The 46,085-nt window shown below is 55.1% G+C and carries 36 protein-coding genes (1 of these 36 cut by a window edge); 15 read left to right on the top strand and 21 right to left on the bottom strand.

Features of this window, described 5'->3' with window-relative positions:
* The 3 genes from KP705_RS07875 to KP705_RS07885 all read right to left on the bottom strand — a co-directional run.
* Nucleotides 1-284: the 5' portion of a flavin reductase family protein gene (locus KP705_RS07875; RefSeq protein WP_046900185.1), read on the bottom strand. 190 nt of this gene lie to the left of the window's left edge; only the first 284 of its 474 coding nucleotides appear in the window; the start codon lies at nt 282-284; the stop codon falls past the left edge of the window.
* A gap of 100 nt (nt 285-384) precedes the next feature.
* Nucleotides 385-1,224: an aldo/keto reductase gene (locus KP705_RS07880; protein ID WP_046900186.1), complete on the bottom strand. Its 840-nt coding sequence runs from the start codon at nt 1,222-1,224 to the stop codon at nt 385-387.
* A 59-nt stretch (nt 1,225-1,283) separates the two neighbouring features.
* Entirely contained in the window at nt 1,284-4,907 is a 3,624-nt protein-coding gene (locus KP705_RS07885; RefSeq protein ID WP_046900187.1) for a PAS domain-containing protein, read from the bottom strand.
* Nucleotides 4,908-5,084: 177 nt separating this feature from the next.
* Between KP705_RS07885 and KP705_RS07890 the strand changes: the two genes are divergently transcribed.
* Nucleotides 5,085-5,879 carry an SDR family NAD(P)-dependent oxidoreductase gene (locus KP705_RS07890; RefSeq protein ID WP_046900188.1) on the top strand — a complete coding sequence of 265 codons (795 nt, stop codon included), beginning with the start codon at nt 5,085-5,087 and terminating at the stop codon, nt 5,877-5,879.
* A 73-nt stretch (nt 5,880-5,952) separates the two neighbouring features.
* Here the strand turns inward: KP705_RS07890 and KP705_RS07895 are convergent, their stop codons facing one another.
* Together KP705_RS07895 and glgX are read right to left on the bottom strand one after the other, a co-directional pair.
* Nucleotides 5,953-6,141 (bottom strand): YqaE/Pmp3 family membrane protein, encoded by a 189-nt coding sequence (locus tag KP705_RS07895; protein WP_046900189.1) that lies wholly within the window; start codon nt 6,139-6,141, stop codon nt 5,953-5,955.
* An 83-nt stretch (nt 6,142-6,224) separates the two neighbouring features.
* Nucleotides 6,225-8,363: a glycogen debranching protein GlgX gene (glgX, locus tag KP705_RS07900; RefSeq protein ID WP_215764267.1), complete on the bottom strand. Its 2,139-nt coding sequence runs from the start codon at nt 8,361-8,363 to the stop codon at nt 6,225-6,227.
* Nucleotides 8,364-8,567: 204 nt separating this feature from the next.
* Between glgX and glgA the strand changes: the two genes are divergently transcribed.
* The 3 genes from glgA to treZ are packed head-to-tail and all read left to right on the top strand — an operon-like array spanning nt 8,568 to nt 14,197.
* On the top strand, nt 8,568-10,208 hold the full coding sequence (gene glgA, locus KP705_RS07905) for a glycogen synthase GlgA (protein ID WP_215764268.1): 1,641 nt from the start codon (nt 8,568-8,570) through the stop codon (nt 10,206-10,208).
* Nucleotides 10,209-10,220: 12 nt separating this feature from the next.
* Nucleotides 10,221-12,422 carry a 1,4-alpha-glucan branching protein GlgB gene (gene glgB / locus KP705_RS07910; RefSeq protein ID WP_046900192.1) on the top strand — a complete coding sequence of 734 codons (2,202 nt, stop codon included), beginning with the start codon at nt 10,221-10,223 and terminating at the stop codon, nt 12,420-12,422.
* 17 nt (nt 12,423-12,439) lie between these two features.
* Entirely contained in the window at nt 12,440-14,197 is a 1,758-nt protein-coding gene (gene treZ, locus KP705_RS07915; protein ID WP_215764269.1) for a malto-oligosyltrehalose trehalohydrolase, read from the top strand.
* Between the two features lie 18 nt (nt 14,198-14,215).
* On the opposite strand, the gene KP705_RS07920 is transcribed toward treZ, so the two are convergent.
* The 5 genes from KP705_RS07920 to KP705_RS07940 form a co-directional block, all read right to left on the bottom strand.
* Nucleotides 14,216-15,757 (bottom strand): glucoamylase family protein, encoded by a 1,542-nt coding sequence (locus tag KP705_RS07920; RefSeq protein WP_252348281.1) that lies wholly within the window; start codon nt 15,755-15,757, stop codon nt 14,216-14,218.
* A gap of 180 nt (nt 15,758-15,937) precedes the next feature.
* Nucleotides 15,938-16,729, bottom strand: a complete 792-nt coding sequence (xdhC, locus tag KP705_RS07925; protein ID WP_215764270.1) for a xanthine dehydrogenase accessory protein XdhC — start codon at nt 16,727-16,729, stop codon at nt 15,938-15,940.
* Nucleotides 16,730-16,731: 2 nt separating this feature from the next.
* A complete protein-coding gene (xdhB, locus tag KP705_RS07930; RefSeq protein ID WP_215764271.1) occupies nt 16,732-19,059 on the bottom strand; it encodes a xanthine dehydrogenase molybdopterin binding subunit in 2,328 nt (775 codons plus the stop codon).
* Nucleotides 19,052-20,512 (bottom strand): xanthine dehydrogenase small subunit, encoded by a 1,461-nt coding sequence (xdhA, locus tag KP705_RS07935; RefSeq protein WP_215764272.1) that lies wholly within the window; start codon nt 20,510-20,512, stop codon nt 19,052-19,054. Before xdhA ends, xdhB begins: the two co-directional genes overlap by 8 nt.
* Before the next feature lie 287 nt (nt 20,513-20,799).
* Nucleotides 20,800-22,236, bottom strand: a complete 1,437-nt coding sequence (locus KP705_RS07940) for a PLP-dependent aminotransferase family protein (RefSeq protein WP_252348282.1) — start codon at nt 22,234-22,236, stop codon at nt 20,800-20,802.
* A gap of 112 nt (nt 22,237-22,348) precedes the next feature.
* On the opposite strand from KP705_RS07940, the gene KP705_RS07945 reads away from it, so the two are divergent.
* Nucleotides 22,349-22,963, top strand: a complete 615-nt coding sequence (locus KP705_RS07945) for a LysE family translocator (protein WP_046900198.1) — start codon at nt 22,349-22,351, stop codon at nt 22,961-22,963.
* 9 nt (nt 22,964-22,972) lie between these two features.
* On the opposite strand, the gene KP705_RS07950 is transcribed toward KP705_RS07945, so the two are convergent.
* The 5 genes from KP705_RS07950 to KP705_RS07970 form a co-directional block, all read right to left on the bottom strand.
* Nucleotides 22,973-23,902 (bottom strand): ABC transporter ATP-binding protein, encoded by a 930-nt coding sequence (locus KP705_RS07950; protein WP_046900199.1) that lies wholly within the window; start codon nt 23,900-23,902, stop codon nt 22,973-22,975.
* The gene (locus tag KP705_RS07955) at nt 23,899-24,852 is read right to left on the bottom strand and encodes an ABC transporter ATP-binding protein (protein ID WP_215764274.1); all 954 of its coding nucleotides are present in this window, start codon (nt 24,850-24,852) and stop codon (nt 23,899-23,901) included. The genes KP705_RS07950 and KP705_RS07955 overlap by 4 nt, the downstream gene beginning before the upstream one ends.
* Nucleotides 24,842-25,825 (bottom strand): ABC transporter permease, encoded by a 984-nt coding sequence (locus KP705_RS07960; RefSeq protein WP_215764275.1) that lies wholly within the window; start codon nt 25,823-25,825, stop codon nt 24,842-24,844. The genes KP705_RS07955 and KP705_RS07960 overlap by 11 nt, the downstream gene beginning before the upstream one ends.
* A complete protein-coding gene (locus KP705_RS07965; protein WP_046900202.1) occupies nt 25,822-26,772 on the bottom strand; it encodes an ABC transporter permease in 951 nt (316 codons plus the stop codon). Before KP705_RS07965 ends, KP705_RS07960 begins: the two co-directional genes overlap by 4 nt.
* Nucleotides 26,773-26,891: 119 nt before the next feature.
* The gene (locus KP705_RS07970) at nt 26,892-27,086 is read right to left on the bottom strand and encodes a hypothetical protein (RefSeq protein WP_046900203.1); all 195 of its coding nucleotides are present in this window, start codon (nt 27,084-27,086) and stop codon (nt 26,892-26,894) included.
* Nucleotides 27,087-27,393: 307 nt separating this feature from the next.
* Here KP705_RS07970 and cysK point away from each other — a divergent pair, with 307 nt between their 5' ends.
* Both cysK and KP705_RS07980 read left to right on the top strand, forming a co-directional pair.
* The gene (cysK, locus tag KP705_RS07975; RefSeq protein WP_046900204.1) at nt 27,394-28,389 is read left to right on the top strand and encodes a cysteine synthase A; all 996 of its coding nucleotides are present in this window, start codon (nt 27,394-27,396) and stop codon (nt 28,387-28,389) included.
* Between the two features lie 127 nt (nt 28,390-28,516).
* A complete protein-coding gene (locus KP705_RS07980; RefSeq protein WP_046900205.1) occupies nt 28,517-29,194 on the top strand; it encodes an alpha/beta hydrolase in 678 nt (225 codons plus the stop codon).
* Here the strand turns inward: KP705_RS07980 and KP705_RS07985 are convergent.
* The 4 genes from KP705_RS07985 to KP705_RS08000 all read right to left on the bottom strand — a co-directional run bounded on the left by KP705_RS07985 (nt 29,188) and on the right by KP705_RS08000 (nt 36,024).
* Complete coding sequence (locus KP705_RS07985; protein ID WP_046900206.1) at nt 29,188-31,557, bottom strand: heavy metal translocating P-type ATPase; 2,370 nt, start codon at nt 31,555-31,557, stop codon at nt 29,188-29,190. The two genes, KP705_RS07980 and KP705_RS07985, sit on opposite strands and share 7 nt — an antisense overlap.
* A gap of 79 nt (nt 31,558-31,636) precedes the next feature.
* Nucleotides 31,637-33,352, bottom strand: coding sequence for an ABC transporter ATP-binding protein/permease (locus tag KP705_RS07990; RefSeq protein WP_064273496.1), 1,716 nt, complete (start codon nt 33,350-33,352; stop codon nt 31,637-31,639).
* On the bottom strand, nt 33,339-35,735 hold the full coding sequence (locus tag KP705_RS07995; RefSeq protein WP_046900207.1) for a TonB-dependent siderophore receptor: 2,397 nt from the start codon (nt 35,733-35,735) through the stop codon (nt 33,339-33,341). Before KP705_RS07995 ends, KP705_RS07990 begins: the two co-directional genes overlap by 14 nt.
* Before the next feature lie 76 nt (nt 35,736-35,811).
* Complete coding sequence (locus tag KP705_RS08000; RefSeq protein WP_046900912.1) at nt 35,812-36,024, bottom strand: heavy-metal-associated domain-containing protein; 213 nt, start codon at nt 36,022-36,024, stop codon at nt 35,812-35,814.
* Nucleotides 36,025-36,324: 300 nt separating this feature from the next.
* Here KP705_RS08000 and KP705_RS08005 point away from each other — a divergent pair, with 300 nt between their 5' ends.
* The 4 genes from KP705_RS08005 (at nt 36,325) to KP705_RS08020 (ending at nt 39,688) form a co-directional block, all read left to right on the top strand.
* Complete coding sequence (locus tag KP705_RS08005) at nt 36,325-36,729, top strand: hypothetical protein (protein ID WP_046900208.1); 405 nt, start codon at nt 36,325-36,327, stop codon at nt 36,727-36,729.
* Between the two features lie 85 nt (nt 36,730-36,814).
* A complete protein-coding gene (locus tag KP705_RS08010) occupies nt 36,815-38,611 on the top strand; it encodes a copper resistance system multicopper oxidase (protein ID WP_046900913.1) in 1,797 nt (598 codons plus the stop codon).
* Nucleotides 38,612-38,631: 20 nt separating this feature from the next.
* Nucleotides 38,632-39,381, top strand: a complete 750-nt coding sequence (locus tag KP705_RS08015; protein WP_152659224.1) for a copper resistance protein B — start codon at nt 38,632-38,634, stop codon at nt 39,379-39,381.
* A gap of 25 nt (nt 39,382-39,406) precedes the next feature.
* Complete coding sequence (locus KP705_RS08020; RefSeq protein WP_046900210.1) at nt 39,407-39,688, top strand: hypothetical protein; 282 nt, start codon at nt 39,407-39,409, stop codon at nt 39,686-39,688.
* A gap of 25 nt (nt 39,689-39,713) precedes the next feature.
* Here the strand turns inward: KP705_RS08020 and KP705_RS08025 are convergent, their stop codons facing one another.
* Nucleotides 39,714-40,055, bottom strand: coding sequence for a metal-sensitive transcriptional regulator (locus tag KP705_RS08025; RefSeq protein ID WP_046900914.1), 342 nt, complete (start codon nt 40,053-40,055; stop codon nt 39,714-39,716).
* Between the two features lie 281 nt (nt 40,056-40,336).
* Here KP705_RS08025 and KP705_RS08030 point away from each other — a divergent pair, with 281 nt between their 5' ends.
* The 3 genes from KP705_RS08030 (at nt 40,337) to KP705_RS08040 (ending at nt 44,862) form a co-directional block, all read left to right on the top strand.
* Nucleotides 40,337-40,579, top strand: coding sequence for a FeoA family protein (locus KP705_RS08030; protein ID WP_046900211.1), 243 nt, complete (start codon nt 40,337-40,339; stop codon nt 40,577-40,579).
* Between the two features lie 8 nt (nt 40,580-40,587).
* A complete protein-coding gene (locus tag KP705_RS08035) occupies nt 40,588-42,456 on the top strand; it encodes a ferrous iron transporter B (protein WP_215764276.1) in 1,869 nt (622 codons plus the stop codon).
* Nucleotides 42,457-42,945: 489 nt separating this feature from the next.
* The gene (locus KP705_RS08040) at nt 42,946-44,862 is read left to right on the top strand and encodes a DUF6311 domain-containing protein (protein ID WP_215764277.1); all 1,917 of its coding nucleotides are present in this window, start codon (nt 42,946-42,948) and stop codon (nt 44,860-44,862) included.
* 9 nt (nt 44,863-44,871) lie between these two features.
* Here the strand turns inward: KP705_RS08040 and KP705_RS08045 are convergent, their stop codons facing one another.
* A complete protein-coding gene (locus KP705_RS08045) occupies nt 44,872-45,801 on the bottom strand; it encodes a glycosyltransferase family 2 protein (protein WP_152659211.1) in 930 nt (309 codons plus the stop codon).
* A 124-nt stretch (nt 45,802-45,925) separates the two neighbouring features.
* Here KP705_RS08045 and KP705_RS08050 point away from each other — a divergent pair, with 124 nt between their 5' ends.
* On the top strand, nt 45,926-46,033 hold the full coding sequence (locus tag KP705_RS08050; RefSeq protein ID WP_374195559.1) for a superoxide dismutase family protein: 108 nt from the start codon (nt 45,926-45,928) through the stop codon (nt 46,031-46,033).
* Nucleotides 46,034-46,085: the final 52 nt, after the last annotated feature.

The raw sequence follows: 46,085 nt of genomic DNA on the forward strand, positions 1-46,085 counted from the left end.
GACCCGAATTTGTCCGCCGTTCTGCTAGCAAACAGCATAGCCACATCCTTGTGGCTGTTGTTCAGGATGCTCAGACCAAAACGTCCGGCTTCAGCAATCGCTTTATAAGTCGAGCTGCCACGATGCAGACAGATCAGAAGCAGGAGCGGATCGAGGGAAACAGATGTCAGGGCGCTGATGGTTGCGCCCTGCTCGCCTTCGCTTCCCTTGGCGGTCACAACTGCGACACCCGTTGCGAAATGGGACATCGCCCGGCGAAAGTCCTGCTCATTCAGTGTCGTCATGACAACTCTCCTGCCATCGTCGGAATTTTTAGTTCCGGCACCATTACAGGAGAACTCTGACCGTCACCAGAAGCCAGGGAACCGCTGGACGCTCTCTTTTTCAGAAACGGGCAGTCATCGGATGCGCGCCCATACGGCCATCTTCGCGATCAAGTTTCTCAATCGCTGCCATGTCACTCTCCGTGAGGGTGAAATCGAAGACGTCCAGATTTTCAGCCAGTCTCTTTGGGTTCGCTGATTTCGGGATCACGATCAGACCGTTCTGAAGATGCCAGCGGATAATGACCTGAGCGGGTGTCCGACCAACGCTCCGGGCAACCTCCCCAATCGTCGCGTTATCCAGCACCTGCCCCTTCCCGAGCGGGCGCCATGATTCCGTGCGGATATTGTGCTGTTCGTTAAAGGCCCGCAGCGCCTTCTGCTGGAAAAACGGATGAAGCTCAATCTGGTTGACCGCCGGGGCGACGCCAGTTGCATCCATAATACGCGACAGATGGTCTGGCTCGAAGTTGGACACTCCAATGGACTTCACGCGCCCCTCTTTTTGTAGGGTCACGAGTGCCTTCCATGTTTCCACATACTGACCCTGCTCCGGCATCGGCCAGTGAATGAGATACATATCCAGAACCGGACGACGCAGCAGCCGGCAGCTCTCCTCATAGGCACGCAGCGTATTGTCGTAGCCCTGTTCGTCATTCCAGACCTTCGTCGTCACGAATACATCAGGATAATCCGCCAGAGCTTCACCAACGCCATCTTCGTTCCGATAAAGACGCGCTGTATCGACAGAATGATATCCGAGCTTCACAGCCTCCCGCACAACCGTTGCTGTTTCTTCAGGGGGCGTCTTCCAGACGCCCAGCCCGAGTTGCGGAATGACCCGGCCATCGTTCAGTGTAATTCTTGTCTGGTTATCCAGATATGGCACCTCATCGTTCATCAGAAATTCCTTTTCAAATCTTGTTCTTACATATCAAACGCCTGATCGGCCGACTGAGTTCAGGCGGGCACCACGAGCTGTGAAAGCTTGCGGGCCAGAGCTTCGGTGCTGAACGGTTTCACAAGCAGAGCACAGCCTGGTTCAAGCAGTCCTTCATCCAGAATATTCTGCTCCGCATAGCCCGTAATGAACAGAATTTTCAGATCGGGAAATCTGTCTCTCATGCGCGCAGCGAGTTGCCGCCCATTCATGCCACCTGGCATACCAATATCCGTAATCATCACGCTTGGCTGAACGCCATTCGAAAAACGATCTGACAATTCCAGAGCTGAAATACCGTCTTCTGCTGTCAGAACTCTTGCACCCAGATCGCCGACAACGTCACTCACAATGAGGCGTACGGCTTCCTCGTCATCCACAATCAGCACCAGCTTTCCAGACAGCCGCACAGACGCCGTTTTCGTCAGAATATCACCGTCAGGAACATCTGCCGGTAACACAGTGGCAGGCCCGTTGTAGCGAGGGAGCCAGAGGCTGACGGACGTTCCTTCTCCGGGCAGGGACCTGATCTGGGCTTGCCCACCAGACTGACGGGCAAAACCGTAAATCATGCTCAACCCCAGGCCAGTCCCTTTCCCTAGAGGCTTGGTCGTAAAGAACGGATCAAACGCCCGTTGCAGCGTTTCTTCCGCCATCCCACAACCGTTGTCCTCAACCTTCAAAAGCACATAGTCACCAACAGGCACCCCGGCTTCGTGGCTGGCCACAGACCCCAGAGATGTATTAGCGCTCACGATCCGTATGGTCCCGCCGCTCTCCCGCATCGCATCCCGTGCATTGATACAGAGATTGAGCACGGCGTTCTCAAGCTGGTTGGCATCAACCCGTGTCGTCCAGATTCCTGGCTGCAGATCAAACTGAATAGACACCAGTGGGCCAACGCTTCCGCGAAGAAGGGTCTCCAGACCGCTGACCAGACCATTCACATCTGTCGGCACGGGGTCCAAAGGCTGCCGACGCGAAAAGGCCAACAAACGGTGCGTTAGTGACGCTGCACGTCGCACCGCGTCCTGCGATGCCGTGATATAACGATCAAGACCAATGGTGCGGCCTTGCGTCAGTCGGGTTTCAAGCAGCTCAAGACTTCCGCCTATTCCCGCAAGCAGATTGTTGAAGTCATGGGCGAGACCACCGGTTAGCTGGCCAACAGCTTCCATTTTCTGGGACTGGCGCAACTGCTCTTCCAGATCATTGCGCTCGGTGACATCACGGCCAACACCGTAAATGGTGTCACCTTCATTATTGAAGTTCCAGTTATAGAGCCGCCATGTGCCGTTTCGGTGCTTCATCCGCACGTCCAGCGCGACATCGGACCAAGGCGTGCTGTGTCGAACCTGATCAAACGCTTCACAAACCGAGGCCTGATCATCCGGGTGACACAGAGCTTCAATCCTCAGCCCGATCAAACCTTCCTGTGTATAGCCCAACGCCCGCAACCAGGAAGGACTGACAGCCATGTAGTGACCACTTCGGCTGATGATAACGAACAGGTCCTTGGCGATGGTCCAGAGGCGGTCACGTTCCCGCGTTCGCTGGCGGATCCGCTCCTCCAGCATGACGTTCATTTCACGCAATTCCTGCTGGGTTTTGGCTTGGCGCATGGCGGCATGGGTGCGATCCGCCACAGCGCGGGTGAAGACGATTTCCTCTTCGGTCCACACATGCGGAACAGTGGAATACACGCACATCACACCCACGAGCCTGCCAAACTTGAACAGGGGCACATTCAAAAGCGCACGAATGTTGAGGGTTTCAAAGCGTTCGACACGCTTAAGCGTCAAAGTGTCCAGACGCACATCTGAAATGGCGACAGTACGCCCGCGAGCCAACAGAGGCCCATAATCGCCATAGTCACGGAACGCGTGGAATCCACGGATAGACGCCTGACGCTGAACATGACTGCCTGACCCCAGCGTCACAGTCCGCATTGCACCAATCAGCAGACCCGTTCCCGCCTCATCGACTGTTCCGTAAGCGGCGCAGCTTACGGAAAGTTCGCGACACAGGATCTGCGCGGCAACGCCTTCCATCTCATCAGCGTTTTCCAGTGCCCTCAGGCGATCTCCAAGCTCCACCAGGGCTGCCTGACGGAGGGCCTGTCTTTTGCTGTGATCAATATCCAGCACGATGCCGGGAAAACGGAGCGGTCGCCCGTCTTCAGTCAGATCGCAACGCCCATTCCCTTCAAACCATCGCGGGCCGGCTGGTGTGTGGACACGGAATTCGAAATCGCATCGCCCCCCTGTGTGAAGGGCGTTTGTGATGGCCGCCGCAACGCGCCCCTGATCTTCCGGCTCGATAGCAGCATAGAACGCCGTAACAGAAACGCCCTGCTCCAAAGCTTTTGCATCAAGGCCCAGCGTTTCAGCCAGACGTGTATCCCCGATCACGAGAGAAGAATTGTCATCCCACATCCATGTTCCGGCGATAGCACCTGCATCCAGTGCAAGCTGAAGCCGAAGACTGGATTGATTGACTTCCGTCAGATCACGCCCCGTCGCCAGAAGCCGCTGGACGTCCCCGTCTTCTCCAAAAATCGGCGTAACGGCCACATCCCAGAAGCGGCGGTTTCCCCGCATGGTATTGGCATACCCCTGAAAGCGTCCCGCCTCTCCACCCAGTGCCGTTTTGACGGCCTGAGTGGCCATGATGCGGGCCTGCCCCCGCCACAGATCAACCCATGGAACACCATGCAGGATAATGGGGCTGTCGAGTTCCATGGCCTCGATACCACCCGCATTGATGAACCGGATGCACCCATCCATGTCCAGAATATGAATGCAATCTGGCGAACTGGAGAGAAGAAGATGGGTAAAGGCTTCGCTGGATCTGAGCGCCTCAGCCACGGCAGAGGCGTTTGAAACGTCCATGACCACGCCGACAGAGCACAGATCATCGTGACCCGGCCGATCATCATCCCGCCAGCCCCGAATAAGCAGATGCCGCACCATTGTCGGACCCTGCGCATGTGACACCACGATGCGGAAACGGAATTCGAAAGTGCCTTCTTCCCGCAGATCGTCTTCTGCAACACTTTCATATGCGGCGCGGTCATCTGGGTGGAGGCAGGCATATGCATCTTCCAGCGAAAGCCCCTGCATCAGGAGCTGGGGAGGAAGGCCCCAGATCTGGGCAAAGCGCTCATCTCCAAACAGAAGCCGACGCGTCAGATTACAGCGGAAAAAACCCATCTCCGCGGCTTCGGCCATTCTTCTGATACGCCGATCCAGCCGATGAAGCTGACTGGCCACTCCGGAGCCGTCTGCCACTGGAAATGACCTGGCAATATGGCGCGCACAAAGAGCCTGGACATTCTCCAGACCTGGCGTTTTTTCCCGGACGCACAGCCAGACTTCAGGAGAGCTTTCATAAACGGGAAGACGGCAAACAGCCTCAGGATTTTGACCTTCAAGCTCGGCAAGAAAGTGGCTGTCTCCACCAGAGACAATGACCCACTCCCGGTCATGGTCACGGAGAACCAGAGCAGCAGCTCCACCACCCAGACTGACTGCCAAAGCCAGCAGATGCTCCGAGAAGTCTTCAAGAGCTGTTCTGATCTGATGCACGATCGAAGGAGGAAGAGCGTTGCCGCTGGCTTGCGCTACTTCTGAACCGGCCGTCATGCTGTCTCTCCCGGTCATGCCGCTTTTCCCGGATGGACGAGGGCCGACCTCACACTAACAGATCTTCACAGGAGCGCAGCCTCCCGCCGGAGTTCTTTTCCATAAAACCTTTGCGACCATCAAGACCGTGCTGCGTTTCCTTCGCCATGTGCCATCCCATGAAGAAGGAAACCCGCCATGCTTGGAATTGATCTGAGTGGTCGTACAGCCCTTGTCACAGGGTCTACTGGCGGGATCGGACTCGCCATAGCACGGCGCCTTGCCGAAGCTGGCGCAACCGTCATCATCAACGGCCGCAAACAGGAAAGCGTAGACAAAGCGCTGGATGTTCTGCGGGAACGTATTCCTGGTGGCACTTTTCGCAGTGTGGTGGCGGATGTTGGCACTGCCGAAGGGTGTGACACGCTTGTGAACACTGAAGGCGCTGTTGATATTCTGATCAACAATGCCGGAGTTTTCGGCCCCAACGACTTCTTCAAGACCACGGATGAAAGCTGGCAGAAGCTGTTCGAGGTCAACCTCTTTTCCGGTGTCAGACTGGCCCGCGCCTACATGCCCGGCATGAAAGAGCGTAACTGGGGCCGTGTTCTTTTCATTGCGTCGGAATCTGCAATCAACATTCCTGTGGAAATGATCGATTACGGTGTCAGCAAGACGGCCATGCTGGGTCTTGCCCGCGGTCTGGCCAAGGATATGGCGGGGACGAATGTCACGGTAAACTCCATCCTGCCAGGCCCAACCCTTTCCGAGGGTGTAAAAGACATGCTCAAGGCCCAGAACCCTGACAGCACTCAGCCTATGGAAGAGCTTGCGGCGGATTTTGTCCGGAAGCACCGCCCAAGCAATATCCTTCAGCGCATGGCAACAGTCGACGAAGTCGCGAATATCGTTGTTTACGCCGCATCGCCCCTCGCCTCCGCCACGACAGGCGCAGCTTTGCGGGTTGATGGTGGAACCGTCGATACGATCTAAAGACCCGAATTGAAAATATAAAAAAGCCCCGGCGCCTTTCGACGTCGGGGCTTTTTTATGGGGCGTTACAGGCTCAGCCGCGACGTGCAGCGGCCAGCTTCTGATCTGTGCGATACTGGCTCAATGCATACACGGACCAGATTGCAGCCGGAATCCAGCCAATGAGAGTCACCTGAAGGAACAGGCAGATAATACCTGCAAACGGGCGACCAATGGTGAAGAACTGAAGCCACGGCAGAAGCAGGGCAAGAATGAGACGCATAAGATAGTCCTTTCCTAAAACAGGGTCCGTTATTCTTCGTCAGGTCTGACATGGATGCAATGTTTCATCCGCCATGTCTGCCGTCAGGCACACTCACCAGCTTCACGACAAATCAGTTCCAGCAGCAGCAGAGACCGACCGGTGACGGTGTATTCATGCTTCTGGTCAAAGACTTCTTTCTCAATCTCGCTATCAGCGTCTGGCTGGTTTGTGTCCAGCAGAAGCTTCCACCGGCCTTCTCCTGTCTCTGGCAGTATGAATGGAACGGCATCTTTCCATCCATTGAACACAAGCAGCACAGTCGCATCTGACCCGCGTCGCATGATGCCACTCCGCTGGCTGCGACCGTCGATCATCAGACCAAAACACTGATCATGCCCCCAGTCTTCCGGCATCATCTGATTGCCACCAGCAGTCAGCCAGGTGAGTTCCTGAACATCCAGCTCTTTATTGTAAGCCTCCGTCAGAAAGCGCCCGCGCCGGAGAATGGGATACCGGCGCCTCAATCCCGTTAAGCGGCGAACAAAATTCTGAAGTTGAGCGCCTTCTTTGCCGATCTCCCAATTCAGCCATGAAATCTCACTGTCCTGGCAGTAGGCATTATTGTTCCCCTGCTGCGTCCGGCCAAATTCGTCACCGGCCAGAAGCATCGGCGTTCCCTGTGACAGCAGCAGCGTGGACAGCATGTTCCTGCATTGGCGCCAGCGAGTAGCATTAATATCCGGGTCTTCTGTCGGTCCTTCCACGCCATAATTGAAGGATCGGTTATCGGGAGAGCCATCCTTGCCTTCCTCCCCGTTCGCATCGTTATGGCGCTCGTTGTAGGAGACGCAGTCCATGAGCGTGAAACCGTCATGAGCCGTGACAAAATTCACACTGGCCCATGTCTGCCGCCCACTGTGGTTGAAACGGTCCGGGCTGGCCAGAAGCCTGGGCGCAAGGGCGCCTGACTTGGCCTCGCCACGCCAGAAATCACGAACAGTATCCCGGAACGTGTCATTCCACTCCGCCCAGCCCGGCGGAAAATTCCCAACCTGATAACCACCCGGACCAACGTCCCAAGGTTCGGCAATCAGTTTCACATGCGACAACACAGGGTCCTGCCGGCAGACGCGCAGAAACGTTGCATCATTATGGAAACCATCTTCCTCGCGCGCAAGAATTGTTCCGAGATCAAACCGAAATCCATCAACCCCCATTTCCTTGACCCAATATCTCAAGCTGTCCGCAACAAAGCGGATGCAGTTTAGATGCGTCAGGCTGAATGTGTTTCCGGTTCCCGTTTCGTTTATGTAATGTCTTTTGCTGTCCGGCATGAGCCGGTAATAGGAAACATTATCCAAGCCCCGGAATGAAAGCGTAGGACCAAGCTCGTTACCCTCGGCTGTATGGTTGTAAACAACGTCGAGAATAACTTCGAGGCCCGCCTCATGGCAGGCACGCACCAAAGCCCGGAATTCCGGAGCCGCATTATCAGGCTCTGCTGCGTAATGGCTTTCGGGGGCAAAAAAACCGATCGTATTATAGCCCCAGTAATTTCTAAGGCCCTTATCCGCCAGAAATTTGCTGTTGACGAAGCTTTGAACCGGGAGGAATTCCACCGCTGTCACGCCCATATCCCGAATACTTTTCAGCAGTTTCGGGTCTGACAGTCCGGCATAGGTTCCCCGCAGTTTCTCGGGCACGGCAGAGTTCTGACGGGTATACCCTTTCACATGCATCTCGTAGATGACCGTATCCGTCCAAGGTGTATCGGGATGGTCAAAATGCTGCGGCGTCGGGTCAATGATGATGGCTTTAGGGACGAATGCAGCACTGTCTGCCGTGCTGAAACTCAGATCCTTGTCCGGGCTGTCCAGCTCATAGCCAAACAGGGAAGGATCCCATTTAAGGTCCCCATGGAATGCTCTGGCATATGGATCCAGGAGTAATTTATTCGGATTGAACCGGTGCCCTTCGTCGGGCTCATAAGGCCCATGAACACGGTAACCATATAACTGCCCCGGCTTCAGATCCGGGATCCATCCATGAAAAACATGATCGGTATATTCAGGCAGACGGATCCGATCTGTCTCGCGTGTTCCGTCTTCATCGAACAGGCAGACTTCAACAGCTTTGGCGTGGGCAGAAAAAACGGCGAAATTTACACCGGAATCGTCATAGGTAGCTCCAAGATTATTAGGATTTCCTTCCTGTAATCCCTTCTGACGCGAACCGCTCATTTTGATTATTCCAGCAAAAACGCAAGTCGGTTTTCCTGCCCCATGGCAGAGCCGTGCAGCTTTTGGGGCGATAACGCTGGAAAGGCTTCTGACACGACTATAAATTATTTGTGAAGGCGTTTCCAACAGCATCCATCAGGCGTTGTTTCATCGACAAAGCCAAAAAATATCCAACTCCGCAGGATAGCGAGAGGTGTGTGTGTGATGACGCAGAATACGCCCGCATCAGCTGTGAGAGAACTGCAGCTTCTTTCCGTAGCGGCGGAGATCTATCCGCTGATCAAAACCGGAGGGCTGGGCGATGTCGTTGGCTCACTGCCAGCGGCACTTGAGCCTCACAGGATTAGCACACGCACCATTGTGCCCGGCTATCCGGCAGTTCTGAATGCGCTGTGCAACTGCAAAGAAACAATCCGGATCGATAATGTTCTCGGATATTCCGTTATCCTTTGGGAAGGCCGCACTGATGGAGGCACGCTTTATGCAGTGGACGTACCAGACCTCTACAATCGTCCCGGAAATCCCTATCTTTCGCCAGACGGTCAGCCCTGGAGCGACAACGGCATTCGTTATGCGGTGTTATGCCGAACGGCCGCATTAATTGCGGCCGGATTACTACCGGACTGGAAACCAGACGCAGTTCTGAGCCACGACTGGCACGCCGGGCTGGTTCCCGCCTATCTGCGCTATATGGAAGGCCCGACGCCGCCGGTCGCCCATGTCGTGCATAACCTCGCGTTCCAGGGGCTCTTCCCCCGCGAAATGCTACACGCCTTCGGTTTACCGGAGTGGTCTTTTACCTTCGACCAACTCGAATATTACGGCCAGATCAGCTTCATGAAGGCCGCTCTTCAGTTTTCAGACCGTCTGATCAGTGTGTCACCCACCTATGCAGAAGAAATTCAGACTCCTGAGGAAGGAATGGGGCTGGATACCGTCCTGCGGGCACGTTCCAACGCTTTGACCGGCATTCTGAATGGCGTGGATCTGCGGGAATGGAACCCCATGACCGATCCCTCCGTCTTTTTTCCTTATGCAGTTGGAGACATCATCGCGCGCCGTGCGAACAAGCGTGTGTTTCAGGCTGAGTTTGGCCTTCCTCAGAAATCGGATGCTCTGCTTCTCGGGATGGTCAGTCGTCTGACAACACAGAAAGGGGCTGACCTGCTGGCAAAGCTGGCCCCTCGCCTCTTTCAGGAGAATATCCAGCTCGCTGTTGTCGGTGTGGGTGATGAAGACATCATGCAAGAGTTTGCGACCCTACGTAGCCGGTATCCGCAAAATTTCGTCTGCCATCTGCGGTACAGCGAGACACTTGGCCACCGATTGCACTCTGCGGTCGATGCATCCCTGATCCCTTCCCGTTTTGAACCCTGCGGCCTGACGCAGTTTCATGCCCTGCGTTACGGATCGATCCCGATTGCAGCCCGTGTAGGAGGGCTGAGCGACACCATTATTGATGCCAATTCAGCTGCTGTGTCAGAGGGCGTTGCAAACGGAATTCTGTTCTCCCCCACAACAGAGGACATGCTCTATCTGGCAATCCGCCGCGCGCAGGCCCTGTTTCGTCAAAAAGCTGTCTGGGCACGGATGCAGCGGAATGGGGCGCTGCACGATGTGTCCTGGAATGGCAAAGCCGCCCAATATGCCCGCCTACTGCAGGGCATGACCGGCCATGAAACAGTCATGACAGAGCCTGGCAGTGATATCGCCCCACGCCGGGCCGATCCGGCATGTGCACGTCCACGGCTGTCACGGCAGGTTGCACGGATGCCGCGCACCGCAGGCGACGCAGCCACGTCTTCACTTGTTCCGTTCACGCCCCGTACGGGCACCCGTTCCTGAAGGTATTTTTGCATGATGGCTCGTCCGGTCGATCCCGTTCTTCAATCCATGACAGACGCACTTATGGCCGGGCAGTGCAGTGACCCCTTCGCACTCCTGGGCCGCCACCGGGATCATCGCCAGGATATTGTGAGAGTCTTTTACCCCGATGCTGTGGAAGTCCATCTCATGGTGGAACAGGCATCAGGGCAGGTTTTGGAAAAAACCATGCGTCGGATCGATGATCGCGGCCTGTATTCCGCCACGCTCCCACGCTCCGCCCGCTATCGCCTCCGCATCCGCTGGGCCGACGCGTGGCAGGACACCCATGATCCATACAGCTTCGGCCTGCTTCTGGGCGACATGGATCTGTACCTTTTTTCGGAAGGGAAACATCAGCAGATCGACCGGATGATGGGCTCCATTCCCATGGTTGTTGATGGCGTAAATGGCGTCCGCTTCGCAGTGTGGGCACCAAACGCCAAACGTGTCTCCGTCGTTGGCGATTTTAATATCTGGGATGGCCGTCGGCACTGCATGCGCCTGCGTCATGGGTCTGGCGTGTGGGAGTTATTTATTCCTGGAGTGCACGCCGGAGAGCGTTACAAATACGAAATAGTCTCTCAGGATGGACACGTTCTTCCCGCCAAGGCGGATCCCTATGCCAAAGCCGCAGAACTGCCGCCTGCCAATGCCTCCGTTATTGCGGCGCCAGATGACTTTGTCTGGCACGACAAGGAATGGATGAGCACGCGCGCGGCCAGACATGCCAGTCAGGCTCCCATTTCAATTTACGAAATTCATGCCCCCTCATGGCGTCATCCCCAGCATGGCAATGACATCATGACGTGGGAGGAGCTTGGTGATGCGCTCATTCCGTATCTTCAGGATCTGGGATTTACTCATCTGGAGCTACTCCCAATCGCGGAGTATCCTTATTCCGGGTCATGGGGATACCAACCGCTCAGCCTCTATGCGCCTACAGTGCGCCATGGTTCACGCGCCCAATTTGCCAACTTCGTTGACCGTTGCCACCAAGCCGGCCTCGGCGTCATCATCGACTGGGTTCCTGCCCATTTCCCTGCCGATCAGCATGGGCTGAGCCAGTTCGATGGCACACACCTGTATGAACATGCAGACCCGCAGGAAGGCTATCATCAGGACTGGCACACCCTGATTTATAATTATGGGCGCAACGAAGTCTGTGGTTTTCTGGCTGGCAGCGCCCTGCACTGGCTGGAACAGTTCCACATCGACGGTCTGCGCGTCGATGCTGTCGCATCCATGCTGTACCGGGATTACAGCCGCAAGGAAGGAGAATGGCGCCCAAACATTCATGGAGGGCGCGAAAATCTGGAAGCGGTCAATTTCCTGCGCCATCTGTCAGAAACTCTGGAAGACCTCCACCCTGACACCATGCTGATCGCGGAAGAGTCGACGTCCTGGCCAGGCGTGACAGCGCCCGCCAGAACAGGCGGCCTGGGTTTTACCTACAAATGGAATATGGGCTGGATGCATGACACGCTGCGGTACATGGAACTTGATCCGCTCTGGCGCAGTTACCATGCAAACGACATCACTTTCGGCATGATCTATGCTTATTCGGAACGTTTTATCCTGCCACTTTCCCATGATGAGGTTGTCCACGGAAAAGGGTCTCTCCTGACCAAAATGCAGGGAGATGAGTGGCAGAAACATGCCAATCTGCGCGTACTCTATGCCCTGATGTGGGCCTATCCGGGCCGAAAACTTCTCTTCATGGGCGGAGAGCTGGCTCAACCGCACGAATGGAATCATGAAGGTGAGTTGGCGTGGTATCGGCTGTGGGACGGATATGGCCGCGGCATGCATGACACGGTTCGTTCCATCAACACGCTGTATCGCTCTTACCCTGCCCTTCATGCTTCCGATGATGAGCATGAAGGGTTTCAGTGGCTCGTTGCCGACGATATCGCCAACACGGTTTTTGCCTGGCTCAGACAGTCTCCAGATGCACGCCCTGTTCTTGTTGTGGGCAACATGACGCCTGTTCCGCGCATGAACTACCGCATTGGCGTTCCATGGCGCGGTGAATGGCGAGAGCTCCTCAATACAGACGCAGCCCATCTGGGTGGAAGTAATCTCGGCAATCATGGGCAGGTGTATGCCGAGGATATTCCCACCCACGGCATGCCACACTCTGTCGAACTGATCCTCCCTCCTCTTGCCGTGCTTTATCTTTCTCCAGCTCCCTGAGACAAAGGACGCAGCGCATGTCTTCCTTCAGGTTTAAAAACCGCCTGGGTGCAGAACTCATCGCTCCCGATCGGACACGGTTCACCCTCTGGGCTCCCTCCTGTGAGAGAGTTTTCGTGGAGGTGGAGGACCTTCCGCCCATCGCCATGAGGCGGCACGCAGATGGAACATTCGTCGCTGAAGCACCTTGTGGTGCCGGGGCGCGATACCTCTACCGCGTCCGTGACAACGTCACGGTTCCTGACCCGGCCAGCCGCTTTCAGCCTGATGGCGTACATGGGCGAAGCGAAATTCTCGACCCCGATTTTTATGATTGGAAAACACCCGACTGGAAGGGGCGCCCGTGGGAAGAAACCATCATTTACGAGACGCATCTGGGTCTCGAAGGCAATTATGAAGGCATGAAAGCCCGCCTTCAGGAACTGGCGGATCTGGGCATCACAACGGTTCAGTTCATGCCGGTCAACAGTTTCAGCGGTCACTGGAACTGGGGATATGATGGCGTTCTGGTTTATGCCCCAACGCCAGCTTATGGACGGCCTGAAGCCCTGAAAGACCTGATCGACCATGCTCATTCACTGGGTCTGATGGTCTTTCTGGATGTTGTGTACAATCACTTCGGCCCAGATGGGAATTACCTGCTGGAATATGCAAAGGGCTTCTTCGACCCGCGCTACGACACGCCCTGGGGTGATGGTATCGACTTCCATAACCCAATCGTAGCGGATTTCTTTATCGACAATGCGCTTTACTGGCTGATGGAATATCGCTTCGACGGCCTCCGCATCGATGCCGCATGGGCCATTACGGATCGACAATGGTTTTATAAACTTCAGAGCCGCATTCACAAAACCGTCGAAAAGGGCCGCCATGTTCATTTAATTCTTGAAAACGAGAATAATGACGCAGGCCTTCTCCGCGACGGTTATTCCGGACAATGGAGCGAAGACTGGCACCATACCCTGACCGTCATGCTCAGCGGAGAGGACAAGGGGTTTTTCCTGCCGTTTCATCACGAGACAACCGGCCTTCTTAAACGTGTCCTGACAGAGGGGCTTGCGTGGCAGGGCGAATTTTTCCCGCCGCGCCAGAAAACGCGCGGTAGTCCGAGCAGCGATTTACCTCCAACAAAATTCGTAACGTTTTTACAAAACCACGATCAGATCGGTAATCGCCCTCTGGGGGAAAGATTGATCACCCTTTCTGACCCGGACGCCTTCAAAGCCGCCTATGCGCTGCTTCTTCTTTGCCCCATGACGCCAATGCTGTTCCTTGGGGAAGAGTGGGGCTCAAAAACGCCGTTCTATTTCTTTTCGGATTTTCACGGGACCATTGGCGAGAAGGTCCGCCGTGGGCGCGAAGAACAGTTTGCCGAATACTGCAACCTGACGGACCCGGAAATTCTTGCGACACTTCCTAGCCCCACTGATCCGAAAACATTTCGAATTTCCCGCCCGGACCGAGCCGAACGGGACACACCGGAAGGTCAGGCATGGCTTGCCAGAACAAAAGAACTTTTGGCCTTACGCCATTCCAAAATTACGCCGCACCTGAAAGGAGCTTACAGCGCGGGAGCCGATATTCTGGGAGAGAAAGCTGTCATTGCCTCCTGGACTCTTGGGGACGGCAGCCTGCTGACCATCGCCGTTAATCTGGGGACAGACACTGTATCGCTCCCCGAGCCAGAAAACATCTTTTACGAAACCAGCTCTAAACGAGCATCCCAGACAATTCCGCCCGGAACGCTCGTTGCGGCACTTGGTCGCGCCTTTTAACAAGGGCGACCTACAAAATTACAGCGGACGGTCGCCCTGGCTGGACGCTGTTTTTTCGTTCAGCCAGCCGCCCTGAAATCCCGCGCGCTTTAAGCCATCACGCAGGTAAGGATTCTTTTTCATCGTGTTCCACACGAAGCCACTGCGCCAGTTTTCCAGCATCAGCAGAATAGGTCCCTGATCAATGCCAAGCTGCTGCCCGTCGACCCAGTAATCATTCTTGTCTTTGAATGAGGGGTTGAAGGAGTCTAGGAAGCCATACTGATTGTAAATCCGGCTTCCGTAGCGCTTACGCATCTCTTCCAGTGCGGGAAGAGCAATTTCGGGCGCGAAGGCAATCGATCCGCCCGCGGCTGTTGGTGCAATGGTGCCATCGTCCAGAATGTAATCCCGGCCTGCACCACGTGCACTGTAAGCAAGGTAATGGCGATGCTTGCCGTCATAATCCTGCTGAATGTCTCCGGGGCCATCACAGGCGGTCAGCCCCCAGATATTGGCACCGTAGTCCTTCCAGTCTCCGGGATTCGCCTGTGCGTAAGCGCGCTGCGCGTACACGGCTTCACGCCCGTTCTGGAAATAGTCGTCATCATGCTTGCGATTGAAATCGTCCTGAATGCCGCGGAAATCAATCCAGGACTCGCTGTACTGGTGACCAAAGAGTGGTGCGAAATTCAGCAGCTTATGGCCCTGAAAATCTCCCCATTGCCCATCGTAGGTTGCCGTCCAGGTCTTCCATGTTTCTGCCGGAAGGGGATGCGTCGGCGATGCAATGGCCAGAAGATAAATGATCAGGCCTTCGTTATAGCCCTTCCAGTCCGTCGTGATGAACGTGTTGGGCGGCGACCAGCCCATGCTCAGCCAAGGGCCATGCGCTTTCATCCACGTCCAGTCGATACGGCGATACAGGCGATCGGCAATGTCGCGGATTTCTTTTTCCTGCGCAGTATCCCGGTCATAATACGACTGGGAAAACAGAACACCGCCCATGAGAAGTGTTGTGTCTACACTGGAAAGTTCAGACCAGTCCGCGACGCGCAAGCCGGTATTGGGGTCCAAAAAATGGTAGAAAAATCCTTTGTACCCTGCCGCACCTGAAACCTTGTCGTTCTGCGGCAGACCGATCAGAAATCTCAGGGTGGTCAGCGTGCGGTCCGCAGCCTGTTGGCGGGTTATGTATCCGCGCTCCGCTCCAATCCCATAAGCCGTCAAACCGAAGCCCACACCCGCAATGCTCGCAGCGCCGTTCGGCAACGGAGAGCGATCAGGGATCAACCCATTCTTGGGGTTGGCCGTATCCCAGAACCAGCGGAACGTCCGATGTTCCAGATCTTCCACAAAAGTCTGATCGGCTGCCGTGAGGGATGGTGGTTTGTCGGCCTGCGGTATCGCCGCACCTGCTGCGATGGCAGATCCTGAAAAGAGGGCAAGGTGCACAACCCCTGCCGCTACTCCAGTCCGGAGAAAACGGGAGGATGAAGCACAGAACTTTTGTCCTGCACGTCGTGCTGTCGAGATAAACCTGCTGCCTGGCGCAGGCTGCATCCGAAAGTCAGTGCTCATAGGCTCACCATAAGCGCAGAAGATGCATCACTTGAACGTGGTGTTACATCACAACGGCGTGATGTCTGCGAGGCTTGGAAAACTGCCAGAAATATCGAAAATTATCCACTCGGAAATCACGAATCCCGTACGATTTTGAAAGCTTCCGTTACATGAGCGAGTCCCGGATTTCTACTGCCGTCAAACCTCCAGCAAACGAGCCGCAATTTCTGCCGTAACGAAAGCTGCAATCATTTCAGGACGCTTGTCCCGTACGCTGAAATCTCCGATCGGGCAGACCAGTTTATCAATCTGCTGCTGCGGGATGTCGATTGCCCGGAACGCACTCTCAAAGCGTTTGCGTTTCGTACGCGAGCCGATCATCCCAACGTATCGCAGATCATTTCGCGCCAACGCTGCCCCCGTAATGAGGGCATCCAGAGTGTGACTCTGTGTCAGCACCAGAACACCCGAACCAGCAGGCGCTGCATTCAATGTGCTTTCCCAGTCTGATGTGGCCTGTGCTTCGACTGTTGGCGGAACAGGCCCGAACTCATCTTGCCGGGCATCAACCCAGACAAGCCTGAGGGGCAGAAGCGCCAGTGATTTCGCCAGCGCTCTCCCAACATGCCCTGCCCCGAACAGAATCAACTGAGGCAGCGTCTCCCGCTCTCTCCAGGCCTGACGCTCAATGTCATCCAGGTTTCGTATGCGCTCGATGCTCACCGTCACAGCGCCGCCACAGCACTGGTTGATGGCAGGCCCCAACGGAATATGACGTTCCAGATGATCGTCACCATTGGTGAGGAGGGCCCGGGCATCCGCCATGCAGTCCCACTCCAGACGTCCCCCACCGATGGTCCCAACCTGCTCGCGTTGTGTAAGGAGCATATAAGCCCCGGCCTCACGCGGCGTGGACCCTTTGGCGACCAGAACCGTAATTCTGGCCACCGCCTCCCCCGCATCACGCCAGCGGCGGATGGCTTCCAACATGATCAGTCGATCTCGCCACGCAGGCTCATGGCAGTCCGCAGAACCCGTTCCGGTGTGGCGGGGGCATCAAGCTTCGGGCAGGTCTTGTAATCATTCAGGCTGGCGAGTGCGTCAGAGATGGCCTGAAGAACAGCCACGCCATGCACAAAAGGAGGCTCCCCAACGGCCTTGGATCGGAAAATCGTCTCTTCCCGGTTCGGGGCATTTTCCAGCAGTTCCACATTGAAAACCCGTGGCCGATCGGAACAGGCCGGGATCTTATAGGTGCTGGGTGCATGTGTCCGCAGACGACCCGCAGGATCCCAGACCAGTTCTTCCATCGTTAGCCAGCCCGCGCCCTGCACGAAGCCACCTTCGATCTGCCCGACATCGATTTCTGGATTCAGGGACTGCCCGGCGTCATGGAGAATATCCACGCGGTCCATGGTGTTCTCACCCGTCAGCAGATCAACGGACACTTCCGCACACGCCGCACCATAGGCAAAGTAAAAAAACGGACGGCCCCGCCCTGTTGCAGGGTCCCAGGAAATCTTGGGCGTCTTGTAGAACCCGTTGGAAGACAGGGAAATGCGGGCGAAATAAACCTGCCAAGCCAACTGCTGGAAAGTCACGACCTCTAACCCGACATGCACGCCATCTGGCAGGAATTGCACGTCTTCCTCAGCGACGCTCCACTTCTCGGCGGCAAACGCGATCATGCGGCGCTTGATCTTGGTGATGGCATCCAGAACTGCCATGCCGTTCAAATCCGCCCCAGAAGACGCCGCCGTTGCGGACGTGTTGGGAACCTTGCCCGTTGTAGTGGCTGTGATGCGGACCCGGTCGGACGTCAGACCAAACTCACGCATGGCAATCTGCACCATTTTCGTGTGCAAACCCTGCCCCATTTCGGTCCCGCCATGGTTCACCTGCACAGAGCCATCCGTGTAGACATGAACCAGCGCACCAGCCTGATTGTAGTGTGTCGCCGTGAAGGAAATGCCGAATTTTACCGGCGTCAGGGCAATCCCGCGCTTGATGTATCGACTGGTTTTATTGAAAGCGCGGATCTCTTCCTTGCGCTTTGCATAATCGCAGCGTCGCACCAGTTCCGTGACAATTTCACGGCTGATCGAGTCTTCCACCGTCATATGATACGGCGTGACGTTCCGGTCTGTTGTTCCATAGAAATTGCGCAGTCGCACGGTCACAGGATCAAGCCCCGTCGCAAATGCGACTTCCTCGATCACACGCTCTGCCGCGACAATGCCCTGCGGGCCACCAAACCCTCGATAGGCCGTGTTGGACTGCGTATTGGTTCGGAGAGGCTCGGAACGGAACCGCACATCCGGATAGAAATACGCATTGTCCGCATGAAACAGCGCACGATCCACAACAGGGCCGGATAGATCGGCGGACCAACCACAGCGGGCGGCCAGAACCATATCGACCGCCAGAATGTCACCGTCATCCGTGAAGCCGACATCATAATCCACGACAAAATCATGCCGCTTGCCGGTCATCATCATGTCGTCGTCACGGTCCAGACGCATCTTGGCAGCCTGCCCGGTCAGATCAGCCGCAATGGCCGCCAGACAGGCCGCAGCATTGGCCTGCGTTTCCTTGCCACCAAAGCCCCCGCCCATCCGGCGCACTTCAGTCGTGACCAGATGATGCGGCCGCCCCAGAACACACGCCACCAGATGCTGCGTTTCAGACGGATGCTGCGTGGAAGACCAGACGCGCATTTCCCCAGCCTCACCCGGCTGAGCCAGAGCGGCCTGCCCTTCAAGGTAGAAATGCTCCTGCCCGCCCATCGTGATACTGCCAGACAGACGACGCGGTGCAGCAGCCAGTCCGGCCTCCACATCACCACGCTTCATGACGAGCGGACGCCAGACCAGATCGCCACCAGCTTCCCGCGCCTGAGCGACGTTCAGGATAGCGGGCTTCTCTTCATACTCGATCTTTACAAGCCGAGCGGCCTGACGGGCAGCCTGCCGGGACGTTGCCACCACGGCAAACATCGGCTGGCCCCAGTAATAGACATGATCCTTGGCCAATAGGGGCTCATCATGCGCATGAACCGGGCTGATTTCGTTCTCGCCCGGAACATCCTCTGCCGTCAGAACCAGCACCACACCAGGCGCAGAGCGCACGGCGCTCAGATCCATGGAAACGATCCGAGCATGAGCCTTGGTGCTCAGCCCCGGGACAACATGCAACATGCCTTTCGGCTCCGGCATATCGTCAATGTAGTTCGCACGCCCTGTCACATGCAGGATCGCGCTTTCATGCTTCATGCTGGTCGAGGCAGCCCCCTGAACCAGCATCTTGCGAGCCTCAGACATGCGCCAGCCCTCCCGTACGGGCCAGACGCGCCTGTGGGCCGCCCGTTGTTTCCTCAAAGAAGCGCGTCAGCAGATTTGCGGCGACTGTCCGGCGATACCAGTCTGTGGCGCGCATATCCGTCAAAGGCGTGAAATCCTGTGCAATGGCGGCTCTTGCGGCGTCCAGCGTCGCTTCATCCCACGGGCGGCCGAGCAGCGCTGCTTCAGCATTCGCTGCGCGCTTCGGTGTTGCTGCCATCCCACCATAGGCCAGCCGGACGGACGTAATGATTCCGTCTGCATTCCGGCGCATGAAAAAAGCCCCCAGAACCGCTGAGATATCCTGATCGAACCGTTTGGAAATCTTGTAAGCGCGGAACTGAACGTCCTTTTCAGGAACCGGAAGGGTAACGGCTTCCACAAACTCCCCGGGCCGCCGATCCTGCTTTCCATAAGCAATGAAATAGGCTTCCAGAGGCATGGAGCGACGTTCATTGCCCAGTCGCAAATGCAGGGTCGCACCAGCGGCAATGAACATCGGCGGCCCGTCACCAATGGGCGAACCGTTGGCGATATTTCCACAGACTGTCGCGCTGTTCCGCACCTGCGTTGAACCCAGCCGACGGATCATCTCTGCTGCATCAGGAAGGAGGTCTGCGATAAATGGCTTGGCTTCCTGATAAGTCACGGCAGCACCGATCATCAGGCCTCCATCCGTGCGCTCAATCTTCCGTAGCTCAGGGACACGGCCGATCGAGACGACATGCCGCAGTTGCTTCATGCCTTTGGTCACCCACAGACCCACATCCGTTGCCCCGGCGACAATCGTGGCCTCGGGATGCTGCACCAGTGTGTCAGCCAGAACATCTACACTCGCCGGAATTGTAAGGGTGCCTTCTGCGCCAGACACCTGAACGGTTTCACCGTCATTCAGGGCTGTGAGACGCTCCGTGATCATCGCAACCTGCGCATCGAAACGGTCCGGGCCGGCCGACATGGACTGTTTCATGGCACGCACGATCGGCGCGTACCCGGTGCAGCGACAAAGATTTCCAGCCAGAGCATCGTCAATCTGGGCGTCATCAACAGTTGCACCAGGCGTCTTGCGATACGCTGCCATGGACATGACAAAACCTGGCGTACAGAAACCGCACTGCGAACCGTGCTGTTCCACCATAGCAGCCTGCACCGGATGTGGTGCATCAGGCGTACCGAGGTCTTCAATCGTATAAACCTGCGCACCATCCAGCATGCTGACAAACTGAATACATGCATTCACAGCGCGCCAAACGAGCCGATCCTGATCCAGTCGTACGACCAGCACGGTGCACGCACCACAGTCGCCTTCGTTACAGCCCTCTTTCGTTCCGGTTTTGCCACGATCTCGTAGCCAGTCCAGTAGAGTCAGGGTCGGGTTCAGGCCATTCAGAGTGCAGTGCTCATCGCCCAGATAAAATTGTACAGCCTGTCTCATGATCCTTGCCCTCCATGAGGCAACACGCGCAAAGCAAAACGGAAGAAGGCTGGCTGGACTGTCAAAGTTCGACCCTGGTGAAGATGGGGAAACCCCGAATATGAAAATGGGAGACTAGCAGAGTCCTGCACTGAAGAGGGTGTTGCCGTCCATATCCAAGATACGCATAACGCGTTGCTTTTTCGAGAGCACAGATAACGCCTACTGACACACAAGACCGAGCTCACTTTCCGCTTCGTTATGCAGCAGCTTCAAGCACGCCTTTATGGCTGTTGCAGCGCGCCGCCTCAGAGAAGACCTTTCAGAACAGACCAGAGCTCGGGCTGCTCCACAGCACTGACAGTAAACCTCAACATGCTCGACGGTGCCTGCGTTGGAGAAAATAATGTTCCGGGTGCCAGAAGCATCCCTTTTGTAGATGCCGCCCGCGCAACGGCCTCAGAATCCTGCCCACAATCCGCCCAGACGAAAATACCCGCAGGCGGAAGATACGGCAGCGTAAGACCACATCCGATGAGCGCATCAGCACATTTCTGGCGCGCCTGATTGACCCTCTGCCGGAGCCGGGAAAGATGTCGACCATAGTGTCCATCTTTCAGAAGACGTGCCATGACGTTTTCTCCCAGTTGCGGCGTACATAAGCCAGCCAGAAGTTTTAGGTCCGTCAGCCGCGCCACAATATCCGGACGTGCCGCCAGCACACCTACCCTTAGACCGGCCGCCATCGTCTTGGCATAGCCTGTAACGAGAATAACCCGTTGCAGGCGGTCCATGGATGCAAGACGAATAGCAGTTCCGTCATGGAAATCCGCGTAGGTATCGTCTTCCAGAACCATGAAGTCATATTTCTCGGCCAAACGCAGGATATCATGCGCCGCTGCGGCTCCGAGAGTATAGCCCGTGGGGTTGTGAACGACGCTGTTAATCAGGAAAAGCTTCGGTTTATGCTCCGCAGCCAGACGCTCCAGAACCTCCAGATCCGGCCCTTCCCGTCCCCGCGGCACACTGATGATTCTTGCCTCGTAAGCCGCCAAACGACCAAAAATCAGAGGCCAGCCCGGCTCCTCCACCAGTACGGTATCTCCACGCTGGACCATCAGTCTCAGCACAAGATCAATTCCATGCGTGACACCCGCCGTCATCAGCAGATGATGATCCGGATGCGCAGCGATTCCCTGACCACCCAGCATGGCCGCAATATGTCGGCGTAGCTGTGGGCTCCCCTGGGGATGGCCGTACTGCAGTAACCCCGCAGAATCTTCCCGTGCGGCCGCCCGAATGGCGCTGGCGATCAAATCCGCATCCAGCCAGTGCGGTGGAAGAACACCAGATGCCGCAGTCAGGCGATTAGCCTGCCCGGTGCCAAACATTTCGCGCAAAAGCCATGTTACATCGAGCTTTGACTGCTCCGGGGGGGTCTGCGTTATGGCTTCCGCAAAGACCGGCGGCTCGACGGGTGAGCGCACGAAATATCCCGCGCCCGGCCGTGACAAAACCAGCCCGCGCGCCAGAAGACGCTCATACGCTTCCATCACCGTATAGCGACTGAGCCCTGCGCTTTCGGCCATCTTGCGAACTGACGGCAGGCGGCTGCCGGGCCTGAGCCTGTGTGTCTCTATACGCTCGGCGAATTCAGTTTCGAGTTGCTCAACCAGCGTTGTGTCACCACCACGGACGGGCTTCCAGAGGGGAAATGTCCCATGCTGAGCTGGCATTACTGTCATGGTCAAACCTCCGGAACAGTCTGAAAGAATCCTGTTCAACTGTACCGGTACTGTTCCGGTAATCCTTGTCATAGTGATCAGGATAATCCCGTCTGCAACAGGAAATTCCGTCATGCCGACTTACTGGCAGGCTTTTGCGCCTCTCGTTCTTTTCACGTTTGTCGCATCCGTTACGCCCGGCCCCAACAATATGATGCTGGCGTCCTCCGGGCTGACACACGGTTTCCGCCGGACGATCCCACATATGCTTGGGGTTGCGCTGGGGTTTGTCCTGATGGTGGTCATTCTCGGCCTTGGTTTGGGAAGCCTGTTCGAGCATGCACCCTGGTTTTACGTTGGCCTGAAATATGCCAGCGCGGCTTATCTGCTCTGGCTGGCTTGGAAAATTGCCACATCCTCAGCAACACCCGAAGCCAATGGGAAAGAAAAGCCCATCAGCTTCCTGCAGGCTGCTGGTTTCCAGTGGGTCAACCCGAAAGCCTGGGTCATGGCCGTCGGTATTGTTGCGGCCTATGTTCCGAAGGAAGGGTTCTTCTTCAACCTTGCCATCGCCGGCGTCATCTGTGGCTTGGTGAATTGCCCTTCCGTCGCGCTCTGGGCTGGCTTTGGCGCAGGCATGAGACGGTGGCTCCATCGCCCGTTTTTGTTACGGAGCTTCAACTATGCCATGGCTCTGTTACTGGTTGCGTCCCTTTACCCACTGGCTTTCGAAACAGCCTCTCGCTGAGTTTCAACGTCAAAGAGGGTAATGGCAGGCGACCTGCCGTCCCTCACCGGACGGCTGAAGTATAGGACGTTCTGTTGCACAACGCGGCTGGGCAATCGGGCAGCGGGTATGGAAACGACACCCTGATGGCGGATTGACCGGGCTAGGCACGTCGCCTTGCAAAGGAGGCGGCAGAGCCCGGTCCGGGCGCGGAACCGCATCCAGCAATGCTTTGGTATAGGGGTGTGCCGGTCGATCCAGCACGTCCAGACCGTGTCCCTCTTCCACAATGCTACCCAGATACATGACAGCAATCCGATCTGCCATTTGCCGGACAACGGACAGATCATGAGAAATAAAGATGCATGCAACGCCGAGAGAAGCCCGCAGATCCCCAAACAGATTGACGATCTGAGCCTGAACAGAAACGTCCAGTGCGGAAACGGGCTCGTCTGCGACAAGAAGCTCCGGCCCTAGCGCCAAAGCGCGGGCAATGTTCAACCTCTGTCTCTGCCCCCCGGAGAACTCATGCGGGAAACGCCCGGCGACTGACTGGGAAAGACCCACCTGATCAAGCAGTTCCGCAACACGCTCCCTAACCCCGTGCCGACGATGAATGCGGAGGGGCTCGGCCAGAGACTCCCCCACGGTTCGGCGTGGATTGAAGGCAGCAGAAGAATCCTGAAAGACCATCTGCATTCGCGCGCGCCAGGGGCGCATTGCGCGATCGGACAGTCCGGAAATTTCCTGCCCGTCGAACAAAACCTTACCAGATGTCGGCTGTGTCAGACCAATCAGAGTACGTCCCAATGTCGACTTTCCGCATCCGGATTCCCCGACGAGCGCCAGAGCTTCTCCTTTCCGCACCTGCAGGGAAACACCCGAGACAGCACGCAGCACACGTCCCCGGCCAAGACGGTAAGATTTCTCCAGATTGCGCGTCTCCAGCAGAACACTCATGCCGCATACAGGACACACGCCACGCGTCGTCCCTCCTCGATTTCAGTCAGGGGCGGACGCACGGCACATTCTGACCGAACGAAGCTGCATCTGGGAGCAAACACACACCCAGCTGGACGATTATCAGGTGTCGGCGGCTGACCTGGAATGGTTGGAAGCCGTTCGGGTCTGGGACCGTCCAGGGGTGGAATGGCCGCGAGCAACGCCTGAGTATAGGGATGCAAGGGACGATCCAGCACATCCCGAACCGGGCCATTTTCAACCACCAGTCCCGAATACATGACTGCCACATGTGTGCAGGCCTGCGCGACAACACCCATATCGTGCGTAATCAGCATGATTCCGGCGCCGTCTTCCCGAATTTCGCGCAGCAATGTCAGGATCTGAGCCTGCACGGTGACGTCAAGCGCCGTCGTTGGCTCATCGGCAATCAGCAGGGCCGGTGTGCAGGAGAGTGCCATCGCAATCATGGCGCGCTGGCGCAGACCGCCTGACAATTGATGAGGGTACCGCTTTGCGGCCATGGCCGGATCGGGCACACCCATCCGCTCCAGAAGCTGCACCGTCCTTGCACGGGCCTCGCGTCTACTGACGCGATGATGCAAACGGATCTGCTCGTCAATCTGCGCCCCGATAGACCTTACCGGCAAAAAAGCTGTCATCGGGTCCTGAAAGATCATCGCAATCTGCGCACCCCGGAGCTTACGCATCACCTTGTCCGGGAGGTTGACCAGTTCCTGTCCAGAAAAAAGGATGCGCCCTGATGCTTTCAAACCGGGAAGAAGCCCCATGACGCTCATGGCCGTGAGGCTCTTGCCCGACCCGGATTCCCCCACGACCCCCAAAGCCTCGCCAGCTTTCAGACGCAATGAGACACCTTCAAGAAGCCGCGTACCACCGGGCAGGTTTAGCTTCAGACCCTGAATATTGAGCAACTGTTCAGCGTCCATGCTGACCATCCCTGATACGCGGATCGAGGAGCGCATACAGTCCATCCACCAGAGCATTCGCAATGACAACGAACACGGCTGCATACATGACCGTCGCCATGATCAGAGGCAGATCCAGGGTGGCCAGAGCCTGATAGGTCAGACGTCCCACGCCCGGCAAAGCAAACACGACCTCTGTCAGCAACGCTCCGCCGCCTAGCAACTGGGCAAAATCCAGACCGAAGAGCGAGACATAGCTCAACCATGACAGTCGCAATCCATGCCAGAGCCACACACGTGCCGGCCCTGCGCCTTTCGCTCTTGCCGTGCGGATGGAGTCTTCCCCCATTGCGCTCAGAAGCTCTGATCGCAGAATGCGGGCATATAATCCCATGAAGGAAACCGAGAGCGTCAGCGATGGAAGAAGCAACGATTTTGCCCAGCCGATCGGACTTTGAGAGAGCGGCACATATCCCAGCGGAGGCACCCATCGAAACAGCCACGTATCGTGCCAGCGACTCTGGGTGAACAGATTGATCACCTCCCCGAGCCAGAAAACCGGCATGGACAGCCCGATCAGACCCAGCACCATCAGGACGCGGTCCACCCAGCTATCCCTTAGCACCGCGGACGCAACGCCAATTCCCAGAGATCCCACAACCCAGAAGAAGGCAGCCCACACAACGAGAGACAGCGTTACCGGCGCCGCAGACACCACTTCGGGCACGACTTTCTGACCGTGATTGACGAAAGACGTGAGATCTCTGCTGACGAACAGTTTCTCCATCATGCGCACGTACTGAACAGGCAACGGGCGGTCGAACCCGTATTCGGCACGGATCCGCGCCATGACCTGCGGGCTGGCGCCTCTTCCTGCGATACGCGCAGTCGGGTCTGCTCCGGGAGTGGCGAAGAAAATGCAGAATACCAGAACGGAAATACCGAAAATCACCAGCGCCATCTGCCCGGTGCGCAACAGGAAACTGCGTATCATCGACCGGCTCCCTTCGGATCCAGATGATCCCGAAGGGCATTTCCCAGAACATTCAGGGCCAGCACTGTCACGGCAATCGCTATGCCCGGCGCTATGGCGACAATTGGCCTTGTATAAAGAAGGCCTTCTCCATCCTGAATGAGCGTTCCCCATGACGCTGCTGGGGCCTGCACACCAAGAGACAGAAAGGACAACGCCGATTCCGCCAGAAGGCAAAGGGCCATGACGAGAGGCCCGAGAACGACCATCGAAGGCGCAAGACTGGGCAGGATTTCACGTCGGAGAATACGAAAATCCGAGGCCCCCATTCCCCGGGCCGCCATGACGAATTCTGCTCGTGACAGACTCAGAACACGGGCTCGCAATGGGCGGGCGGCATACGGCACATAAACCAGCGCAATAATGCCTATGGGAATCAGAAAGCTATCGGCAGCAAGCGTTATAAACCCCAGATGAAGGCCATGCCCTACCGTTACAACCGACAGTGAAATGGCAAACAGGTAAACCGGGATAGCCCACAGGACATCGAGCAGCCGGGACAGGACGATATCCACCCAACCCCCGAAATATCCGGCACAAATACCGATACTTCCTGAGAGGCACAGACACAGCAGTGCGGCCGATGCCGCGATCAAGAGGGAGCTTCGACCGCCATACAACAGACGAGACGCAACATCCCGTCCCTGGGAATCAGAACCCAGCATATAAGCGCCCGGTGACCAGTCCGGCCCCAGAGGAGTCAAACCCAGATGCAGAGGATTATCGTTGGGCTGCATCAGGTCCAGTGACTGACCATGACGTGTGGTGGTTCCCGCGATGTTGGAAGAAAACGGGTCCACTCCCGCCATTTGGGCGTAGAGCGGAGCGCATAAGCTCGCCAGAACGACGAGCCCCAATGCCGCGACCGCAAGAGCAACGCCTTTCTTGACGGAAAGCGCGCGGATCATTCGCAGAAAACCGTTTCCTCCCACACACACTCCCATCTGCCGATCTGTTCAGCCTACCGTTCTAGCGGACCGACAGGGGAAGAGAAGAGGTGTAAAGGAAGAAACGTAAATCGTTTATTTCAGATCGGCCTCAGAACGGACCGTGCATGCTGCGAGACCAGGCGGCGCAGGGCGGATAAATCTGTCAGGGTCTGGTTATGCAGCCCGCGAACGCTGTCATGAGCGGCATAGAAGCGGCGCGCGCCCGTTGCGCTGACCAGAATGGCAACGCCGAGAAAAATACCATTGATTTCGATAACTGTGGAACCAAGCATGACGTCGAACCTTAAAAGCGCCCGACATCTGTGTGCTGTCGGGAAATTACGAATGAGAAGAGAAAGAATTCCGGCTCGCGGAAAGTCGGCAACACGGGGGTTGCCAGCAGCACATTCGACACATCATCAGGATGCCCTTCCGGTGGATCAGTTCATGCTCTCATAACGGATGAAACGTCACACAGTCAACATATTACGATAAATAATAAGTGATTCGAAAAATTATAGATTATATTACTTTTATATTTAGTTTTTTAAGATCAAATTCCGTCCTGCCCTTTTCCACGTCCTGTGATACAGAAACGATATGAACAAAAAGGCCTTGTCTTCCCCCGCTCCCTTCGAAGGTTATGCCGCTCCGCGCGGTAAGGTTTACAACTCATTCCTGGAGACAGTCGGGGGCACGCCGCTCGTTGCCCTGCCCCGCCTGACGGAACAGGAAAAGCTGCAGGGGCGCCTCCTGCTGAAGCTCGAGTTCTTCAACCCGCTAGGCTCCGTCAAGGACCGTATTGGCGTTGCCATGCTCCGTGATGCCGAGGCCCGCGGGCTGATCACGCCGGGACGGACAGCCCTCATTGAGCCGACATCCGGCAATACAGGCATTTCGCTTGCATTTGCGGCTGTTGCGCTAGGCTATCGCCTGATCGTCACCATGCCGGAAAGTGCCTCCATTGAGCGGCGCAAGATGCTGCGTCTCATGGGCGCGACAACCGAGCTGACACCTGCAAATGACGGAATGGCCGGTGCCATCCGCCGGGCAGAAGAGCTGATGGAAACGCTGCCTGACGCTTGGATGCCAAGTCAGTTTGAAAATGACGCCAATCCGGCAGTTCATGAGCAGACAACCGCGTTGGAAATCTGGAACGACACTGCCGGGCAAGTGGATATGGTTGTAGCCGGACTGGGCACTGGCGGCACGGCCTCAGGAATTGCGCACGGCCTCAAGAAACACAACAAGGCGATCAAGGTCTTTGGTGTAGAACCACGGGAAAGCGCCGTTCTACATGGTGATGAACCTGGCCCCCACGGTATTCAGGGTATTGGCCCCGGATTCCAGCCGGATACGCTGGATCTGCGGGCACTGGATAGCGTGATTGAGGTTTCAGAGCAGGAATCGCTGACAACAGCGCGTCTTTGCGCCGCCGTCGAAGGCATTCCCATCGGAATTTCCTCTGGCGCCGCACTCTATGCTGGCATGACTTTGGCCAAGAAAACCGCCAATCGCGGCAAGACGATTGTTGTTATTGCCCCGTCTTTTGCGGAGCGTTATCTCTCCACACAGCTTTTCGACGGACTGGCCTAAAAACGTTCAATAAAATAACTTTATAATATAGTTATTTTATTGAAATCTGATTTATGTTCGTTATTAATCCAGATCACAAATCCTGATCGGGAATTGTCTCCCGGTCAGGTTTCTGGAGGCTTTGAGCATGAACCTTTTCTCTGGCCGCGCAACTGCTCTGGACCTAGCAGCGAGTGCTCGAGCGCTTTGCTTTCAGCACTCGTCTGAAGAGACGGTTCTTGCCGCCGAATTTCATCACATCAAAACACAGTTCACGCCTTTGCTTGTGCCAGGGCTTTTCGGTTCCGGACAGCACCACTGGCAGACCCGATGGGAAACTGCTTTTGGCCTCCCTCGCCTGCATCAGGCAGACTGGGAAAACCCGACCCCGGAAGAGTGGGACGCTGCACTGACGCAGGCCATTCAGCAGGCAGAAAAACCTGTCCTTCTGATCGCCCATAGCCTCGGTGCGGTCCTGACCATGCGGTGGCTCGCACAGCATGAGTCATCCAATGTCGCTGGTGCGTTCCTCGTCGCGCCAGCGGATATTGATCATACGACGCACCCGGAAGCATCTCGCATCAAAGCGTTTGCTCCACTTTCAGAGGCTCCCTCTCCGGTTCCCGTCGCCATGATGGCCAGCCGGAACGATCAGTGGCTTTCCAACGATCGTGCCCGGCTACTGGCACAACGGTGGCAGGCTGAATTTACGGATGCCGGTCTGACAGGACATGTGGGGAGTAATGATTTTCTGGGGCTCTGGAGCCATGGCGCCAGAACCCTTATCTCCTTTGTTCAGCGCCGCCTCACGGCACCAGCTCAGTGAGAGTGTGGTTTCCAGCGGTTCAGAAGCAGGGAATTGCTAACGACAGAGACTGAGCTCATAGCCATGGCTGCACCCGCGACAATCGGGTTCAGCATGCCCAGCGCGGCCAGTGGCAGACCCAGAACGTTGTAGATAAAGGCAAAGAACAAATTCTGCCGGATCTTCGAAAGTGTAGCCCTGGAGAGGGAAATGGCATCCAGAACGGCCGCCAATTCACTCTTCATAAGCACGACATCTGCCGTATCCAACGCAACGGCAGAACCGGCCCCTACGGCAAAGCCCACGTCCGCTGCGGCCAGGGCCGGTGCATCATTGATGCCATCCCCGACCATCCCCACAACGGCACCTTCAGCACGATATTTCGTCACGCTCTCAGCCTTGTGCTGCGGCAAAACACCAGCGAGGTAATCATCCACGCCAACCTGCCGCGCAACAACAGCTGCGGCACGCTCATTATCGCCCGTCAGCATGACAACCTTGATTCCACGTGCCTTCAGCGCTGTAACCGTTGAAATGGCATCCGGGCGAAGACCATCCCCCAACGCGACGATGCCAAGCAGGCGTCCTCCCGTGGCGACCGCAATTACGGTCTGCCCTTCATTTTCGAGCGCCGCCACAGGAAGAGCATCCAGGCTGTAGCCGGCCTGCGTGAGATAGCGCGGAGATCCGAGCAAAGCTGCCTCTCCGTCAATCTGTGCCTCAACGCCCAGGCCTGGGATGGCCTTGAACCCATCCACACTCAAAATCGTCGCACGGTGAGCTGAGGCATAGTCCACGATAGCCCGAGCCAGAGGATGCTCGGAATTCTGCTCCAGCGATGTGGCTACGGCCAGCAGACGGTCAGCCGAAACGCCCTCAGCAGGATGCAAACTGGTAACAGTCGGGCGACCTTGCGTCAGGGTTCCAGTCTTATCAAGAATGATTGTTGTAAGTTTTTCGGCTTGTTCCAGCGCATCGGCATTCCGGAACAGAATACCATTCTGGGCCCCTCGCCCTGTCCCGACCATGATGGCCGTCGGTGTAGCCAGACCAAGCGAGCAGGGACAGGCAATGACGAGAACAGAAACCGCTGAAATCAGGCTCCATGTCATGGAACCCGTCACCAGCCATCCGATCAGGAATGTCGCGACAGCAAATGCGACAACGGCGGGAACAAAGATGCCGGAAACACGGTCTGCCAGTCTCTGGACATTTGCCTTCGATCCCTGCGCCTGCTCGACCATACGAACAATCCGCGCGAGAGCTGTATCCGAGCCAACACCTGTTGCCTTCACCCGAAGCATACCGTTCGCGTTGATCGTCCCGCCGAAAACTTCACTCCCGGCCTGCTTCAGAACCGGTACGCTTTCGCCCGTCAGCATGGCTTCGTTCACATCGGACGCACCATCCAGCACTTCGCCATCTACCGGGACACTCTCGCCCGGCCGGACGACAAAGATGTCTCCGGTGTGCATATCAGCTACCGCACGATCAACCAGAACACCGTCCCGCTCGACATGTGCGGTTTGCGGCTGAAGCTGCAACAGGCTTTCAATTCCCGCGCTAGTACGCACTTTGGCGCGCGTTTCCATCAGCTTGCCGAGTGAAATCAGAGTGATGATTGCACCACTGGCTTCAAAATAAACTGGCTGGGGCAAGTGCAGAATCGCGACGACGGCACTGAACAGATACGCGATGCTCGTTCCCAGAACGACCAGCACATCCATGTTCGCCGATCCGCCCCGAACTGCATTCCAGGCCCGGCGATAAAGATGAGCGCCACAGACGAACTGAACCAGCGTCGCACTTACAAACTGAACAGCAAGCGGGACTGTCTCCATACGCCCCAGCAACATGCCGAACATCTCAATGAAAAGCGGCAATGCAAGTACAAATGTCAGCAGAAAGCGGTTTCGCTCCCGACGCCACACAGCTTCACGCTTTGCCTTCGGATCTTCGCGCTTGCCTTCATCCAGACGGGATGCCCCAAATCCAGCCTTGGCGATTTTGGTCGCAAGATCGTCAGGCGTCACAATGCCTGGAACATAAGTCACATGGGCGCGTTCAGCAGCGTAATTCACGCTTCCCTGCACGGACGGCATCCGGTTCAGAACCTTTTCAATCCGTGCAGCGCAGGCAGCGCAGGTCATGCCGGTAATTGCGAAGTCTACACTTTGCTCGTTCACCGAGAAGCCGGCTTTGCGCACTGCGGCAATAACGTCCCCGACTGTGGTGCCTGAGCCTTCCAGTTCGACCTGCGCACGCTCAGACGCAAAATTGACAGCTGCCTGAACACCGTCCTTGCGGTTCAGAACTTTCTCGATCCGCGCAGCGCAGGCCGCACAGGTCATTCCACCAACTGGAAAACTGACCGTTTGTGACATCTGGGACTCTCCTGAGCGGACGGAATTCGCGAAGCCACAGGCTCCAAAACAAAGGGGGATAATATACCCCCATATGGTATTATAAAAGACGCTGAACAGTTACGCTTTTTTCGCGAAGAATCATTTCCTGGCCATGAAATGCTTTGAGGGCTGCGTGATGCGCAACACTGATGAGGGTGATGTGAGGCAGGCATTCAAGGAGGCGCGCATAAAGATCAGCCTCGTTCTTCTCATCCAGAGCAGACGTTGCTTCATCGAGGAACAACGTGGACGGTCGAGCAAGAAAAACCCGAGCAAATGCCAGTCGTTGCTGCTCTCCCGGAGATAACACGTCTCCCCAGGCCGCTTCATTCTCTAGGTCTGGCATAAGAAACTCCAGATTTGCCGCCAGAAGCGCCTCCTCACAGGCGTCACGGGCATAGCGATCCGGGGTTGCTGGATAGCTAAGAGCCTGAAGCAAAGAGCCAGTCGGAACATAACTGCGCTGAGGCAGGAACATGGCATCGCGCATGTTGAAAGAAATATGCCCCGTCCCCTGCGTCCACAGTCCAGCAAGAGCCCGTAGCATGGTGCTCTTCCCTGCCCCGGATGGCCCGCTAATGAACCATCGCTCTCCCGCAGGAATATGGAGGCTTCCTATATCCGCGATGCGAGAGCCATCAGAGCGATCCAGAGACAGAGCTTTGATTTCAATCCCGTCTGCATCCGTCGGCGTCCGCACGATGCCACCAGCCGGAAGGCTCACAACAACACGCTCAAACTCCCCCAGACGCTGAAGGATGGAGCGAAGCGTTGCCAGATCCGTGTAATTTTCGATGAACCATTGCAGGCTTCGGCGGACATTCATGAATGCTGAATTGATTCGCGAATACAGACCAAACGTCAGAGCATGTGCCAGCAGCTTCGGCACAAGCAGCGCCCACAAAACGATATTAACGCCACCCGTATAGAGTTCGACCACAGTATTGGCGCGCCAGGTATAGGTCATGACGCTGCGCCAGTTTTTGGCAATACGGTTCAGGCATTCGGACAGACGGAAGTGCTCCGCAGCCTCTCCACCATAGAACGCGATCTGTTCCGCGTTGCGGCGAACATCCAGCAAGGTCGCGCGTAAATCAGCATCGTAATGCTGCTGACGATAATTAGCACTTACGAGGGGGCCGCCTGCTTTCTCAAGCACGAACGAAACCAGAAGAATGGAAATCGTCGTTCCAAAGAACATGTATCCCGGGATGACGATGTGCCAACCATGCCAGACAAATGAGAGCGTTCCACCAATTGTCCAAAGCACGACCGCAAAGGACAAAAAGGTTGTAACAGCCTGAATGGCTTCCAGCCCGAGGCGGAGCGTCCAGACGGTCATCTGGGCCAGATCATCGGCAATACGCTGATCCGGGTTATCCGCCCGGTTCTGACCATGTTCCAGATGATAATAGGCGTCATCAGAAAGGTATTTGCGCAGATAGACCCGGGTATTCCACAGGCGCCAGCGCATGGAGAGCACCTGTGTCATATATTGCTGGATGACTCTCATTCCTGCGCTAAGCGACGTCATCAGAATATAAATGGGCAGTAACGCAATGCAGGCCGCAACACGGTACGCGAACATCGTGTCAAAAAAGGTCTGGTCCCATTTTCCAAACCACACCGCGACCTGAACATCCAGGAAGGATAAGCCGATAATGCTGCCCAGAAGGCCCAGCGCCTTCCAGCGATCTTCCGACCGCCAGTAGGGGAGCAGAACCTTCCAGTCAGAAAGAGAATGTGGGGGTGTCGGGTGTTCAGTATGTGCCACGAAGCGTTGCCATGAAACTGCGGGGAGCGGCCGGGAAGTTAAACTGCCAGACGCCGCTGGCACGTTCGTAATAATAGCGGTCTGTCAGGTTATAGGCGTTCAACTGAAGTTTGAGATGCTTGTTGAACCGGTATCCAATGACGCTGTCGAGCGTCATGTAACCGCCCTGAACTGTCGTGGCATAACTGCCCCGAAGATTGCTGTAGGCGTCCAGCCCGACACCAAAGTTCAGTCCTTTCAGGCGACCTTGCTGCACATTGTAATGCACCCAGGACTTGAACATGTGATGCGGTGAGAAAACACCCCCGAAGTCTGAAACTTTCGGATTGGAAACCTTGGTATCCAGATATGTGTATCCGATGGAGACATCCAGTCCCGGGAGGATCTGGCCATCCACCTGCGCTTCCCAGCCTTGCCGACGGATTGGGCCGGTCGTGATGTAAAAGCTGGTATGATCCGGGTCCTGAACAGGCTGGTTCACACTCTCCATACGAAACAGAGCTGTCGAAATATTAAGGCGCCCGTGGAAGTACTCGCCTTTAAAACCCGTTTCGACCTGATTGCCCTGCTGCGGCGTCAAACCTTCTCCGTTGAAAGTCAGCCGCCCCACAGAAGGTGTGAAGATGCTGGCATAACTGGCGTACCAGGAGAGGTTGGGCGTGATCTGATACACCGTGCCGAGATAAGGCGTCAGTTGGCCATGAATATTCGCCGTGGTTTTCCATGGGCTTTCCGGAGACGGACTGCCATCCCGCGTCTTTTCGGAAAAGCGTGACACCCGGCCGCCAAGAATCAGCGAAAGATGATGGATCAGCTCAAGGCGTAGCTGACCATAGAACCCCCACTGATAAGCATTGTCGTCTGTGCCTTCAGCCCCGTCCGCCGGGTTATAGGTAATACTGCCTGCGGCCGGTTTCTTTACGACCGCCGTATTGTTGATGCTGACATCAGAGTAGAGCGCATCTGAATTTACAGCTCCATAGGCAACGTGTGTGTTGTAGGCGTTATAATTAAAGCCCAGCAGCAAATGATGCGTCCGGTGCAGAAGGCGGAAGCTGCCTGTTGCGTAGATGTCCGCGGATCTGGAGGTGTTTGTGCCCCGGTATGGAAAGTTTCCAGCGTCCTTGTAGGTCAGGCGCCCTGTCTGGGTATCAATGTTGGTCCAAGGCTCATTATAAAGCGTGTTGTAGCTTTGGTCGTAGAATGTCCCACGTGCTGTGACGCTCCAGTCGCCCCAGAACTTCTGCGTCAACGAGGCGATCGTCTGCTGCGTCATGTAATTGCTGTAACCCCACGGTGGCGTGGGGTTCGCATCGCGCCCGCCATACCAGAGCGTCCGCGTGGTCGTGACGGGGAGCCCGTAATAGGGTGCATCAATATTCTGCTTCTGGGCTGCATGAGACACAAGGAATGTGGTGGACGGTGTAATGTCCCATTCCAAAGCGCCATAAGCCTGCCACATCCGATTATGAGCATACTTGTAGAAGTAATCATTATCCTGAAAGACGTCGGCCGTACGAAACCGTAGCGTTTTGGAGCGATTGAGCGGAACGGTCAGGTCAATATCGGCGCGATAATTATTGAAGCTACCAACCGAGGCACTTCCGCTTGCAGCAAAATCCTTGCCGGGCTTTTTTGTCACCTGATTGACAACGCCGCCAGCTCCGCCAGCACCCTGCAATAGTCCAGCCGATCCGCGCATAACCTCGATCCTGTCAAACATAGACAGGTCAAAACTTGCATTGTTCAGCGTTCCAGCAGCGTTCGGCGTATTATCGATGGACGTCGTGAGCTGATAGCCGCGTGAATAGAAATTACTGTTTGCGGTAGAACCGGGAAGAACGCGGATGCCATTAATCTGCCGCATGGCGTCCGTCATCGTCAGCATGTTGGAATCTTCCATGCGCTGCTGTGTGATGACAGAAATAGAGTGCGGAATATCCTTCAATGCGACGAGCGTTTTACCCCATGCCTCTACGGCGGGTGCGGTATAGGAGCGTGGCGTTCCATAAACACGCAGGTTTTCTGTTCCGCCATCCACGGTCAAGGCCAGATCGGGGCTTTGGGCCACGGGTGCTTCAGCAATAGCGGCTGTAGTTTCCGGAGAAACCATCGGCTTCCCGCAGACCTGCCGTCCCCCCGCATCTTTGTGCTGAATGCGGCAATGAGACATTTTCTGGCGTGTTTTCTCTCCGCGTTCCGCAGCCTGAGCATCAGGAGCGGAGCCCATCAGGACAGTCCCGCAAAGAAGGGCAGACCCGGAGACCGAGAACTTCAGGAAACGTCTGGATGCGTCAATTCCGTGATGTGTCATAAAACCTGCCCAGAAAAAATAACTCTGCCGCACAATTTGTTTCGATTTGACAATATAACGCTGCAGCATGACACCCGGACTGGTTTCACAGATTGAACCGGGTGTTGTGTACCGTGCGCCTCTCTGAATGAGAAGGCGACGCGCGTTAGGAAACCAGGTCGAACCCTGTCTCTTCAACAGTTTCGGCCAGCCCCACAGGAGTTGCCACGTCGGGATCGTACGCCACCGTAACCTGTCCGCCAGCCAGTACGACTGTAACCGATGAGACGCCGCTCACGTGTTCCAGCGCTTCGCGCAAACGCTTGGCACATCCCTCGCAGGACATTCCTTCCACTTTGAGATGTGCGATCTGCGTCATGGTCATTTTCCTTCCGGTTTGTTCAGTATCCTTGGAATACTGCGATTCTTTCATACCCCTGTCAGGTATATGTTTTTCTCCTATGCGGTTTCCGGGCGGTTTTGAAATTAAAATCGTTAATATAACGTATTAAATAATGTGTACGGCTGGGGGGTATCCAAGAGAAATCCTGTCTTCCTCCTTTTTGTGTGTGCTCTGTGGGTAAAATCTCTCTTCCATTCATTCCCTGCCTGGGTATAGGGTCATTGCAGGAAGCAGGCGAAAGGATATCCAGACGCCTGTGGAAGACAGGGATCTGTGATGCTCAAAACGCATACCCGGACATGGCTTGGCATCATTGCCTGCCTGCTGATGCAGGTGGGACTGATGGCTGGTGCCTTTCCGGCGCATGCAGCATCCCGGGCACACGCCATGGCCATGACGCACTGCGCATCCATGACTCACAAGACGTCTGATGCCTGCGACAAGCACAGTATGCCGGGCCTCGGAACTCCCATTCTCCATGATCATCATCGCGCGGGGCATGGACAAGGCTGCTGCCACATCCATTCCGTGTCGGCCGAGCCTCTATTGACGCTTGCGAACACACCCTCGTTGTCGGCGCATCCTGCAATTGCCAGACGCTTTGCCAAAACAGGCCACACATCGTTGTCTGGAACAGACTGGATTCCAACGCCCCCTCCCCCCAAACAGCTGATTTCCTGAAACGACCCGATCCGCAGCTTTGCTGCGGCTGGAGTGTGCATCCGTACGCTCCGGTTTTCCTGCACCGTTTCCCGGTTTTCAGCTGATGTCCAATTCATTCGACCCCATACGCCCCCTGACGCGGCGGCGTTTTGTTACGAGCCTCGGTGCGGGAGCGTGCTTGGGCGCCCTGCCTCACAAAGCACAAGCGAGCACTCGCACGTCTACAGGCCTTCTGCCTTTAACCCCTTCCAATGTCTGGGATCTGAAGGTCAGCCGAACGCATATTTCTCTCGATGGAAAATCCATGCACGCCCCCAGTATCGGTGGAACAGTGCCTGGCCCCATCCTGCGCTGGAAACAGGGCGAAACCGTCACACTGAACGTCTCAAACGCGCTGGATGAAACAACGTCGATCCATTGGCACGGCATCCGCGTCCCGTCCAATATGGATGGCGTGCCAGGCCTAAGCTTTGCGGGCATCCCACCGGGCGAGACTTTCAGCTATCGCTTTCGCCTGCATCAGAGCGGCACATACTGGTATCACAGCCATTCCAACATGCAGGAAGCGATGGGACTGTATGGCGCCATCGTCATTGACCCCATTCGTCCTGATCCGAATGCCTGCGACCGGGATTATGTCATCTTTCTGGGAGAATGGACGGATGTCATGCCGCATGACATCGTCAGCAATCTCAAAATGCAGGATGACTATTACGTCTTCCGTCAACGAACAGCCGCATCCTTTCCCAAAGAAGCCCGTGATGCGGGGAGCGCCATGGCCGCTCTGAAGGACCGGCTTGCCTGGTCCCGGATGAACATGGCCGCAACCGATATCGCAGATGTTTCAGGCGCTATCTACACCTATACATTGAACGGCAACGCGCCAGACATGAACTGGAACGGCCTGTTCCGCCCAGGCGAGCGTGTGCGTCTGCGCTTCATCAATGGCGCCACCATGACGCTGTTTGACGTGCGGATTCCGGGTCTCGAAATGCTCGTCGTTCAGGCGGACGGCAACGACGTAGAACCAGTTCCGGTTGATGAATTCCGCATTGGCGTGGCGGAGACATATGACGTCATCGTTCAACCCAAGGAAGACCGGGCCTATACGATCTTTGCTCAAAGCGAAGACCGAACGGGCTTTGCCCGCGGCACACTGGCGCCTCGCTCGGGCATGAGTGCACTGATTCCGCCCATGGATCCACGCCCCGTCCGCACCATGGTCGACATGGGTATGGGCAACATGAAACCGGGAGAGAGCATGGACCACATGGCGATGCCCGGAATGGACCACGGCACGGACATGAAGAACATACCTGGAATGGATATGTCTCACATGGACATGAGCCATATGGGTCATATGTCCATGTCAAAGATGGAAATCGACGATCCTGGGCCGCCGCCGATTAATGTCGAAAACCAGAACGTCGCGATGATGCCGATTGATCGGACAAACAGCCCAGGGGATGGACTGGAAAACAATGGCCGACGCGTCCTGAATTATGGGCAGCTTCGCGCGACACGCCCGGGCGCAGACCGCAGGCCTCCATCACGGGAGATCATCCTGCATCTAACGGGAAACATGGATCGTTATATCTGGGGCTTTAATGGCCGAAAATTCTCAGAGTCCGGACCAATCCGCCTCAAAAAAGGAGAGCGGGTCCGCTTCACACTGATCAATGACACCATGATGGAGCACCCGATCCATCTGCATGGCCTGTGGAGTGAACTGGAGAATGGCCAAGGCGATTATCGCCCTTACAAGCACACCATCATTTCACAACCGGGATCTCGCATGAGCTATCTCGTGACGGCAGATGTTCCCGGCATGTGGGCCTATCACTGTCATCTGCTCTATCACATGGATCTGGGCATGTTTCGCACCGTGGTGGTGTCATGAAAGCCGCATGGGCAGCAACCATGCTTCTGGCTGGAACCGGTATGGCTCATGCCGAAGACACAACGCAGTATCACGCCGCGGATGCTCCGGTTCCGGGCGCGGTCACGCATCTTGACAACATCATGCCTGTGATGATGGACCAAAGCAGCTGGTTCCATGGCATTCTGGAGCAGGCAGAAGGGCGCTATGCCCCCGCCGGCACTGATTTCCGCTGGGACGGTGAAGTCTGGTACGGCACCGATTATGACCGACTCTGGATCAAGTCTGAAGGTACGCTTGAGAAAGGACGCCTGAGCGATGGCCAGCAGGATATTCTCTACAGCCGTGCCATTTCCACATACTGGAACCTTCAGGGAGGCGTGCGTGTTGACTTGGATGATGGCCCGACCCGGACGTGGGGGGCCTTCGGTATTCAAGGGCTGGCCTTATACCAGTTCGAGTTTCAGGCTACGGGGTATGTCAGTGACCGTGGGCGCTTTGGTGCCCGCGTCGAGGGATCATACGACTTCCTGCTGACCAATCGTCTTATTCTCCAGCCTCAGGCGGAGTTCAATCTCTATACGAAGTCTGATCCAGCCCGGCAGGCAGGCGCAGGCTTGTCAGACGTCGATGCCGGGCTCAGGCTTCGTTACGAGCTATGGCGAAAATTCGCGCCTTATGTGGGCGTCACATATTCCGGCCATCTGACACAGGCTCGCAGGATCGTACGGGATCAGGGCGAGAAGCCCGGCTCGGTACGCTTCAGCCTCGGCATCAGAAGCTGGTTCTGATCTTCATTTTTCAGGAGTTCTCATAATGAAAAAAGCTCTTCTCACCGCCTCTGCTCTTCTGTTCGCCACAGCGGCATATGCTGCCCCCACCCAGACACCCGAGCCAAAGGCGCCTGTGGCCGTAAAGGCAGATCCTCTGGCAGGCCTGACCATGGATCAGCAGATGGAACTCTGCGAGCACCTTGAAACTCTCAAGACGCAGAGCAAACCCTTAACTCCGAAGATGCAGCAGCAGCTCAAGGCCTGTCAGGCGATGAGCATGGACGCTCCTTCTGACACAGCCCCGGACGCGACACAGGACCGCTAAATCCACCTATGGAAAAGAGGAGGCGTCAGCGCATCATCCGGCGCACGACCTGCAAAAGCTCGTCAATCGCCTCTTCGCCGCCGTCCGTCTGCACGGCTTTCCTGACACAACCATTAGCGTGCGTGGACAGGATCTGGATGGAAACACCATCAAGCGCGGATTTGATGGCAGAGATCTGTGTGAGAATATCAACGCAGTAACGGTCATCCTGAACCATGTTCAGGATACCACCAACCTGACCCTCGATCCGACGAATGCGGTTCAGCAGCGCCTTCTTCTGAGGCTGCTCGACGCGCTTCTCACCGGGTATCTCACTGGTGGCACAATGCACACAGCCGTCTGCCGGAATCTCGTCTTCTCTCGTCATACTCTTCATAGGTCACGGCTCCTCTGCGGTCATGCGAAGGCGTTCATAGCATCTCCACGCTCATTCCGACCATTCAGCCCTATCAGACGGGCTCTTTCTGGCGTTCTTGAGGCGGCCCACATGATATCACGCAAGAAAAATCCTGAGGCACACAGTCAATAAGTAAACTGTGGATGCAAATAATTCTCATCTCTCTCTTTTCGCTCCCGCTGGATGAGCCTATCTAGGGAAACGGCCAGCACACCCAAGGGAGAGCTGGGAGGCACTGGGATAAGAAACTGATGTGGTATCTGAATACACTCTCCAAAGGAGATCATGCCATTATTGATCGGGTCGAAGAGCTGACACTGGCAGACCCCATTTCTGCCCGCCTCGGTGAACTTGGCTTTGTTCCGGGCGAGAGAGTGGAAATTGTGGCGACCGGCCCAATCGGCGCAGACCCCATTGCTGTTAGTCTTGGCACATCCCGTTTTGCGCTCCGCAAAGGAGAAGCCGCGCGTATTGTTCTGCGCCGCCCAGTCTGACCATCATAATGACGTCTCCCGACTCTCCGTCTTCTGCGGTTCATGTGTTACAGACTGCCCTGGTTGGAAATCCGAACTGCGGCAAGACTTCGCTTTTCAACCAGCTAACCGGGAGCCGTCAGAAAGTAGCGAATTACGCTGGCGTCACTGTCGAGCGAAAAGAAGGCTTTTTCTCCACGCCGCAAGGTCGCCCGATCCGCGTTCTGGATCTTCCTGGCGCTTACAGTCTGGCATCTACGAGCCCGGATGAGGACGTCACGCGAGATGTCTGCCTGGGACAGCACCGCACGGAGAAACGCCCCGAACTTCTGATCAGCGTTATTTCTGCAACCAATCTTCGGCTGCATCTGCGCTTTCTGCTCGAACTTCGTCAGCTTGAAGTGCCCGTAATCGTTGCGCTCAACATGATGGATGAAGCCAAGCGCAATGGCATGACCATTGATATTGCCGGGCTTGAGCAAGAACTGGGCATGCCGATTGTGCCTGTCATCAGCTTGAACAGGCAGGGTGTTCAGCCTCTATTGGAAGCTTTGGACCGCCCTCTTCCACCCCCACCAAAAGCACTTGCCTCGGACGCGGACCTTCATGCCGAAGTCCGCCGTCTGCTTCAGGCTTATGTTACGGATCGCTCTGCTGGTCATGCCCGTTTAGTTGATCGACTGGATCGCTGGTTCCTGCACCCTGTCTGGGGCCCGGTCATCCTCCTGGTCGTGCTGTTCGTAATGTTCCAGACAGTCTTTGCCTGGGCACAACCTCTCATGGATGCCTTGGAAAGTGGCATTACCCTGCTTGGGGAGTTCATTCTCAGACCACTGCCTGACGGTGTCTTGCGGAGCTTACTAGCTGATGGCGTTATCGCGGGCGCGGGAACAGTCATTGTTTTCCTCCCGCAAATTCTGATTCTCTTCCTGTGGATTCTGGCCCTGGAAGAATCTGGATATCTGCCCCGTGCAGCATTCCTTCTGGACCGTGTCATGGCTTTGGCCGGACTGAGTGGCCGGTCTTTCATCCCGCTTCTCTCCAGCTTTGCCTGCGCCATTCCCGGCATTATGGCCGCACGCACCATTCAGAATCCCCGGGATCGACTGGTCACAATCCTGATTGCTCCCCTCATGACGTGCTCTGCACGTCTACCAGTTTACACGCTGCTGATTGGCGCATTCATCCCGCACAAAACAGTTCTCGGGATTTTTGGAATTCAGGGTCTGGTTCTGTTTGGACTCTATGCCCTGGCGATCATCAGCGGCATCATCGCTGCCCGCATCATGACGCGTGGCGTCAAATCAGAAGAACATCCACTCCTTCTGGAGCTCCCCCCGTATCGGCGCCCTAATCTCAAGAGCTTAGCGCTCGGTCTGTGGCAACGTGCCGTGATGTTCCTGTCACGGGTTGGCACCATCATTGTATCGCTGAATGTCCTGCTCTGGGGGCTATCCAGTTTCCCACTTCCCCCCGCCGGTGCGACCGGCGCTGCTATTGACTACAGCCTTGCGGGCCGGATTGGCCACCTGATGCTACCGATTTTTGCTCCCATCGGTTTCAACTGGCAGATCTGCGTTTCCCTGATTCCCGGCCTCGCTGCACGTGAAGTCGCCGTCAGCGCGCTTGCAACAGTCTATGCACTTGGGGTGAGTGAAGACGCTGCATCCGCGAAGCTTCTGCCACTTCTTTCCAGCCAATGGAGTATTGCTACCGCTCTCTCGCTGCTGGCGTGGTATGTTTATGCTCCACAATGCATCTCGACTCTAGCTGTCATGCGACGGGAAACCCGGTCCATGAAAGTCGTTCTGGGAGCAACAGCGTATCTTTTTGGTTTGGCATATGTCGCAGCCTTCATCGTCTATCACGTCGCTAAGGCTGTCACAGGAGACGCATGATGATTGAAACAATCGTTGCCGTGCTACTGGTCAGTATCGCAGCACTCTATTGGTATGCACGTCTTTTCCCAGCAAGCTGGAGACGCCTGAAAACTGCGTGCGGGTTACAATCTCGCACCCCTGTTGCTATCCCGTCAAAAGGATGCAGCAGTTGCAGAGCTTGCAGTGGAAAAGCAGGAGGTTGCCACTGAGAGCTATTCAGACTGAGGAACAACCTAATATTAATCTATATTTCTCTGGTCATAAGACCAAGTAGAGCTTTGCATTCCTGCGGAACAAATCTAAACAATCTGACCCCTCCTCGGTAAGATTGATATATTCTTGTTCAAAATAAAATTTCGATCGAATATATTTCCCGATATCATACGGGCTTACATATTCCCGACCGTACTGGGAAGTGTTCTGGCTTTATGGACGTTTCCTGTTTCCCTTATCTCAGGGAAACTTCCGCCCGTTGTTCATGCGGATAGGGGCGACGTTATCCAGCACATGATTGGGCAAGCCTATTTTTTAAAACAGGACTGGCATTGGCCTCTCTTTGTGGCAGATCGGCTCGTAAGCCCTGCAGGCACCAATATCGCAATGACAGATAGCATTCCTCTCGAGGCTTTGCTCCTCAAAAGTGTGCATATTTTCTTTCCAGGAGTACAGCAGGGCATCACATTATTTCTCGCCGTATGCTGGTTTCTTCAACCCGTCTGTGCTGTGTTCGCATTACGGGCAATGGGCGAGAAAAACCTACTCCCAGCAATTAGCATCAGCCTGCTTAGCGCCTGCTTTCCAACCTTTCTGGCTAGAATTAATCACTCGGCCCTTTGCGCTCACTGGATACTTCTTCTCGCCTTAGGCCTCTATTTTAAAGCTCTCGAGCTTCAAAATAGGGGGCGCTTCTGGCCGTTATGGCTCCTGGCAGTACTCACAGACTTAACTCTTCTAATTCACCCTTACCTGATGGTGATGGTAGGAGCTCTTTTGGGGGCAGTCTCTCTTTCAACTTTCTTCAGAAAAGAGCATTGGAAAATTAGCTGGGTCAGTATGGTCGCAATACTGCTTAGCGGTAGCTGTCTTTTATTAACTGGAAAAATATTTGACTACTGGGGCGGCGCAAGTGGCGGGGGATATGGTGTTTATTCCATGAACCTCGCATCTCCACTTTGGCCAGCCCATTCCAGTCTATTTCTGCATGCGACCCAAGAGCAAATCGACGCCACAGGGGGCCAATACGAAGGATACCAGTACTTGGGAGCGGGCGTTCTTTTCCTCATAATTATTCTGGCATGTCAGAGACGTACATGGACCTTACTACGTGACAGCTTACTTCGAAATATTGGCCTTTTACTGGCATGTATTTCTCTGACAGGAATTGCTGTTTCGAATAAAATGTATTTTTTCCATACTCTAATTGTGCAGACTCACTTTATGGTCCCAGGTGCTGAACAGATGCGATCATCGGGACGTATGTTTTGGCCAGTCGCATACATCATTTTGCTTGGGGCAGTTGGAAACACATACAAAATATGGCCTCGTGCCGCACCCACGCTATTAGGGATAGCTGTGATACTTCAATGGGTAGACACACGAAATTTACGCTTTCAAGACCGTGCTACTGAAGCCAGTCTCTTCAGACCCTCAGTGGAAAAAGATAATCGCCTATTCGAAATAATGCAGAAATTTGACCATATAGAAATTTATCCCCGCCTAGAATGCGACGCAACGGGACTGAAAGAAAATATGCCAATTATTTATGCTTCTGCCTATCAAAATGCCTCCATTAATACGATGTATACAGCGCGATCTCTGCCAGAAGGAGGATGTCATCTGGCACAGGAAAGACCTCACACTCTGGACAACAACACCCTTGTTATTTTTAATGGCACTCACCGCGTTACAAAAGCCTTATCATGGACCAATCGCACGCAAGTCAATTGTGGAGCACTAAACACTTTCGTTCTTTGTACCGGGATACAGCACTCGCTTAAGCTTGCTCCTATATCTTTACCAATACCACTCCCCCTTAATCAGATTATTTCCATGTCATCAAGCAATCCCCTACACTCAGAAGTGTTGGAAAGTGGATGGGCAGGTTCAGAAAAGTGGGGAACTTGGAATGAAGGAAACCAAGCATTTCTATTTTTTATTATGCCAAAAAATATCAAGAAAATTACGGTCACTCTCAGCCTTCGGTCGGCTCCCGGCACACCCAAACATGTGAAAATATTTTCAAACGATAAATATTTAGATAATTGGTCTATATCTCAACAAGAGAAATACTATTCATTAAATTTTATAGTTCCTAAAAATAATAATGTTCACTTAAGGATGGAGATTGATCGCGTTACAAAAATTAAGGAAGACCCTCGCGCCTTAGGAATTGGTATTTCTAGTATAAAATTATCATACCCATAATAAATAGATTTAGTTATATCTTTTCCTTAAAATATAAATAGGCCTTTGTTTTGTTTCCATATATATACGGCCTATATATTCCCCCATCATTCCTATACTTATTATCTGAACACTACTAAAAAGTACAATCGCCGCAAAAAGAGATGCATAACCTGGAACGGAGTTACCAAAAAAAAATGTACGAATGACAATAAAAAATCCATACAAAAGCGAACATAATGCTCCCATTGTTCCCAAGTAAGTCCAAAGGCGAATAGGAATAGTAGAAAAGCTTGTGAAACCCTCTAAAGCAAAATTCCAAAGAGAAAAAATAGAAAATTTAGTTTCACCCTCGGCACGAGGTGTCCGAACATAATCAATCATAACCGTTCGGAACCCCACCCAAGCAAATAAACCCTTCATAAACCTCTGTCTCTCAGGAAGTCTCTTAAGGGCCTCTACAACACATCGATCCATCAAACGAAAATCACCAACGTTTTCAGGAATTTGAACGTGGGAAATTTTACTGTGGAGATCATAGAACCATGCTGCTGTCCTACGTTTGAGCCCACTATCAGATGAACGATCAACTCTTCTTCCAAGTACAGCCTCAGCCCCTTCGCGCCAAGCCTTCACCATCTGAGAAATAACTTCCGGAGGATCTTGGAGGTCAGCATCAATGATAACCACAGCATCAGTATCGGAGGCGTCCAATCCAGCTGTTAAAGCAGCTTCCTTTCCAAAGTTTCGCGAGAGTTCAAGAATTTGAAACCGTGGATCTTCAGATGAGAGAGCTACCAATTGGTCTAGTGTTGCGTCTTTACTTCCATCATCAATGCAAATGATGGTCCAATTTACGCAAGAGATTTCGTCCAGAACAGGAATGACCTTATCTGCAAAAACTGGGACCAAACCTTCTTCGTTATAAAAAGGAACAATTAAAGAAATAGTTTGTACCACGGAAATCACACTCCTCAAGAAATTCAACGATCTCCAAAAAACAGGCCACCTATTATCGTTAATAAGTCATAAAAAATATTTTTAGTACATCTCTAGCATTAATATAAATATTATTGCTGCCCTATTGGATGCTGTCGGATCATCTCTTGTTATTCATGCTTTGCCTGATGATTATCAGAGTCAACCGATTGGTGGTTCGGGGTCTCGCGTGATTTGTGGTGTGGTTCGGTAGAGCGCAACAAAAAACCCCGCCAAGTCAGCGACTTAGCGGGGTTTTTAGGGTG

It is taken from the genome of Gluconobacter sp. P1D12_c, from assembly GCF_018812105.1.
GTDB lineage: Bacteria > Pseudomonadota > Alphaproteobacteria > Acetobacterales > Acetobacteraceae > Gluconobacter > Gluconobacter oxydans_A.

What these genes read in the sequence shown, in the direction of transcription:
- KP705_RS07880 (WP_046900186.1), bottom strand. Translation starts at nt 1,224, where the DNA reads ATGAACGATGAGGTGCCATATCTGGATAACCAGACAAGAATTACACTG.
- KP705_RS07885 (WP_046900187.1), bottom strand. Translation starts at nt 4,907, where the DNA reads ATGACGGCCGGTTCAGAAGTAGCGCAAGCCAGCGGCAACGCTCTTCCT.
- KP705_RS07890 (WP_046900188.1), top strand. Translation starts at nt 5,085, where the DNA reads ATGCTTGGAATTGATCTGAGTGGTCGTACAGCCCTTGTCACAGGGTCT.
- KP705_RS07895 (WP_046900189.1), bottom strand. Translation starts at nt 6,141, where the DNA reads ATGCGTCTCATTCTTGCCCTGCTTCTGCCGTGGCTTCAGTTCTTCACC.
- glgX (WP_215764267.1), bottom strand. Translation starts at nt 8,363, where the DNA reads ATGAGCGGTTCGCGTCAGAAGGGATTACAGGAAGGAAATCCTAATAAT.
- glgA (WP_215764268.1), top strand. Translation starts at nt 8,568, where the DNA reads ATGACGCAGAATACGCCCGCATCAGCTGTGAGAGAACTGCAGCTTCTT.
- glgB (WP_046900192.1), top strand. Translation starts at nt 10,221, where the DNA reads ATGATGGCTCGTCCGGTCGATCCCGTTCTTCAATCCATGACAGACGCA.
- treZ (WP_215764269.1), top strand. Translation starts at nt 12,440, where the DNA reads ATGTCTTCCTTCAGGTTTAAAAACCGCCTGGGTGCAGAACTCATCGCT.
- KP705_RS07920 (WP_252348281.1), bottom strand. Translation starts at nt 15,757, where the DNA reads ATGAGCACTGACTTTCGGATGCAGCCTGCGCCAGGCAGCAGGTTTATC.
- xdhC (WP_215764270.1), bottom strand. Translation starts at nt 16,729, where the DNA reads ATGTTGGAAGCCATCCGCCGCTGGCGTGATGCGGGGGAGGCGGTGGCC.
- xdhB (WP_215764271.1), bottom strand. Translation starts at nt 19,059, where the DNA reads ATGTCTGAGGCTCGCAAGATGCTGGTTCAGGGGGCTGCCTCGACCAGC.
- xdhA (WP_215764272.1), bottom strand. Translation starts at nt 20,512, where the DNA reads ATGAGACAGGCTGTACAATTTTATCTGGGCGATGAGCACTGCACTCTG.
- KP705_RS07940 (WP_252348282.1), bottom strand. Translation starts at nt 22,236, where the DNA reads ATGACAGTAATGCCAGCTCAGCATGGGACATTTCCCCTCTGGAAGCCC.
- KP705_RS07945 (WP_046900198.1), top strand. Translation starts at nt 22,349, where the DNA reads ATGCCGACTTACTGGCAGGCTTTTGCGCCTCTCGTTCTTTTCACGTTT.
- KP705_RS07950 (WP_046900199.1), bottom strand. Translation starts at nt 23,902, where the DNA reads ATGAGTGTTCTGCTGGAGACGCGCAATCTGGAGAAATCTTACCGTCTT.
- KP705_RS07955 (WP_215764274.1), bottom strand. Translation starts at nt 24,852, where the DNA reads ATGGACGCTGAACAGTTGCTCAATATTCAGGGTCTGAAGCTAAACCTG.
- KP705_RS07960 (WP_215764275.1), bottom strand. Translation starts at nt 25,825, where the DNA reads ATGATACGCAGTTTCCTGTTGCGCACCGGGCAGATGGCGCTGGTGATT.
- KP705_RS07965 (WP_046900202.1), bottom strand. Translation starts at nt 26,772, where the DNA reads ATGATCCGCGCGCTTTCCGTCAAGAAAGGCGTTGCTCTTGCGGTCGCG.
- KP705_RS07970 (WP_046900203.1), bottom strand. Translation starts at nt 27,086, where the DNA reads ATGCTTGGTTCCACAGTTATCGAAATCAATGGTATTTTTCTCGGCGTT.
- cysK (WP_046900204.1), top strand. Translation starts at nt 27,394, where the DNA reads ATGAACAAAAAGGCCTTGTCTTCCCCCGCTCCCTTCGAAGGTTATGCC.
- KP705_RS07980 (WP_046900205.1), top strand. Translation starts at nt 28,517, where the DNA reads ATGAACCTTTTCTCTGGCCGCGCAACTGCTCTGGACCTAGCAGCGAGT.
- KP705_RS07985 (WP_046900206.1), bottom strand. Translation starts at nt 31,557, where the DNA reads ATGTCACAAACGGTCAGTTTTCCAGTTGGTGGAATGACCTGTGCGGCC.
- KP705_RS07995 (WP_046900207.1), bottom strand. Translation starts at nt 35,735, where the DNA reads ATGCTGCAGCGTTATATTGTCAAATCGAAACAAATTGTGCGGCAGAGT.
- KP705_RS08000 (WP_046900912.1), bottom strand. Translation starts at nt 36,024, where the DNA reads ATGACGCAGATCGCACATCTCAAAGTGGAAGGAATGTCCTGCGAGGGA.
- KP705_RS08005 (WP_046900208.1), top strand. Translation starts at nt 36,325, where the DNA reads ATGCTCAAAACGCATACCCGGACATGGCTTGGCATCATTGCCTGCCTG.
- KP705_RS08010 (WP_046900913.1), top strand. Translation starts at nt 36,815, where the DNA reads ATGTCCAATTCATTCGACCCCATACGCCCCCTGACGCGGCGGCGTTTT.
- KP705_RS08015 (WP_152659224.1), top strand. Translation starts at nt 38,632, where the DNA reads ATGCTTCTGGCTGGAACCGGTATGGCTCATGCCGAAGACACAACGCAG.
- KP705_RS08020 (WP_046900210.1), top strand. Translation starts at nt 39,407, where the DNA reads ATGAAAAAAGCTCTTCTCACCGCCTCTGCTCTTCTGTTCGCCACAGCG.
- KP705_RS08025 (WP_046900914.1), bottom strand. Translation starts at nt 40,055, where the DNA reads ATGACGAGAGAAGACGAGATTCCGGCAGACGGCTGTGTGCATTGTGCC.
- KP705_RS08030 (WP_046900211.1), top strand. Translation starts at nt 40,337, where the DNA reads ATGTGGTATCTGAATACACTCTCCAAAGGAGATCATGCCATTATTGAT.
- KP705_RS08035 (WP_215764276.1), top strand. Translation starts at nt 40,588, where the DNA reads ATGACGTCTCCCGACTCTCCGTCTTCTGCGGTTCATGTGTTACAGACT.
- KP705_RS08040 (WP_215764277.1), top strand. Translation starts at nt 42,946, where the DNA reads ATGATTGGGCAAGCCTATTTTTTAAAACAGGACTGGCATTGGCCTCTC.